The organism is Pantoea sp. nfd-35, assembly GCF_056892255.1.
Map to the genome: position 1 here is coordinate 4256844 of NZ_CP122403.1, position 57671 is coordinate 4314514.

General features: G+C 53.1%; 45 protein-coding genes, 5 tRNA genes, 3 rRNA genes and 1 pseudogene (2 of these 54 cut by a window edge). 12 read left to right on the forward strand and 42 right to left on the reverse strand.

The features are described from left to right. The 13 genes and pseudogenes from rpoC to P9J57_RS19720 form a co-directional block, all read right to left on the reverse strand. A pseudogene (gene rpoC / locus P9J57_RS19660) lies at positions 1 to 2207 on the reverse strand (DNA-directed RNA polymerase subunit beta') (it extends 2012 nt beyond the left edge of the window). 118 nt (positions 2208 to 2325) lie between these two features. Then, the gene (gene rpoB / locus P9J57_RS19665) at positions 2326 to 6354 is read right to left on the reverse strand and encodes a DNA-directed RNA polymerase subunit beta (RefSeq protein WP_013024116.1); all 4029 of its coding nucleotides are present in this window, start codon (positions 6352 to 6354) and stop codon (positions 2326 to 2328) included. 330 nt (positions 6355 to 6684) lie between these two features. Beyond that, complete coding sequence (rplL, locus tag P9J57_RS19670; RefSeq protein ID WP_009092660.1) at positions 6685 to 7047, reverse strand: 50S ribosomal protein L7/L12; 363 nt, start codon at positions 7045 to 7047, stop codon at positions 6685 to 6687. A 63-nt stretch (positions 7048 to 7110) separates the two neighbouring features. Beyond that, positions 7111 to 7608: a 50S ribosomal protein L10 gene (rplJ, locus tag P9J57_RS19675; protein WP_003848098.1), complete on the reverse strand. Its 498-nt coding sequence runs from the start codon at positions 7606 to 7608 to the stop codon at positions 7111 to 7113. Between the two features lie 423 nt (positions 7609 to 8031). Beyond that, complete coding sequence (gene rplA, locus P9J57_RS19680; protein WP_013024115.1) at positions 8032 to 8736, reverse strand: 50S ribosomal protein L1; 705 nt, start codon at positions 8734 to 8736, stop codon at positions 8032 to 8034. 3 nt (positions 8737 to 8739) lie between these two features. Continuing rightward, a complete protein-coding gene (gene rplK, locus P9J57_RS19685) occupies positions 8740 to 9168 on the reverse strand; it encodes a 50S ribosomal protein L11 (protein ID WP_006121495.1) in 429 nt (142 codons plus the stop codon). A 148-nt stretch (positions 9169 to 9316) separates the two neighbouring features. Continuing rightward, positions 9317 to 9862, reverse strand: coding sequence for a transcription termination/antitermination protein NusG (nusG, locus tag P9J57_RS19690; RefSeq protein ID WP_003848088.1), 546 nt, complete (start codon positions 9860 to 9862; stop codon positions 9317 to 9319). A 1-nt stretch (position 9863) separates the two neighbouring features. Next, positions 9864 to 10247, reverse strand: coding sequence for a preprotein translocase subunit SecE (gene secE, locus P9J57_RS19695; RefSeq protein ID WP_014606967.1), 384 nt, complete (start codon positions 10245 to 10247; stop codon positions 9864 to 9866). A 229-nt stretch (positions 10248 to 10476) separates the two neighbouring features. Continuing rightward, positions 10477 to 11661, reverse strand: a complete 1185-nt coding sequence (gene tuf, locus P9J57_RS19700; RefSeq protein WP_013027471.1) for an elongation factor Tu — start codon at positions 11659 to 11661, stop codon at positions 10477 to 10479. A 107-nt stretch (positions 11662 to 11768) separates the two neighbouring features. Then, a tRNA-Thr gene (locus tag P9J57_RS19705) sits at positions 11769 to 11844 on the reverse strand. Positions 11845 to 11849: 5 nt separating this feature from the next. Continuing rightward, a tRNA-Gly gene (locus tag P9J57_RS19710) sits at positions 11850 to 11924 on the reverse strand. Positions 11925 to 12117: 193 nt separating this feature from the next. Beyond that, positions 12118 to 12202, reverse strand: a tRNA-Tyr gene (locus P9J57_RS19715). A gap of 7 nt (positions 12203 to 12209) precedes the next feature. After that, a tRNA-Thr gene (locus tag P9J57_RS19720) sits at positions 12210 to 12285 on the reverse strand. A gap of 1155 nt (positions 12286 to 13440) precedes the next feature. On the opposite strand from P9J57_RS19720, the gene coaA reads away from it, so the two are divergent. Then, a complete protein-coding gene (gene coaA / locus P9J57_RS19725) occupies positions 13441 to 14388 on the forward strand; it encodes a type I pantothenate kinase (RefSeq protein WP_013024113.1) in 948 nt (315 codons plus the stop codon). Positions 14389 to 14433: 45 nt separating this feature from the next. On the opposite strand, the gene birA is transcribed toward coaA, so the two are convergent. From birA to pepQ, 10 genes are all read right to left on the reverse strand, one after another. Next, positions 14434 to 15393, reverse strand: coding sequence for a bifunctional biotin--[acetyl-CoA-carboxylase] ligase/biotin operon repressor BirA (gene birA / locus P9J57_RS19730; protein ID WP_029570852.1), 960 nt, complete (start codon positions 15391 to 15393; stop codon positions 14434 to 14436). Then, the gene (gene murB, locus P9J57_RS19735; RefSeq protein ID WP_105077910.1) at positions 15390 to 16427 is read right to left on the reverse strand and encodes a UDP-N-acetylmuramate dehydrogenase; all 1038 of its coding nucleotides are present in this window, start codon (positions 16425 to 16427) and stop codon (positions 15390 to 15392) included. The genes birA and murB overlap by 4 nt, the downstream gene beginning before the upstream one ends. Before the next feature lie 361 nt (positions 16428 to 16788). Next, positions 16789 to 16904, reverse strand: a 5S ribosomal RNA gene (gene rrf / locus P9J57_RS19740). Between the two features lie 228 nt (positions 16905 to 17132). Further along, positions 17133 to 20037, reverse strand: a 23S ribosomal RNA gene (locus P9J57_RS19745). A 213-nt stretch (positions 20038 to 20250) separates the two neighbouring features. Beyond that, a tRNA-Glu gene (locus tag P9J57_RS19750) sits at positions 20251 to 20325 on the reverse strand. Between the two features lie 90 nt (positions 20326 to 20415). Then, positions 20416 to 21955, reverse strand: a 16S ribosomal RNA gene (locus P9J57_RS19755). Together the 16S, 23S and 5S rRNA genes with 1 tRNA gene alongside form the textbook arrangement of a ribosomal RNA operon. Positions 21956 to 22364: 409 nt before the next feature. Then, positions 22365 to 22901, reverse strand: a complete 537-nt coding sequence (gene hemG / locus P9J57_RS19760; RefSeq protein WP_072136278.1) for a menaquinone-dependent protoporphyrinogen IX dehydrogenase — start codon at positions 22899 to 22901, stop codon at positions 22365 to 22367. 18 nt (positions 22902 to 22919) lie between these two features. After that, positions 22920 to 24371 carry a Trk system potassium transporter TrkH gene (gene trkH / locus P9J57_RS19765; RefSeq protein ID WP_013024109.1) on the reverse strand — a complete coding sequence of 484 codons (1452 nt, stop codon included), beginning with the start codon at positions 24369 to 24371 and terminating at the stop codon, positions 22920 to 22922. 31 nt (positions 24372 to 24402) lie between these two features. Next, a complete protein-coding gene (locus P9J57_RS19770) occupies positions 24403 to 25020 on the reverse strand; it encodes an IMPACT family protein (RefSeq protein WP_128392443.1) in 618 nt (205 codons plus the stop codon). After that, a complete protein-coding gene (gene pepQ / locus P9J57_RS19775) occupies positions 25020 to 26351 on the reverse strand; it encodes a Xaa-Pro dipeptidase (protein ID WP_013024107.1) in 1332 nt (443 codons plus the stop codon). The genes P9J57_RS19770 and pepQ overlap by 1 nt, the downstream gene beginning before the upstream one ends. A gap of 185 nt (positions 26352 to 26536) precedes the next feature. Here pepQ and fadB point away from each other — a divergent pair, with 185 nt between their 5' ends. Then, the gene (gene fadB, locus P9J57_RS19780) at positions 26537 to 28720 is read left to right on the forward strand and encodes a fatty acid oxidation complex subunit alpha FadB (protein ID WP_014606972.1); all 2184 of its coding nucleotides are present in this window, start codon (positions 26537 to 26539) and stop codon (positions 28718 to 28720) included. 11 nt (positions 28721 to 28731) lie between these two features. Further along, entirely contained in the window at positions 28732 to 29895 is a 1164-nt protein-coding gene (fadA, locus tag P9J57_RS19785; protein ID WP_042677931.1) for an acetyl-CoA C-acyltransferase FadA, read from the forward strand. Positions 29896 to 29961: 66 nt separating this feature from the next. Here fadA and fre read toward each other — a convergent pair whose 3' ends face one another. Both fre and ubiD read right to left on the reverse strand, forming a co-directional pair. Then, the gene (gene fre, locus P9J57_RS19790) at positions 29962 to 30663 is read right to left on the reverse strand and encodes an NAD(P)H-flavin reductase (protein WP_014595029.1); all 702 of its coding nucleotides are present in this window, start codon (positions 30661 to 30663) and stop codon (positions 29962 to 29964) included. Between the two features lie 42 nt (positions 30664 to 30705). Next, the gene (gene ubiD / locus P9J57_RS19795) at positions 30706 to 32190 is read right to left on the reverse strand and encodes a 4-hydroxy-3-polyprenylbenzoate decarboxylase (RefSeq protein ID WP_013024103.1); all 1485 of its coding nucleotides are present in this window, start codon (positions 32188 to 32190) and stop codon (positions 30706 to 30708) included. A 301-nt stretch (positions 32191 to 32491) separates the two neighbouring features. Between ubiD and rfaH the strand changes: the two genes are divergently transcribed. Continuing rightward, on the forward strand, positions 32492 to 32980 hold the full coding sequence (gene rfaH / locus P9J57_RS19800) for a transcription/translation regulatory transformer protein RfaH (RefSeq protein ID WP_014606974.1): 489 nt from the start codon (positions 32492 to 32494) through the stop codon (positions 32978 to 32980). Here rfaH and tatD read toward each other — a convergent pair. The 9 genes from tatD to udp form a co-directional block, all read right to left on the reverse strand. Next, a complete protein-coding gene (gene tatD / locus P9J57_RS19805) occupies positions 32977 to 33759 on the reverse strand; it encodes a 3'-5' ssDNA/RNA exonuclease TatD (RefSeq protein WP_042677932.1) in 783 nt (260 codons plus the stop codon). The two genes, rfaH and tatD, sit on opposite strands and share 4 nt — an antisense overlap. Before the next feature lie 99 nt (positions 33760 to 33858). Continuing rightward, entirely contained in the window at positions 33859 to 34617 is a 759-nt protein-coding gene (gene tatC, locus P9J57_RS19810; protein ID WP_013024100.1) for a Sec-independent protein translocase subunit TatC, read from the reverse strand. Then, positions 34617 to 35249: a Sec-independent protein translocase protein TatB gene (gene tatB / locus P9J57_RS19815; RefSeq protein WP_029569343.1), complete on the reverse strand. Its 633-nt coding sequence runs from the start codon at positions 35247 to 35249 to the stop codon at positions 34617 to 34619. The genes tatC and tatB overlap by 1 nt, the downstream gene beginning before the upstream one ends. A 3-nt stretch (positions 35250 to 35252) precedes the next feature. Beyond that, positions 35253 to 35507 carry a Sec-independent protein translocase subunit TatA gene (tatA, locus tag P9J57_RS19820; RefSeq protein ID WP_013024098.1) on the reverse strand — a complete coding sequence of 85 codons (255 nt, stop codon included), beginning with the start codon at positions 35505 to 35507 and terminating at the stop codon, positions 35253 to 35255. A gap of 109 nt (positions 35508 to 35616) precedes the next feature. After that, on the reverse strand, positions 35617 to 37254 hold the full coding sequence (ubiB, locus tag P9J57_RS19825; protein ID WP_013024097.1) for a ubiquinone biosynthesis regulatory protein kinase UbiB: 1638 nt from the start codon (positions 37252 to 37254) through the stop codon (positions 35617 to 35619). Next, positions 37251 to 37856 carry a ubiquinone biosynthesis protein UbiJ gene (gene ubiJ / locus P9J57_RS19830; RefSeq protein ID WP_026021046.1) on the reverse strand — a complete coding sequence of 202 codons (606 nt, stop codon included), beginning with the start codon at positions 37854 to 37856 and terminating at the stop codon, positions 37251 to 37253. The genes ubiB and ubiJ overlap by 4 nt, the downstream gene beginning before the upstream one ends. 11 nt (positions 37857 to 37867) lie before the next feature. Beyond that, positions 37868 to 38626, reverse strand: coding sequence for a bifunctional demethylmenaquinone methyltransferase/2-methoxy-6-polyprenyl-1,4-benzoquinol methylase UbiE (gene ubiE / locus P9J57_RS19835; protein WP_014595026.1), 759 nt, complete (start codon positions 38624 to 38626; stop codon positions 37868 to 37870). A gap of 76 nt (positions 38627 to 38702) precedes the next feature. Continuing rightward, positions 38703 to 40202 (reverse strand): DNA recombination protein RmuC, encoded by a 1500-nt coding sequence (gene rmuC / locus P9J57_RS19840; RefSeq protein WP_014595025.1) that lies wholly within the window; start codon positions 40200 to 40202, stop codon positions 38703 to 38705. 155 nt (positions 40203 to 40357) lie between these two features. Further along, positions 40358 to 41119 (reverse strand): uridine phosphorylase, encoded by a 762-nt coding sequence (gene udp / locus P9J57_RS19845; RefSeq protein ID WP_014606979.1) that lies wholly within the window; start codon positions 41117 to 41119, stop codon positions 40358 to 40360. Between the two features lie 303 nt (positions 41120 to 41422). Here udp and P9J57_RS19850 point away from each other — a divergent pair, with 303 nt between their 5' ends. Then, the gene (locus tag P9J57_RS19850) at positions 41423 to 42259 is read left to right on the forward strand and encodes a dienelactone hydrolase family protein (RefSeq protein ID WP_013024092.1); all 837 of its coding nucleotides are present in this window, start codon (positions 41423 to 41425) and stop codon (positions 42257 to 42259) included. A gap of 63 nt (positions 42260 to 42322) precedes the next feature. On the opposite strand, the gene metE is transcribed toward P9J57_RS19850, so the two are convergent. Then, a complete protein-coding gene (gene metE, locus P9J57_RS19855) occupies positions 42323 to 44593 on the reverse strand; it encodes a 5-methyltetrahydropteroyltriglutamate--homocysteine S-methyltransferase (RefSeq protein ID WP_013024091.1) in 2271 nt (756 codons plus the stop codon). Between the two features lie 138 nt (positions 44594 to 44731). Here metE and metR point away from each other — a divergent pair, with 138 nt between their 5' ends. Then, positions 44732 to 45661, forward strand: a complete 930-nt coding sequence (gene metR / locus P9J57_RS19860; protein WP_483279354.1) for an HTH-type transcriptional regulator MetR — start codon at positions 44732 to 44734, stop codon at positions 45659 to 45661. Between the two features lie 72 nt (positions 45662 to 45733). Next, positions 45734 to 46213 carry a YehS family protein gene (locus P9J57_RS19865; protein WP_013024089.1) on the forward strand — a complete coding sequence of 160 codons (480 nt, stop codon included), beginning with the start codon at positions 45734 to 45736 and terminating at the stop codon, positions 46211 to 46213. Positions 46214 to 46358: 145 nt separating this feature from the next. Here the strand turns inward: P9J57_RS19865 and P9J57_RS19870 are convergent, their stop codons facing one another. Continuing rightward, the gene (locus P9J57_RS19870; protein ID WP_013024088.1) at positions 46359 to 47219 is read right to left on the reverse strand and encodes a carboxylate/amino acid/amine transporter; all 861 of its coding nucleotides are present in this window, start codon (positions 47217 to 47219) and stop codon (positions 46359 to 46361) included. 352 nt (positions 47220 to 47571) lie between these two features. Here P9J57_RS19870 and glpT point away from each other — a divergent pair, with 352 nt between their 5' ends. Beyond that, positions 47572 to 48912 (forward strand): glycerol-3-phosphate transporter, encoded by a 1341-nt coding sequence (gene glpT / locus P9J57_RS19875; RefSeq protein ID WP_013024087.1) that lies wholly within the window; start codon positions 47572 to 47574, stop codon positions 48910 to 48912. A gap of 40 nt (positions 48913 to 48952) precedes the next feature. Here glpT and yigL read toward each other — a convergent pair whose 3' ends face one another. Then, entirely contained in the window at positions 48953 to 49753 is an 801-nt protein-coding gene (yigL, locus tag P9J57_RS19880) for a sugar/pyridoxal phosphate phosphatase YigL (RefSeq protein WP_013024086.1), read from the reverse strand. A 54-nt stretch (positions 49754 to 49807) separates the two neighbouring features. Further along, entirely contained in the window at positions 49808 to 50800 is a 993-nt protein-coding gene (pldB, locus tag P9J57_RS19885; RefSeq protein ID WP_014595021.1) for a lysophospholipase L2, read from the reverse strand. Positions 50801 to 50914: 114 nt separating this feature from the next. On the opposite strand from pldB, the gene rhtB reads away from it, so the two are divergent. Then, positions 50915 to 51538 carry a homoserine/homoserine lactone efflux protein gene (rhtB, locus tag P9J57_RS19890; RefSeq protein ID WP_013024084.1) on the forward strand — a complete coding sequence of 208 codons (624 nt, stop codon included), beginning with the start codon at positions 50915 to 50917 and terminating at the stop codon, positions 51536 to 51538. A gap of 76 nt (positions 51539 to 51614) precedes the next feature. On the opposite strand, the gene rhtC is transcribed toward rhtB, so the two are convergent. The 3 genes from rhtC to pldA are packed head-to-tail and all read right to left on the reverse strand — an operon-like array spanning position 51615 to position 54976. Then, positions 51615 to 52238, reverse strand: a complete 624-nt coding sequence (rhtC, locus tag P9J57_RS19895) for a threonine export protein RhtC (protein ID WP_013024083.1) — start codon at positions 52236 to 52238, stop codon at positions 51615 to 51617. Between the two features lie 12 nt (positions 52239 to 52250). Beyond that, positions 52251 to 54077: an ATP-dependent DNA helicase RecQ gene (gene recQ / locus P9J57_RS19900; protein WP_013024082.1), complete on the reverse strand. Its 1827-nt coding sequence runs from the start codon at positions 54075 to 54077 to the stop codon at positions 52251 to 52253. A 23-nt stretch (positions 54078 to 54100) separates the two neighbouring features. Beyond that, positions 54101 to 54976 (reverse strand): phospholipase A, encoded by an 876-nt coding sequence (gene pldA, locus P9J57_RS19905; protein WP_014606982.1) that lies wholly within the window; start codon positions 54974 to 54976, stop codon positions 54101 to 54103. 190 nt (positions 54977 to 55166) lie between these two features. Here pldA and P9J57_RS19910 point away from each other — a divergent pair, with 190 nt between their 5' ends. Beyond that, on the forward strand, positions 55167 to 55637 hold the full coding sequence (locus P9J57_RS19910; RefSeq protein WP_014595018.1) for a thioesterase family protein: 471 nt from the start codon (positions 55167 to 55169) through the stop codon (positions 55635 to 55637). Positions 55638 to 55694: 57 nt separating this feature from the next. On the opposite strand, the gene P9J57_RS19915 is transcribed toward P9J57_RS19910, so the two are convergent. Then, positions 55695 to 56168 (reverse strand): nuclear transport factor 2 family protein, encoded by a 474-nt coding sequence (locus P9J57_RS19915; protein WP_105082623.1) that lies wholly within the window; start codon positions 56166 to 56168, stop codon positions 55695 to 55697. Between the two features lie 234 nt (positions 56169 to 56402). Between P9J57_RS19915 and P9J57_RS19920 the strand changes: the two genes are divergently transcribed. Beyond that, positions 56403 to 56780: a winged helix-turn-helix transcriptional regulator gene (locus tag P9J57_RS19920; protein WP_013024078.1), complete on the forward strand. Its 378-nt coding sequence runs from the start codon at positions 56403 to 56405 to the stop codon at positions 56778 to 56780. Positions 56781 to 56900: 120 nt separating this feature from the next. Continuing rightward, positions 56901 to 57671, forward strand: the 5' portion of a protein-coding gene (gene rarD, locus P9J57_RS19925) for an EamA family transporter RarD (protein ID WP_014595016.1). It continues 129 nt past the right edge of the window; only the first 771 of its 900 coding nucleotides appear in the window; it begins with the start codon at positions 56901 to 56903; the stop codon falls past the right edge of the window.

Consider the following 57671-nt stretch of genomic DNA (forward strand, 5'->3'; position numbering starts at 1 on the left):
TGCAGCAGAACCACGCGCACCGGAGTCGGCCATCATAAAGATGCTGTTGAAGGAAACCTGGCGCTCTTCTTCACCATCGCGCGGTTAATCACGACTTCAGTAGAGAGGTTTTCCATCATCGCTTTAGCAACGCGTTCGTTGGCCGCAGCCCAGATATCGATCACTTTGTTATAGCGTTCGCCTGCCGTCACCAGACCAGACTGGAACTGCTCCTGGATTTCAGCCACTTCCGCTTCCGCTTCGGTGATGATTTCCACTTTCTTCTCTGGGATAACCATGTCGTCGATACCAACAGACGCACCTGAACGTGCCGCATAGGCGAAGCCGGTGTACATGGTCTGGTCAGCAAAGATAACCGTTGGTTTCAGGCCCAGGATGCGGTAACAGGTGTTCAGCATCTTGGAGATCGCTTTCTTGCCCAGCGCCTGGTTGACGATGGAGAAAGGCAGACCTTTAGGCACGATCATCCACAGGATGGCGCGACCAATCGTCGTGTCGATGATGCTGGTTTTAGAAACCCACTCATCCTGCTCGTTTTTCTCGTGCTCAGTGATACGCACTTTAACGCGAGCGTGCAGCGAAGCGAGGCCGGCGCGGTAAACGCGTTCAGCTTCTTTCGGACCGGTCAGTACCATGCCTTCGCCTTTGGCGTTAACACAGTCGCGGGTCATGTAATACAGACCCAGTACAACGTCCTGTGAAGGAACGATGATTGGCTCGCCGTTCGCAGGTGACAGGATGTTGTTGGTAGACATCATCAGCGCACGCGCTTCCAGCTGGGCTTCCAGCGTCAGCGGTACGTGAACAGCCATCTGGTCACCATCGAAGTCGGCGTTATAAGCCGCACAAACCAGCGGGTGCAGCTGGATAGCTTTACCTTCGATCAGGACGGGCTCAAATGCCTGGATACCCAAACGGTGCAGGGTTGGTGCACGGTTCAGCAGTACCGGGTGTTCGCGGATCACTTCGTCCAGGATATCCCACACGACAGCTTCTTCACGCTCAACCATTTTCTTAGCGGCTTTGATGGTGGTGGCCAGGCCACGCAGTTCCAGCTTGCCGTAGATGAACGGTTTGAACAGCTCCAGTGCCATTTTCTTCGGCAGACCGCACTGATGCAGACGCAGGTATGGACCTACGGTGATAACAGAACGACCAGAGTAGTCAACACGCTTACCGAGCAGGTTCTGACGGAAACGACCCTGCTTACCTTTGATCATATCGGCCAAAGATTTCAGAGGACGCTTGTTAGAACCGGTGATCGCACGACCGCGACGACCGTTATCCAGCAGGGCATCAACCGCTTCCTGCAGCATACGTTTTTCGTTACGCACGATGATATCTGGCGCAGCCAGATCCAGCAGGCGTTTCAGACGGTTGTTACGGTTGATCACGCGGCGGTACAGATCGTTCAGATCCGACGTAGCGAAACGACCACCATCCAGCGGTACCAGCGGACGCAGATCTGGCGGCAGAACCGGCAGAACGGTCAGGATCATCCACTCTGGCTTGTTACCAGACTGAACGAACGCTTCCAGCAGCTTAATACGCTTGGTCAGCTTTTTACGTTTGGTCTCGGAGTTAGTTTCGTTCAGCTCTTCACGCAGCTGTTCGCACTCTTGCTCAAGATCCATGTTTTTCAGCAGTGCCTGAATCGCTTCTGCACCCATTTTCGCGTCGAATTCGTCACCGAATTCTTCCAGCGCGTCCAGGTACTGCTCTTCAGTCAGAATCTGACGTTTCTCGAGGTTGGTCATGCCACCTTCGATAACGACATAAGATTCAAAATACAGCACGCGTTCGATGTCACGCAGCGGCATATCCAGCAGCAGGCCGATACGCGAAGGCAGTGACTTCAGGAACCAGATGTGTGCGGTTGGCGAAGCCAGCTCGATGTGGCCCATGCGCTCACGACGCACTTTAGTCTGGGTCACTTCAACGCCGCACTTCTCGCAGATCACACCACGGTGTTTCAGACGCTTGTACTTACCACACAGGCATTCGTAATCTTTTACCGGCCCAAAAATACGGGCACAGAACAGACCATCGCGCTCTGGCTTGAAGGTACGATAGTTAATGGTTTCCGGCTTTTTCACTTCACCGAAAGACCAGGAACGGATCATGTCTGGCGACGCCAGCGCAATTTTGATCGCATCAAACTCTTCGGTTTTAGTTTGCGCTTTCAGAAACTTAAGTAAGTCTTTCACGGATTTGCTCCCGTCGGAGTGAGACTCAGGGGCGTCCAACCGAAATTGAACGCCCCATAACCAGTACAAATGCGAGCGCGTTAACCCTGCGCTTCCAGGCCAGGCCTGTTACTGAGGGTTACTCGTCTTCCAGCTCGATGTTGATACCCAGCGAGCGAATCTCTTTCAAAAGTACGTTGAACGATTCTGGCATGCCAGGTTCCATCTGATGGTTGCCATCCACGATGTTCTTATACATCTTGGTACGGCCGTTGACGTCATCAGACTTAACGGTAAGCATTTCCTGAAGGGTATACGCAGCACCGTAAGCTTCCAGCGCCCATACTTCCATCTCACCGAAGCGCTGACCACCGAACTGTGCCTTACCACCCAGCGGCTGCTGAGTAACGAGGCTATAGGAACCGGTAGAACGTGCGTGCATCTTGTCATCAACCAGGTGGTTGAGTTTCAGCATGTACATATAGCCTACGGTTACCTGACGTTCGAACTGCTCACCAGTACGGCCATCAAACAGGGTAATCTGACCGGAAGAAGGCAGACCGCCGAGCTCTAACAGCTCTTTGATTTCGCTCTCTTTCGCACCATCAAACACCGGCGTGGCAATTGGCATACCTTTTTTCAGGTTCTCAGCCAGGCGCAGAACTTCGTCATCAGTAAAGGTGTTCAGGTCAACTTTCTGACGCACATCGGTGCCCAGATCGTAAGCACGCTGGATGAATTCGCGCAGCTTGGCGACTTCTTCCTGCTTTTTCAGCATCGCGTTGATCTTCTCGCCGATACCTTTCGCTGCCATCCCCAGGTGAGTCTCAAGGATCTGACCGATGTTCATACGCGAAGGTACGCCCAGCGGGTTCAGTACGATATCGACCGGCGTACCGTTCTCATCGTAAGGCATGTCTTCGATTGGGTTGATCTTAGAGATAACACCTTTGTTACCGTGACGACCTGCCATTTTATCACCAGGCTGAATCTGACGTTTAACAGCCAGATAAACCTTAACGATTTTCAGCACGCCAGGTGCCAGATCATCGCCTTGGGTGATTTTACGACGCTTACCTTCGAGTTTTTTCTCAAACTCGTGCTTCAGTTCGTCGTACTGCTCTGCCAGCTGCTCCAGCTGGTTTTGCTTGGCTTCGTCAGTCAGACCCAGCTCCAGCCAACGCTCACGCGGCAGCTTGTCCAGTTTGTCTGCTTCAACGCCACCGGAAATCAGGACAGACTGGATACGGCTAAACAGGCCCGCTTCCAGGATCTGCAGCTCTTCAGACAGGTCTTTCTTGGCCTGCTTCAGCTGCATTTCTTCGATTTCCAGCGCACGCTTGTCTTTTTCCACGCCATCGCGGGTGAAGACCTGAACGTCGATAACGGTACCGGAAACACCGTTCGGTACACGCAGAGAAGAGTCTTTAACGTCAGACGCTTTCTCACCGAAGATCGCACGCAGCAGCTTCTCTTCTGGCGTCAGCTGGGTTTCGCCTTTTGGCGTCACCTTACCAACCAGAATGTCACCGCCGGTCACTTCAGCACCGATATAAACGATACCGGACTCATCCAGTTTAGAGAGTGCAGCTTCGCCCACGTTCGGGATGTCAGCCGTGATCTCTTCTGGCCCCAGCTTGGTGTCACGAGACACACAGGCCAGTTCCTGAATGTGGATGGTGGTGAAGCGATCTTCCTGCACTACGCGCTCGGAGACTAAAATGGAGTCTTCGAAGTTGTAACCATTCCACGGCATGAACGCGACGCGCATGTTCTGACCCAGCGCCAGCTCACCGAGATCGGTAGACGGGCCGTCAGCCAGCACATCACCACGTTCAACGGGCTCACCCAGAGAGACACACGGCATCTGATTGATACAGGTGTTCTGGTTAGAACGGGTGTATTTGGTCAGGTTGTAGATGTCGATACCCGCTTCGCCCGGGTACATCTCGTCTTCGTTAACTTTAATAACGATACGTGATGCATCAACGTACTGAACGGTACCACCACGTTTCGCAACAGCGGTAACACCGGAGTCAACGGCTACAGCGCGCTCCATACCGGTACCTACCAGCGGCTTATCAGCACGCAGAGTAGGAACGGCCTGACGTTGCATGTTCGCACCCATCAGGGCGCGGTTAGCATCATCGTGTTCCAGGAACGGAATCAGTGACGCACCGACAGAAACCACCTGCTGGGTGGAAACGTCCATGTAGTCAACCTGATCGCGGCTGAACAGACTTGATTCGCCTTTGCTACGGCAGGTGACCAGGTCATCAACGAACGCACCTTCTTCTGACAGATTGGTGTTCGCCTGCGCGATAACGTAGTTACCTTCTTCGATTGCAGAAAGGTAATGAATTTCATCGGAAACCACACCGTCAATAACGCGACGATAAGGGGTTTCCAAGAAACCGTACTCGTTCGTCTGCGCGTACACAGACAAGGAGTTGATCAGACCGATGTTCGGACCTTCAGGGGTTTCGATTGGGCAGACACGACCGTAGTGCGTTGGGTGTACGTCACGCACTTCGAAGCCGGCACGCTCACGGGTTAAACCGCCCGGGCCGAGAGCAGAGATACGACGCTTGTGCGTAATCTCTGACAAGGGGTTGTTCTGATCCATAAACTGAGACAGCTGGCTGGAACCAAAGAACTCTTTCACCGCCGCCGAAATTGGCTTGGCGTTGATCATGTCCTGTGGCATCAGCGTATCGAGGTCGCCCAGAGAAAGACGCTCTTTCACTGCACGCTCAACACGGACCAGACCGACGCGGAACTGGTTTTCAGCCATTTCACCGACTGAACGAATACGACGGTTACCGAGGTGGTCGATATCGTCCACTTCGCCTTTACCGTTACGGATGTCGATCAGTTTTTTCATCACTTCGATGATGTCTTCTTTGCTCAGGATACCTGAACCTTCGATCTCATCACGCAGCAATGAACGGTTGAACTTCATGCGGCCGACTGCAGAAAGATCGTAACGATCTTCAGAGAAGAACAGGTTCTCAAACAGGTTCTCTGCAGCTTCACGCGTTGGCGGCTCACCAGGACGCATCATGCGGTAGATCTCAACCAGCGCGCTCAGGCGATCGTTGGTTGGGTCAACGCGCAGCGTCTCGGAGATGTATGGGCCGTGATCCAAATCGTTGGTGAACAGCGTTTCAATGCGCTTGTGACCCGACTGGCTCAGCTTCGCCAGCAGATCCAGCGACAGTTCCATGTTGGCCGCAACGATCAGCTCACCGGTATTCTCATCGATGTAGTCTTTAGAGACCACTTTGCCCGCGATGTATTCCACAGGGACTTCGATGTGTTGGATACCGTCTTTTTCCAGCTGACGAATATGACGCGCAGTGATGCGACGCCCTTTCTCAACGTAGACCGTGCCATTCGATTCGATATCGAAGGTCGCGGTTTCACCGCGCAGGCGCTCTGGCACCAGTTCCATCTGCAGCTTGTTGTCACGAATTTCGTACACCACTTTCTCGAAGAACACGTCGAGAATTTGAGCAGTGGTGTAATGCAGTGCGCGCAGAATGATACTGGCCGGCAGCTTACGACGACGGTCAATACGGACGAAAAGGTTGTCTTTCGGGTCAAACTCGAAGTCGAGCCATGAACCACGGTAAGGGATGATACGTGCGTTATACAGCACTTTACCCGAGGAGTGGGTTTTACCCTTATCGCTGTCAAAGAACACGCCAGGACTACGATGCAGCTGAGAAACGATAACACGTTCAGTACCGTTGATAACAAAGGTACCGTTGTCAGTCATGAGTGGAATTTCACCCATGTAGACTTCTTGTTCTTTAATGTCTTTTACTGTGCCTTCTGGCGCTTCGCGCTCATAGATCACCAGACGCAGTTTCACGCGCAGCGGTGCCGAGTAGGTCACGCCACGGATCTGACACTCTTTCACGTCAAAGACAGGTTCACCTAAGCGATAGCTGACATACTGCAACTCAGAGTTGCCGCTGTAGCTCGCAATAGGGAATACAGAGCGGAATGCAGCTTCCAGTCCGTACTGACCTTCTGGATCTTGCTCGATAAACTTCTGAAACGAATCAAGCTGGATGGAAAGGAGATAAGGTATGTCCAAAACTTGCGGACGTTTACCAAAATCCTTACGAATACGTTTTTTCTCGGTATAGGAGTAAACCATAGGGTTCCTCAGCTAGCTGACAAGTCGACCCACGCTGTCCGTCCTGACAGGACAGTTCATGCAACACGATTTTGTTTGATTCACCTACTGCTCTGCAGTACGTGCAATACCTCTTTCTATCACGCTTAAATCATTTCATTGCTTCAGCGTGGGCAGGGAACCCGCACGGGAAAGCAGTATATTAAGTCGTCGATAGAGAAAGATATTGATGAGCAACAATGGACAAACAGTGCGAAACCCCATTGAGGCCCTGGAGCGCAAAAAGGCTGGTGACCAAAAAGTCACCAGCCATCAGTCTGAAACTACTCAGACTGCAACCCGAGGGTTGTCTTACTTAACTTCAACTTCAGCGCCAGCTTCTTTCAGAGCAGCTTCAAGTGCAGCTGCGTCATCTTTGCTGATGCCTTCTTTGATAACGCCAGTTGCTTCAACCAGATCTTTGGCTTCTTTCAGGCCCAGACCAGTTGCGGTACGTACGGCTTTGATTACTGCAACTTTGTTCGCGCCAACAGCTTTCAGAACGACGTCGAATTCAGTTTTCTCTTCAACAGCTTCAGCTGGGCCAGCAGCAACAGCTACAGCAGCAGCAGCAGAAACGCCGAATTTTTCTTCCATAGCAGAAACCAGCTCAACTACTTCCATTACGGACATAGCGGCAACGGCTTCCAGAATTTGGTCTTTAGTAATAGACATAACAATTGTTCCTAAGAATCAGAAAAAGTTTATACGTTAGCAAGTGCGAAGAAAAGAGAGGCCTTAAGCCGCTTCTTTTGCATCGCGAACAGCAGCCAGAGTGCGAACCAGTTTGCCGGCAGCGGCTTCTTTCATGGTCGACATCAGACGTGCCAGTGCTTCTTCGTAGGTCGGCAGAGTTGCCAGACGGTCAATATTGGCCGCCGTGATCAGCTCACCTTCAAAGGCTGCAGCTTTGACCTCGAATTTTGCATTCGCTTTCGCGAAATCTTTGAACAGACGAGCAGCAGCGCCCGGGTGTTCCATAGAATATGCAATCAGGGTCGGACCAACAAACGTGTCTTTCAGGCACTCGAACTGAGTACCTTCAACGACGCGGCGCAGCAGGGTGTTACGAACAACACGCATGTAAACGCCAGCTTCACGACCTGCTTTACGCAGTTCGGTCATTTTATCAACGGTAACGCCACGAGAATCCGCAACAACCGCTGAAAGCGCACCTTTGGCTACTTCGCTGACTTCAGCAACAATCGCTTGTTTGTCTTGAAGATTTAATGCCATTAGCTTTAGCTCCTGGATTTGACCGGGGAAGGATTTCCCCGGAACTCACTTCACTTACTCACCCGAAGGGAAATAAGCGCTAATACACGGTGAGCAGAATCCAGATAAGAAAAAATCTTTTGGTTCTGTCACCGTCTACGCAGGGGATTAAGCATTACATCCGAGGATGTTCCGCTCCTGCGGTCTTGGACGGAGGCCAGGATAAGGCCTGGCTCCAACCTAAAATTTGGGTCGTGTGTTGTCACTCAAACCGCATTGCGCTGGCTGTCTTTGCCCTCACCCGCCGCACAGTTCACTGTGCTTCAGGTCGCTGACTCGGCCACCGTCTTACCACGTTCTGAATAACCCACATCGACGTCTGCATTAATGCAGAACAACGGGCGTAAGATTCTAGGTGAATTTTTCGCCCGTTTCAAGTAGCAATTAGTTTGCTACGGCAGTCAGACCCGCCTGGTCAACGGCAACGCCGGCGCCCATGGTGGTAGAGATGCTAACTTTCTTGATGTACACGCCTTTCGCCTGTGCAGGTTTTGCTTTTTTCAGCGCAACCAGCAGAGATTCCAGGTTTTCTTTCAGTTTGTCAGCATCGAAGTCCACTTTACCGATGGTAGTGTGGATGATGCCGTTTTTGTCGTTACGATAACGAACCTGACCTGCTTTAGCGTTCTTAACCGCTTCAGCAACGTTAGGCGTTACAGTACCGACTTTCGGGTTTGGCATCAGGCCACGTGGACCCAGAACCTGGCCTAACTGGCCAACAACGCGCATTGCATCCGGAGAAGCAATAACAACGTCAAAGTTCATTTCGCCTTTCTTGATCTGATCGGCCAAGTCTTCCATACCTACCAGCTCAGCGCCAGCTGCTTTAGCAGCTTCAGCGTTTGCGCCCTGGGTGAAGACAGCTACACGTACTGAACGACCAGTACCGTGTGGCAGAACGGTCGCGCCGCGGACGTTCTGATCAGATTTACGTGCATCAATGCCGAGGTTAACAGCAACGTCAACGCTTTCGACGAACTTGGCAGTAGCCAGTTCTTTCAGTAAAGCGATTGCTTCAGCAATATCGTACTGCTTGGTCGCGTCAACTTTGTCGCGAATTACGCTCATGCGCTTGGTCAGCTTAGCCATTTCTTAGTCCTCTACAACCAGGCCCATGGAACGAGCAGTACCTTCGATTGAGCGAGTCATCGCTTCAACGTCAGAACCAGTCATGTCCGCAGCTTTAGTTTCTGCGATTTCACGTACCTGAGCACGAGTCACTTTACCGACTTTATCTTTGTTCGGCTTACCAGAACCAGACTTGATGCCTGCTGCTTTTTTCAGCAGAACGGCAGCCGGAGGCGTTTTGGTAATAAAGGTAAAAGAACGGTCGCTGTATACGGTGATAACAACTGGAGTCGGCAGACCTTTTTCCAGTGATTCTGTTTTGGCGTTAAACGCTTTACAGAATTCCATGATGTTAACACCCTGCTGACCCAGAGCTGGACCAACCGGTGGACTTGGGTTCGCCATACCAGCTGCAACCTGCAGCTTGACGTAGGCTTGTACTTTCTTAGCCATGATAATTCCTCAATTGGGTTATAGCGCCTGTAAAAGGCTCCCCGTGGTAACGATTTACACGCTGTTGCCAGCGCATAAAAACAAAAGGCGCGAAATTATAGTTAAATTTCGCGCCTGCTGCAACAGCCAAATTGTATGTCGGAAAAGGTTAGCCCTTCTCAACCTGACCGAAGTCGAGTTCTACTGGCGTTGCGCGTCCAAAGATGGAAACAGAAACCGTCAGGCGGCTCTTTTCGTAGTCCACATCTTCAACCACACCGTTAAAGTCGGCAAATGGACCATCGTTGACACGTACCATTTCGCCCGGTTCGAACAGCGTTTTCGGACGCGGCTTGTCGCCCACCTGCTGCAGGCGATTCATAATCGCATCGACTTCTTTGTCGCTAATCGGCGCAGGACGGTCAGAGGTACCGCCAATGAAGCCCATAACGCGCGGAACGCTGCGCACCAGGTGCCAGCTGGCGTCATTCATTACCATCTGTACCAGAACGTAGCCGGGGAAGAATTTGCGCTCGCTCTTGCGGCGTTGACCACCACGGATCTCAACAACTTCTTCTGTAGGAACCATGACGTCGCCAAACAGCTCTTCCATGTTGTGCAGTTTGATGTGCTCACGCAGCGACTGTGCTACGCGGCCTTCAAAACCGGAAAACGCCTGCACGACGTACCAGCGTTTCTTTGGAGCTTCAGACATCTCAGAACCTCAGGCCAGTGATAAACGATACCAGACGGACCAGAATACCATCCAGCCCCCACAAAATCAGTGACATCACGGCAGTAACCGCGGCAACGATTAACGTGGTATGCAGTGTTTCCTGGCGGGTTGGCCAGATAACTTTACGCATTTCGGTTCTTGCTTCACGTGCAAAGGCCACGGTTGCTTTGCCTTTTGTCGTCAAAAGCGCAATGCCGCCTGCTGCCGCAATCAGTACAACCACAGCTAACGCGCGCAAAGGCAGCGTCACATCGCGATAGAGGTAGTTACCTACGATCGCCGCAAGCAGTAATAAGACTACCACTACCCACTTCAGCGCTTCGAGGCCGCGCCCGCTCCCTTGAGCTTCGGTATTCGCACTCATAAACCAACCTGCCACAATAATTCAGAAACTATTCTGCCCCGCATTGCGAGGCATCCAAACCGAATGAGCTTTTGGGGCGTAACTCGGTATCCAGCGCCGCATAACAGAGCCTGTCTCAGCAATGATTATGGTTCAAAATCACTGATGAGTCAGGTTCTATGAAACAGCGTACAAAAAGGGCATCAAATGATGCCCTTTCCACGTGCATTGCGTCAAATATTATCGGTAATTAAGCGATAACTTTGGCAACAACACCCGCGCCAACGGTACGGCCACCTTCGCGGATTGCGAAGCGCAGACCTTCGTCCATTGCGATTGGGTGAATCAGGGTAACAACCATTTTGATGTTGTCGCCTGGCATAACCATTTCAACGCCTTCTGGCAGCTCTACTGAACCGGTCACGTCTGTGGTACGGAAGTAGAACTGTGGACGGTAGCCCTTGAAGAACGGAGTATGGCGGCCACCTTCGTCTTTAGACAGAACGTAAACTTCTGACTCGAACTTGGTGTGTGGCTTGATTGAGCCTGGCTTCGCCAGAACCTGACCACGCTGGATGTCTTCACGCTTGATACCGCGCAGCAGAACACCACAGTTTTCGCCTGCCTGACCCTGGTCCAGCAGTTTGCGGAACATTTCAACACCGGTACAGGTTGATTTCGCGGTATCTTTGATACCAACGATTTCAACTTCGTCGCCGACTTTAACGATACCGCGCTCTACACGACCGGTTACAACAGTACCACGGCCAGAGATTGAGAATACGTCTTCGATTGGCAGCAGGAATGGCATATCGATTGCACGTACTGGATCCGGGATGTAGTTATCCAGGTGACCAGCCAGCTCAACGATCTTCTCTTCCCACTCTGGGTTGCCTTCCAGCGCTTTCAGGGCTGAACCGCGAACGATTGGTGTATCGTCGCCCGGGAAGTCGTACTGTGACAGCAGGTCACGAACTTCCATCTCAACCAGTTCCAGCAGCTCTTCGTCATCAACCATGTCACACTTGTTCAGGAACACGATGATGTAAGGAACGCCTACCTGACGACCCAGCAGGATGTGCTCACGGGTCTGCGGCATTGGGCCGTCAGTCGCAGCAACAACCAGGATCGCGCCGTCCATCTGCGCAGCACCGGTGATCATGTTTTTCACATAGTCGGCGTGGCCTGGGCAGTCAACGTGCGCATAGTGGCGAGACGGGGTTTCATACTCAACGTGTGCCGTGTTGATGGTGATACCACGTGCTTTTTCTTCCGGGGTGCTGTCGATCTGATCGAACGCACGTGCCTGGCCGCCGTTGGTTTTAGCCAGAACGGTGGTGATCGCTGCAGTCAGGGTGGTTTTACCGTGGTCAACGTGACCGATGGTTCCCACGTTTACGTGCAGTTTGTTACGTTGAAATTGCTCTTTAGCCATCGCTTGTCCCTCTAAGACACGGATATATCAAAGATATCGTCACATTAACCAGGCATTGCCTGACTGCAAGGAGTTACAGAGAAAAATCAGGAGGGAGATAAAGGAAGTGGTGCTGATACCCAGAGTCGAACTGGGGACCTCACCCTTACCAAGGGTGCGCTCTACCAACTGAGCCATATCAGCACATCTGGAGCGGGCAGCGGGAATCGAACCCGCATCATCAGCTTGGAAGGCTGAGGTAATAGCCATTATACGATGCCCGCATCCTGGAACTCGGCTACCTGTTCTTTCTGTAGCTTGTGAATAACAGAAGATGTCCTCTGTTATCCTTCGCCCGTCAGCGAAGCTGACTGACTTTGACTGAGCTTACACCCAATCTGAATTCAGGGTGAGAAGAAGCGACTCACCTGCCAGATAAACAGGTTGTTTATCTGTTTCTCAACCCGGGGGTTGAAATGGTGGTGGGAGAAGGATTCGAACCTTCGAAGTCTGTGACGGCAGATTTACAGTCTGCTCCCTTTGGCCGCTCGGGAATCCCACCTACTTGATGGTGCCGGCTACCGGAATCGAACTGGTGACCTACTGATTACAAGTCAGTTGCTCTACCAACTGAGCTAAGCCGGCATCAAGTGACGCGCATTCTAGGAAGGTCGGCAGAAGGATGCAACAAAAAAATCACTGTTTTTGTTCTATCGCTTACTATTTGTGCAAAGCATCGCAATTTACCCCTGATATGCAGAAATAACATCCAATTATTGGTTAAAATTTCTCTTCGCTCTCTTTCCGATAATGTTGCTCCCTCCCCCTGTCTCGCCCGCTTTGTTGTCTTCATCCCTCAGGTTTTCTTAGGCCTCTGCCTGAAAAATGCATTAACTGCTCAGTTTTCAATCACCTCATGCGTACTTTTATCGCGACAGGACCCTACCTAAGGCCGCAGCCTTAAGTGTTATCTCCTAAAAGTTTTCAGGCGACACTGCCCGGCATGAAGATAAGTATCAGTATCAGGCGAAAGGCAGATAAAAACGTCACGGCTGACAGACCACCTGTGGGGCGGTTCGGTGCCTGAGGAGAATAAGGGCTGATAATCTGCATAAGCGTTCGTAGAGCGGCGGTGTGACTCACAGACAGCCTGTCACGCTGTCCACCGCATAGCAGGACGGGTAAGCATGAAACTCAGATGCGATAAAGAACGTCGCTGACAGCCTCTATAAGCATGGCTGACGCACTAGCGTCGCTGACAGATAAGCTATGGCTGTCCTTAATACAGCAGCACGAGACCGAAGACGCCAGGGCAGACAGGGTTCACGCAATAAAGAGCAAGCGCTGACAATCTGCATGTGCCTGTACGACACAGCGCGGCTGTCTTTCGAACAGCAGGCACGGACGTCGTGCTATAGCGCCAGCTGTGCAGCATCAAAAGGGTATATCCGGGCATATCTGATGCCATGCACCCGGCCTGAACCATGCGTCACGATGACAGTGGTGCGAAAGCCACAAACGCCTTTGCACAAAATTGCCTGATGTCTGAATGGCAATAAAAAGCATAACGATTAAAGATTTCAAGTCTCTGTACCGACGATTTATCAAATCTGCGGAGAGGCTTGCGAAAGCATACCGCCGTTTATTTTTTACTTCTTTTAAAAGCTATACTGGTGATACCCTCCAGCCCATTGTTCTCGTTAATAACCCTGTGACCGGCAATTCATTTCTCTACACGGCCCGACTCGTCATCGGCGAAAATGTACAGATCGGTTTGAATCTGCAGTCAAATGTATACTTATGGATAAAACGACATCACTTACGACGCCTTATTTACAGTTCACTCGTGAACAGTGGGCGGCATTACGCGACTCGGTTCCAATGACGCTGTCAGAGGATGAGATCGCGCAATTGAAAGGGATCAATGAAGATCTTTCAATTGAGGAAGTGGCAGAAATCTACCTGCCTCTATCACGTCTGCTTAATTTCTATATAAGTTCAAATGTCCGCCGTCAGGCCGTGCTGGAGCAGTTTCTGGGAACGAACGGGCAAAAAATTCCTTATATCATCAGCATTGCGGGCAGCGTTGCGGTGGGCAAAAGCACCACTGCTCGTGTTTTGCAGGCGCTTCTGAGCCGCTGGCCCGGACACCGTAAGGTTGAGTTAATTACGACAGATGGTTTTCTTCATCCCAACGCCGTGCTGAAAGAGCGCGGCTTAATGAAGAAAAAAGGCTTTCCTCAGTCCTATGATATGCATCGGCTGGTGAAATTTGTTTCCGACCTTAAGTCGGGCGCCAGCCAGGTTACCGCTCCCGTCTACTCCCATTTAATTTACGATGTTATTCCGGATGGCGATAAGGTTGTCCAGCAACCTGATATTCTGATTCTGGAAGGGTTAAATGTGCTGCAGAGCGGCATGGATTATCCTCACGATCCACACCATGTTTTTGTTTCCGACTTTGTGGATTTTTCAATCTATGTGGATGCTGAAGAAGATCTTTTGCAGCGCTGGTATGTGAATCGTTTCCTTAAATTTCGCCAGGGCGCTTTTACCGATCCCAACTCTTATTTTCATCACTATGCTCAGCTACCTGAAGACGAAGCCGTTAATATTGCTGGCTCGTTGTGGCGGGAGATTAACTGGTTGAATCTGAAAGAAAATATTCTTCCTACACGTGAAAGAGCCAGCTTAATTATGACGAAAAGCGGTAACCACGCGGTGGAAAAACTGCGTCTCAGAAAATAACAGGTGGCGATAAAGCCTGCCAAAAAGCAGGCTTTATTTTATTTTTCAAACCGGTCGAAGAGATATTTCTCCCCCTACCCACGATTGAATTTTTCCGTCTTGTTCCAGCTGCAAACCACCCTGATTATCAATGCCACGAGCAATACCGTGCACTTCACGTTCACCAATCAGTAATTTAACCGGGCGATTGATGAAGTTGTCCAGTTCGGCCCAGCGCGTCACAAAGGGCGTTAATCCCTCCTGCTCAAATACGGGTAGTGCTTCACGCAGGCGATTAATCAGTGTTGCTGCCAGTTCATTGCGATTAATCGTCACGCCGGCTTCCTGTAAGTTAATCCAGCCCTGATTAATCTGCGCCGCTTCGGCAGTTCTCATCGCCAGATTAATTCCGGCGCCTATCACGATTTGTGCTGCATCGCCGGTTTTACCGGTTAATTCAACCAGGATCCCCGCTAACTTCCGGTCATGAAGATAAATGTCGTTAGGCCATTTTACCCGTACGTCCTGCGCACCTAACGACCGCAGCGTTTCCGCCATAATGATACCAATCACCAGGCTCAGCCCCATTGCCGCTGCCGGGCCCTGTTCCAGGCGCCAGTACATAGACATATAGAGGTTGGCACCAAAGGGTGAAAACCAGTGACGTCCGCGTCGGCCACGTCCTGCCTGCTGATATTCAGCGAGGCAGACTGATCCTGAAGGCAGAGAATGCATACGTTCGAGTAAATACTGATTAGTTGAATCAATAACCGGTATTACGGCTATATCAGCCTGAGACAGTTGCCCCAAAATCTCTTGTTCATTGAGCAACTGAAGTGGGGCTGGAAAACTGTAGCCTTTACCTGTGACGGTATACACCTCAAGGCCCCAGCTTTTTAACGTTTGAATATGTTTATTAATCGCCGCACGGCTCATACCAAGCGTTTCACCTAGTTGCTCACCCGAGTGAAATTCACCATCGGCCAGGATATCGATTAATTTAAGCGGTACGCTATGATCCTTCATGAGATGACCTCTACAGCGTTACATTCACCCTGAGCCTGAATGAAACGAACTTCTGGCTCCAGCCAGACATTAAATTTTTCACCTACCAGGGTACGTACCTTTTTTGCCAGCGCGACAATGTCGTCGGGTGTGGCATTTTCAGCATTGATCAATACTAATGCCTGCTGCTGATGCACTGCCGCACCGCCAATTCGGCTGCCTTTAAGCTGGCATTGATCGATGAGCCAGCCTGCAGCCAGTTTACTATCACCTGTAGGCTGAGGATAATGTGGCATCGCTGGGTACTCACTCAACAGCACAGCCGCCTGCTGGCCAGTTATCACGGGATTTTTAAAAAAACTGCCTACGTTACCGGTTATTTTCGGATCCGGTAATTTACTCTGTCGCATATGACAGACCGCATGAAAAACATCCCAGGCATTTGCCGTGGCAGGGTTTAGCGTTTTTAAATCACCGTAGGTCAGGACGGGCTGCCAGTGTTTTTTCAATGAAAATCCGACAGCGATAATCGTGTAGCCTGACTGGTACTGATGTTTGAAAATACTGTCGCGATAACCAAACTGGCAATCGTCACGGCTCAAACGCTGTGTGAGACCGGTATGCAGATTTAGTACATCGACGTATTCACATACATCTTTTAACTCAACGCCATAGGCACCGATATTCTGTATGGGTGCTGATCCTACCATTCCAGGAATGAGTGCCAGATTTTCCAGACCCGAAATCCCTTTTTCCAGGGTAGTTTTTACCAGTTGGTGCCAGTTCTCGCCCGCGCCAACGTGCAGTTTCCAGCGCTCAGTCTCATCAAGGATTTCAACCCCTGCAATGCGGTTGATCACCACCACGCCTGCAAAATCTTCAAGGAAGAGCACGTTGCTGCCTTCCCCAAGGACCAGAAAAGGTTGCTGGCTACGCTGGCTCATTTGCCAGGCTGAAAGTATGGCTTCCGGCGATTCGGCGACAATACGTGTTTTTGCGCTGACATCAAGCCCCAGCGTGTTGTCGGCTTTTAATGAGATGTACGAACTGGACATGATACGGCCTTAACGGGTTAATCTGCCGGTAGTTTACCGCATCACAACGGTAATGCGGGGGAATTTGCATGCGATGAAAGGCTTTCAACGATTTTGCGGCTCCTGAAAATCCTGATAGCGACAGAAATAAAGTGGATGGGTGGATACCGGGAGGCTGGCAGGTAACGATTTTCACAGTTTTGTTTCAGATGATGCTCAGAATGACGCAGTGCGGGAGAGGATTAAAGCAGCAAGAGCGGCGTTGCAGACCCGCGGTTGTATCGGGGTCATGATGAGACGGAATATGATGAGGGGTTATCTGGCAGATCGCAGACGTAAAAAAGCCCTGAACGTCAGTTCAGGGCTTCTTCACTTGTTTGATGCCTGGCAGTTCCCTACTCTCGCATGGGGAGACCCCACACTACCATCGGCGCTACGGCGTTTCACTTCTGAGTTCGGCATGGGGTCAGGTGGGACCACCGCGCTACAGCCGCCAGGCAAATTCTTTGTGCTCCGTCCTGCGTCTTTCACGCTGCTGCCGCGCTGGCTTCCCTCGCGCCGCTCAGTCACATACCTCAGTATGCTCCTTCACCCCGTCTCGGTTGCCGCCTTGCACTCAGCGCAAAATCCTTCGGACTCGCGTCCGCAGAACAGAACTATATTCTTTATCCGGTAAACAATGCTGAAAATTCAATCGTCTCTCAACCAAAACGCCTCTGGCGTTGTAAGGTTAAGCCTCACGGGTCATTAGTACCGGTAAGCTCAACGCATCGCTGCGCTTACACACCCGGCCTATCAACGTCGTCGTCTTCAACGTCCCTTCAGGAGCCTTAAAGGCTCAGGGAGAACTCATCTCGGGGCAAGTTTCGTGCTTAGATGCTTTCAGCACTTATCTTTTCCGCACTTAGCTACCGGGCAGTGCCACTGGCGTGACAACCCGGACACCAGCGGTGCGTTCACTCCGGTCCTCTCGTACTAGGAGCAACCCCCCTCAATTCTCCAGCGCCCACGGCAGATAGGGACCGAACTGTCTCACGACGTTCTAAACCCAGCTCGCGTACCACTTTAAACGGCGAACAGCCGTACCCTTGGGACCTACTTCAGCCCCAGGATGTGATGAGCCGACATCGAGGTGCCAAACACCGCCGTCGATATGAACTCTTGGGCGGTATCAGCCTGTTATCCCCGGAGTACCTTTTATCCGTTGAGCGATGGCCCTTCCATTCAGAACCACCGGATCACTATGACCTGCTTTCGCACCTGCTCGAGCCGTCACTCTCGCAGTCAAGCTGGCTTATGCCATTGCACTAACCTCCTGATGTCCGACCAGGATTAGCCAACCTTCGTGCTCCTCCGTTACGCTTTGGGAGGAGACCGCCCCAGTCAAACTACCCACCAGACACTGTCCGCAGCCCGGATTACGGGCCTACGTTAGAACACCAAACATTAAAGGGTGGTATTTCAAGGCCGGCTCCACGCAGACTGGCGTCCACGCTTCAAAGCCTCCCACCTATCCTACACATCAAGGCTCAGTGTTCAGTGTCAAGCTGTAGTAAAGGTTCACGGGGTCTTTCCGTCTTGCCGCGGGTACACTGCATCTTCACAGCGATTTCAATTTCACTGAGTCTCGGGTGGAGACAGCCTGGCCATCATTACGCCATTCGTGCAGGTCGGAACTTACCCGACAAGGAATTTCGCTACCTTAGGACCGTTATAGTTACGGCCGCCGTTTACCGGGGCTTCGATCAAGAGCTTCTCCTTGCGGATAACCCCATCAATTAACCTTCCGGCACCGGGCAGGCGTCACACCGTATACGTCCACTTTCGTGTTTGCACAGTGCTGTGTTTTTAATAAACAGTTGCAGCCAGCTGGTATCTTCGACTGGCTTCGGCTCCGGGAGCAAGTCCCTTCACCTACGCGCCAGCGTGCCTTCTCCCGAAGTTACGGCACCATTTTGCCTAGTTCCTTCACCCGAGTTCTCTCAAGCGCCTTGGTATTCTCTACCTGACCACCTGTGTCGGTTTGGGGTACGATTTTGTGTTACCTGATGCTTAGAGGCTTTTCCTGGAAGCAGGGCATTTATCACTTCAGCACCGTAGTGCCTCGTCGTCACGCCTCAGTGTAAAGTGAACCGGATTTGCCTGGAACACACACCTACACGCTTAAACCGGGACAACCGTCGCCCGGCCGATATAGCCTTCTCCGTCCCCCCTTCGCAGTAACACCAAGTACAGGAATATTAACCTGTTTCCCATCGACTACGCCTTTCGGCCTCGCCTTAGGGGTCGACTCACCCTGCTCCGATTAACGTTGAACAGGAACCCTTGGTCTTCCGGCGACAAGGTTTTTCACCTTGTTTATCGTTACTTATGTCAGCATTCGCACTTCTGATACCTCCAGCATGCCTCACAGCACACCTTCGACGGCTTACAGAACGCTCCCCTACCCAACAACGCATAAGCGTCGCTGCCGCAGCTTCGGTGCATGGTTTAGCCCCGTTACATCTTCCGCGCAGGCCGACTCGACCAGTGAGCTATTACGCTTTCTTTAAATGATGGCTGCTTCTAAGCCAACATCCTGGCTGTCTGGGCCTTCCCACATCGTTTCCCACTTAACCATGACTTTGGGACCTTAGCTGGCGGTCTGGGTTGTTTCCCTCTTCACGACGGACGTTAGCACCCGCCGTGTGTCTCCCGTGATAACATTCTCCGGTATTCGCAGTTTGCATCGGGTTGGTAAGCCGGGATGGCCCCCTAGCCGAAACAGTGCTCTACCCCCGGAGATGAGTTCACGAGGCGCTACCTAAATAGCTTTCGGGGAGAACCAGCTATCTCCCGGTTTGATTGGCCTTTCACCCCCAGCCACAGGTCATCCGCTAATTTTTCAACATTAGTCGGTTCGGTCCTCCAGTTAGTGTTACCCAACCTTCAACCTGCCCATGGCTAGATCACCGGGTTTCGGGTCTATACCCTGCTACTTAACGCCCAGTTAAGACTCGGTTTCCCTGCGGCTCCCCTATGCGGTTAACCTTGCTACAGAATATAAGTCGCTGACCCATTATACAAAAGGTACGCAGTCACCCCATAAAGAGGCTCCCACTGCTTGTACGTACACGGTTTCAGGTTCTGTTTCACTCCCCTCGCCGGGGTTCTTTTCGCCTTTCCCTCACGGTACTGGTTCACTATCGGTCAGTCAGAGTATTTAGCCTTGGAGGATGGTCCCCCCATATTCAGACAGGATACCACGTGTCCCGCCTTACTCATCGAACTCACAGCCTGTGCACCTTTGTGTACGGGAGTATCACCCTGTACCCTGCGACTTTCCAGACGCTTCCACTGATGCACAAGCTGATGATGGTTCTGGGCTCCTCCCCGTTCGCTCGCCGCTACTGGGGGAATCTCGGTTGATTTCTTTTCCTCGGGGTACTTAGATGTTTCAGTTCCCCCGGTTCGCCTCATACAGCTATGTATTCACTGCATGATAGTGTGTCGAAACACACTGGGTTTCCCCATTCGGGTATCGCCGGTTGTAGCGGTTCATATCACCTTACCGGCGCTTATCGCAGATTAGCACGCCCTTCATCGCCTCTGACTGCCAGGGCATCCACCGTGTACGCTTAGTCGCTTAACCTCACAACCCACAGGCGTTTTACGCTGCGTGTCGTGAGCTTTTGAGAGACTCGAACGCGTTGTGCTGTGTTCCTTATTACGGAGGAACACGACAATGCGTCGTTTCAAATTTTCAGCTTGTTCCGGATTGTTAAAGAGCAAATATCTCAAACGTGACCCTGAGGCCAGTTTTGAGATACTTCGTGGAGACACCTTTCACCTGTCACCAAGCAAGTGGCGTCCCCTAGGGGATTCGAACCCCTGTTGCCGCCGTGAAAGGGCGGAGTCCTAACCGCTAGACGAAGGGGACACTGACGTGTCTCGACTTCGCAGCCGTCTTGCTTCTTTATCTTTCTATCAGACAATCTGTGTGAGCACTTCGCGGGAAGGTATCTTCAGGTAAGGAGGTGATCCAACCGCAGGTTCCCCTACGGTTACCTTGTTACGACTTCACCCCAGTCATGAATCACAAAGTGGTAAGCGCCCTCCCGAAGGTTAAGCTACCTACTTCTTTTGCAACCCACTCCCATGGTGTGACGGGCGGTGTGTACAAGGCCCGGGAACGTATTCACCGTGGCATTCTGATCCACGATTACTAGCGATTCCGACTTCACGGAGTCGAGTTGCAGACTCCGATCCGGACTACGACGCACTTTATGAGGTCCGCTTGCTCTCGCGAGGTCGCTTCTCTTTGTATGCGCCATTGTAGCACGTGTGTAGCCCTACTCGTAAGGGCCATGATGACTTGACGTCATCCCCACCTTCCTCCGGTTTATCACCGGCAGTCTCCTTTGAGTTCCCGACCGAATCGCTGGCAACAAAGGATAAGGGTTGCGCTCGTTGCGGGACTTAACCCAACATTTCACAACACGAGCTGACGACAGCCATGCAGCACCTGTCTCACGGTTCCCGAAGGCACTAAGGCATCTCTGCCAAATTCCGTGGATGTCAAGAGTAGGTAAGGTTCTTCGCGTTGCATCGAATTAAACCACATGCTCCACCGCTTGTGCGGGCCCCCGTCAATTCATTTGAGTTTTAACCTTGCGGCCGTACTCCCCAGGCGGTCGACTTAACGCGTTAGCTCCGGAAGCCACTCCTCAAGGGAACAACCTCCAAGTCGACATCGTTTACGGCGTGGACTACCAGGGTATCTAATCCTGTTTGCTCCCCACGCTTTCGCACCTGAGCGTCAGTCTTCGTCCAGGGGGCCGCCTTCGCCACCGGTATTCCTCCAGATCTCTACGCATTTCACCGCTACACCTGGAATTCTACCCCCCTCTACGAGACTCAAGCCTGCCAGTTTCAAATGCAGTTCCCAGGTTAAGCCCGGGGATTTCACATCTGACTTAACAGACCGCCTGCGTGCGCTTTACGCCCAGTAATTCCGATTAACGCTTGCACCCTCCGTATTACCGCGGCTGCTGGCACGGAGTTAGCCGGTGCTTCTTCTGCGGGTAACGTCAATCGACAAGGTTATTAACCTTATCGCCTTCCTCCCCGCTGAAAGTACTTTACAACCCGAAGGCCTTCTTCATACACGCGGCATGGCTGCATCAGGCTTGCGCCCATTGTGCAATATTCCCCACTGCTGCCTCCCGTAGGAGTCTGGACCGTGTCTCAGTTCCAGTGTGGCTGGTCATCCTCTCAGACCAGCTAGGGATCGTCGCCTAGGTGGGCCGTTACCCCGCCTACTAGCTAATCCCATCTGGGTTCATCCGATAGTGAGAGGCCCGAAGGTCCCCCTCTTTGGTCTTGCGACGTTATGCGGTATTAGCCACCGTTTCCAGTGGTTATCCCCCTCTATCGGGCAGATCCCCAGACATTACTCACCCGTCCGCCACTCGTCACCCGAGAGCAAGCTCTCTGTGCTACCGTCCGACTTGCATGTGTTAGGCCTGCCGCCAGCGTTCAATCTGAGCCATGATCAAACTCTTCAATTTAAAGTTTGATTTGCTTAAACAAGTTAAGCGGTGCTCATCTGTAAAACGTCATAATGAATTTCATTATGTGTTCACTCGTGAGGCTTTGATATTTTTTACGTCCGGAGACGCTGATATCAATCCTGCGAGTGCCCACACAGATTGTCTGATAAATTGTTAAAGAGCAGTGCGAACAGCGGGTTAACCGTCTGTCGCGAGGTGGCGTATATTACGCTTTCCTCCTTCAGAGTCAACCTCTTTTTCAGAAGTTTTTCTCCGGCGGTTCAGTTGCCTGAACCTCTCAACACCGCATTCCGTAAGCCGTTGTGCCGTGTCGATGGAGGCGCATTATAGGGAGTTCGCGCGGCCTGACAAGGGTTAATTGCAAAAAGATTACTGTTCGTCTCAAATTTCGCCAAATCGCGTTATTTCAGTACGATTTGCCTGGTAACTGTGCAAAATCCCTGGCAAAACGCTGCACCTGTTGCCAGTCCGTGTATTCCACTTCTTTAGATGCATCCGTTTCACCGCCAGTCATCCGCATAATGAATTGAATCATGACCCGGTCAAACCAACGATAGCGCGGATAATAGAGTGCGCCAGCAAAGACGGCGCAGCAATCAGGCTGCCAGGGCGACTGTGCTAAAAACTTGACGGTATAGGCATTCGTTTCCGGCGAGCGCTTCTCAGGCTTGCGCGCCGTCAGGTTAACGGAGAAAAAGCCGCTTACGCGCTGCTGCAGTGCAGACAGGTTGTGCTTAACAAATTCGTTTACGACAGGCTGGAAATGACCATAGCGGATTGAAGCACCAATCAACACCCGATCGTACTGCTGCCAGTCGAGTGTCTTTGCATCCTGGATATTGATGACATCGCAAGATTGCTGGCCCTTAATCTCATCAGCAATAGCCGAGGCTATTTTTTGCGTCTGACCATCGCGGGTGGAAAAGAGAATTAACGCTTTCATTATGTTCATCCTTATTCGTTATTCCCGCCAGAAGGTCGGCGTGAACAACACCAGCAACGTGAAAACCTCAAGGCGACCAAACAGCATAGTAGAAATCAAAATCCACTTAGCTACATCGTTCATTGAGGTGAAGTTATCGGCAACTACGCCCAGGCCCGGGCCAAGATTGTTTAGCGTTGCCGCAACCGCAGCAAACGCTGAGAAATCATCAACGCCGGTGGCAATAATGGCCAGCATGCTGATCAGGAACACCAACGCGTATGCCGAAAAGAATCCCCATACGGCTTCGAGGATACGTTCCGGCAGCGCACGATTGCCCAGTTTGATGGTGTAAACCGCATTGGGATGGACAAGCCGCTTAAGCTCACGGTTACCCTGTTTGCACAGCAGCAGAATACGAATCACTTTTAAACCGCCGCCGGTAGAACCCGCACAGCCGCCAATAAATGCAGAACACAACAGCAACACCGGTAGAAACAGCGGCCAGCGCGCAATACTGTCCGTGGTGAATCCCGCAGTGGTTGCCATGGATACCACCTGGAAAAAGGCCTGGTTCAGCGTTTGCCAGCCACTGTCATACACATTGTGGAGCCACAAGACGATGGTGCAAATCAGCACCAGCGTCAGCTGCACCCCGATAAACATCCGGAACTCGGGATCGCGCCAGTAGGCTCGCAGATTGCGGTTACTCAGTAATGAGAAGTGTAGGCCGTAGTTACAACCGGAGATCAGCAGGAACACCGCCACGATGGTGTTGATCGTTCCACTCTGGAAATAGCCGATACTGGCATCATGCGTTGAAAAACCGCCAATGGCGATAGTGGAAAAACTGTGGCCGATTGCATCAAAGGCAGGCATCCCGGCAAACCACAGGGCCAGCGCGCAGGCAATCGTCAGTAACACATAGATGAGCCAGAGCGTCTTGGCCGTTTCCGCAATGCGCGGGCGCATTTTGTTGTCTTTCAATGGGCCAGGCATTTCAGCACGATACAACTGCATGCCACCGACGCCCAGAATCGGCAGGATAGCCACGGCCAGCACAATGATCCCCATGCCGCCAAGCCACTGCAGCATCTGGCGATAGAACAAAATGGCTTTAGGCAAGGAGTCCAGCCCCACCAGCGTGGTCGCGCCCGTGGTAGTTAATCCGGAAAAGGATTCAAAAAAGGCATCCGTAACGGACAGGTGCGGCTGTTCAGCAAAGATAAAGGGCATGGCACCGACGCTGCCCAGCACGGTCCAGAACAATACGACTATCAGAAACCCTTCGCGCGGCTTGAGTTCCGTTTTCTTCTTGCGGTTTGGCCACCACAATAACGAACCAATCACCAGGGCCATCATAAACGTCTGGCTGAAGGCGCGGCCCGCGCCATCCCGATAAATCAGCGCAACGAGGCCGGGTAAAATCATCGTTACCGAGAAGAGGATCACCAGCAGACCGACAATGCGGGTAATGGCGCGAAAGTGCATTAAGCCGTTCCTTTAATTAAAGAGAAGAACATCATGGTGTAAGCGGAAGAAGCGTTAACGCACCCCGGCTGAAGTCTGACAGGTTTTGCTTAAATCCATCAATATGTCCATAAGGCAATGCCAGCGTCATAGTGATACGGTCAAGATACTGACTTTCAGAAATGCTCCCTTCAAAGCGCTGCACCAGGCGCTCAATATCGCTCAACTGGGCGTAATCGCACTGTAACGTGAACAGTTTTACCGGAACTTTTCGCTGGCGCTCAAGCTGTTTCAACCCTTGTTGGACACCGCCGCCATAAGCCTTAACCAGGCCCCCCGTCCCCAACATAATGCCGCCGTAGTAGCGCACTACGACGGCGGTGATTTCTCCCATGCCAGCGCCCATTAACTGTGCCAGCATGGGTTTGCCTGCCGTCCCGGAAGGCTCACCGTCATCGGAAAAGCCCAACTGCTGTGAGTCGTTGGGCGCACCCGCTACCCAAGCCCAGCAATGATGACGGGCAGTGGGATGATCCTGCTTTACCTGCTGGACAAAAGCCCGCGCCGCGTCCACGCCACAGGTGTGAGCCAGCAGCGTAATAAACCGGCTTTTTTTGATCGTCTCCTCGCTGACGCTTAGCGCCTGCGCAGGAATATCAAACGCCTCCATCAGGCAAGATGCAGGTCGCGCGTCATGTTTTCGACGCGGTTCGCATGGATAATCACGTTGTCCTCAATGCGGATACCGCCATAAGGCTTAAGCGCATCCAGTGCCTGCCAGTTAAAATGCGCGCTGAATTTGCCTTCTCGCAGCGGGGCCAGCAGTGAATCAATAATATAGAAGCCTGGCTCAATGGTTAACACCATCCCAGGCTGGATAACCCGGGTGCAGCGCAGATAAGGATATTGCTCTGGCGCGGCCAGGTGCGTACCGGTTTCATCCTGCATAAAGCCCGCGACATCGTGGACCTGCAAGCCCAGCGGATGGCCTAAACCGTGTGGCATAAAGGGGCCGGTCAAATCCTCGGCTACCAGCGCCTCTTCGCTTATCCCGTGGACCAAATCAAACTTCGTCAGCAATTTCGCAATACGTTGATGCATTTGCAGATGATAATCGGTGTAGCGCACGCCCGCTTTCAGCGTAGCAATCAACGCCAGCTCTTCCGTATTCATCGCCTCAACCATTTTGGCATACAGCGTGCCGCTTTGTGCGGCATAACTGCGCGTCAGATCGGCGGCATAGCCTTGATATTCCGCTCCGGCATCAATCAAAAAACTGTAACGCTTAGCCGGTGGCTGATGGTCCAGTTTGGTGTAGTGCAACACGGCGGCATGCTCATTCAGGGCGATAATATTGCCATAGGGCACATCGGTATCGCGATGTCCGGTTGCCGTCAGGTAAGCCTGATTGATATCAAATTCACTCAGGCCGGCAGAAAAGGCCTCTTTCGCCGCACGATGCCCGGCCACGGCAATTTTTTGCGCCTGACGCATACAGCTGAGCTCGTAATCGGTTTTTATGCTGCGATGGTAATGCAGGAAATCGATCACGCCTTTTGGATTAATATTTCCCGCCTTAATCCCTAATTGCGCCGCACGTTCGATCACCGGGCCAATGTAGGCGACGTTTTCACGCTGGGCTGGCAGAAGATCGCCGATGGCATTCGCGTTTGCCAGGCCGATAATCTCAACGTCATCGGTCCAGAAACTGTGCGGAAGTGGTTCAACGTTATGCCAGTAGTCCACCGGAGAGTAAAACCACAACTTCGGTTTGTTCACACCGTCAATCCACAACCAACAGTTTGGCACCTGGGTTACGGGCACCCAGGCCTTAAATTGCGGGTTAACCTTAAACGGATAAGTATGATCGTCCAGAAACACGGTGAGCAACTCGCCGGAATGGATCAGCATGGCATCCAGTTTATGACGTGCCAATACCTGCTGAGCACGTTGTTGCAAGGTCGTAATATGCGCGTGATACAAGCTTTTTAATGAATCCATTGCCGCCTCTCCAGTGTCCGGAAAAGCCGCAGTTTATCACAGCCAAAATACGGATGCCGGGTTCAGGGCGGCTGTGATCTTGTTAGCAAATAAACAAAGAGCTGTTTGCAAAAAATTAACATCGCTCCCAAACTCACGATCATCTGGTATGACCAGATCACCTTTCGCGGTTTCAGGAGACGTACATGCTCTACCAAGGCGCTAACCTCACTCTTAATCAGTTGGACGACGGCATTGTCGAGCTGGTGTTTGATGCCCCCGGCTCGGTTAATAAGCTGGATACACAAACTGTTGCCAGCCTCGGCGAAGCGATTGCTGTGCTGGAGCAACACGCCGATCTGCGCGGCGTGCTTCTGAGCTCAGCTAAACCCGCCTTTATCGTTGGGGCTGACATCACCGAATTCCTTGCGCTTTTTGACGCGCCAACGGAAAAGCTGAGCCAGTGGCTGACGTTCGCAAACAGCATTTTTAATCGTCTGGAAGATTTACCCGTTCCCACCATCGCCGCGATCGATGGCTACGCGCTGGGCGGTGGCTGTGAATGTGTTCTGGCGACGGACTTGCGGGTTGCCACGCCGACCGCCCGCCTGGGCTTACCTGAAACCAAGCTGGGCATCATGCCGGGTTTTGGCGGCAGCGTTCGCCTGCCCCGCCTGTTGGGTGCTGACAGCGCGCTGGAAATCATTGCGGCAGGTAAAGATATTGATGGTATGGCTGCGCTCAGACTGGGTCTGGTCGATGCAGTTGTCAGCCCTGATAAACTGCGTGATGCGGCGCTGACGATGCTTAAAGCGGCAGCCAGTGATGGCAGTTGGCGGGCACGTCGCGCCCCTAAATTAGCCCCGTTAAAACTCAGCCCTGTTGAGGCCGCAATGAGCTTTACAATCGCTAAAGGCATGGTCATGCAAACGGCCGGGAAACATTATCCTGCACCGCTCACCGCCGTGAAGACGATCGAGGCCGCAGCCGCATTAGGCCGTGACGATGCGTTAAAACTGGAAACGGCGGCGTTTGTTCCGTTGGCGCAATCGGATGTGGCTCGCGCGCTCGTCGGAATTTTCCTCAACGATCAGTACATTAAAGGGCTGGCAAAAAAACGCAGCAGCGAAAATGGTGCGCCGAAGCAGGCTGCCGTGCTGGGCGCCGGGATTATGGGTGGCGGCATCAGCTATCAGTCGGCGTGGAAAGGTGTGCCGGTCAAGATGAAGGATATTCATCCGCAGGCGCTGACCCTGGGCATGAACGAAGCCAGTAAGCTTCTGAACAAGCAGCTGGAGCGAGGTAAGATAGACGGGAATAAGCTGGCTGCCGTCATTGCCACCATTCAACCCACGCTGGATTATGCCGGATTTGATCAGGCCGATGTCGTGGTCGAAGCCGTGGTGGAAAATCCACAGATCAAAGCCAGTGTGCTGGCTGAAACAGAAAAACATATGCGCAGTGATGCCATCCTGGCCTCGAATACCTCTACGATCCCCATCAGCCAGCTGGCGCAGGCACTGCAGCGTCCCGAAAACTTTTGCGGTATGCACTTCTTTAATCCGGTTCCCCGTATGCCGCTGGTAGAAGTGGTTCGCGGAGAGAAAACCAGTGAAGCGACGTTGGGTAAAGTCGTGGCATGGGCCAGCAAGATGGGCAAAACCCCTGTCGTGGTGAATGACTGCCCGGGCTTCTTCGTAAACCGTGTTCTGTTCCCTTACTTTGCCGCGTTCGGCATGTTGTTGCGCGATGGTGCGGATTTCCGCCAAATCGATAAAGTGATGGAAAAACAGTTTGGCTGGCCGATGGGCCCTTCCTGGCTGCTGGATGTCGTGGGGATTGATACCGCACATCATGCGCAAAGCGTGATGGCGGATGGTTTCCCACAGCGTATGAAAAAGGACTATCGCGATGCTATCGATATTCTGTTTGAAGCAAAACGCTTTGGTCAGAAAAACGGTAAAGGCTTCTGGCGTTGGGAAGAAGACAAAAAAGGGAAACCTAAAAAAGTCTCTGATCCCGAGGTCGATGCGCTGCTTGAACCTGCCTGCCAGCCTAAGCGGATCTTCAGTGATGAAGAAATCCTGAACCGCATGATGCTGCCAATGCTTAATGAAGTTGTCCGCTGTCTGGAAGAGAAGATTATTGCTTCACCTGCCGAGGCAGACATGGCGCTGGTGTACGGCCTGGGATTCCCGCCATTCCGTGGCGGGGCCTTCCGTTATCTCGACACGCTGGGGAACAGTAATGTCGTGGATCAGGCGAAACGCTATACGGCACTGGGCGGCCTGTATGAGCTGCCTGCCCTGCTGTCAGAAAAAGCGCGCCAACATGAAAGCTGGTATCCCGCCGTCAAACCGATTGATGAAGCCGCGTTCAGAAGCGCCTGAGGTGATAAAAAATGGAAAATGTAGTCATTATTGACGCAGTGCGCACGCCAATGGGCCGCTCGAAAGGCGGTGCTTTTCGTCACGTACGTGCAGAAGACCTGTCAGCGCACGTTATGCGTGAACTGTTAAGTCGGCATCCGGCAGTCAATGCTGCCACCCTGGATGACATCGTCTGGGGCTGCGTACAGCAAACGCTGGAGCAAGGCTTTAATATTGCCCGCAACGCCGCGCTGCTGGCCGAAATCCCGCATGTCGTACCCGCCACAACGGTCAACCGTCTGTGTGGATCCTCAATGCAGGCCCTACACGATGCCGCACGCGCCATTATGGTGGGAGATGCACATGCCTGTTTGATCGGTGGTGTGGAGCACATGGGACATGTCCCCATGAACCATGGCGTTGATTTTCATCCCGGCTTAGGGCGTACCGTTGCGAAAGCGGCAGGAATGATGGGATTAACCGCAGAGATGCTGGCGCGCATGCACCACATCAGCCGCGAGCAGCAGGATGCATTCGCTTTGCGCTCCCATCAGCGCGCCTGGCAGGCGACACAGCGCGGCGATTTCGCAAATGAAATTGTTGCGATACACGGCCACGACGCCGACGGCGTGCTGAAACGCTATGACTTTGATGAAGTGATCCGTGAAGATACCAGCCTGGAAGGCCTTGCGGCACTGCGACCTGCATTTGATCCCGTGACCGGGACGGTGACCGCAGGCACATCCTCAGCCCTGTCAGATGGGGCAGCCGCCATGCTGATTATGAGTGAAAGCCGCGCACGGGAGCTGGGGCTGAAACCCCGCGCCCGTATTAAAAGTATGGCGGTGGTGGGCTGCGATCCCTCAATCATGGGCTACGGTCCGGTGCCCGCCAGCAAGCTGGCGCTGAAGCGCGCTGGGCTGCGCGTTGACGACATTGACATCTTCGAGCTTAACGAAGCCTTTGCAGCGCAGGTTCTGCCCTGCATTAAGGATTTGGGCCTGTCAGACAAACTGGATGACAAGGTGAACTTAAATGGCGGCGCCATCGCATTGGGTCATCCGCTGGGCTGCTCAGGCGCACGAATCAGTACGACGTTGCTGAATATTATGGAACGCCGCGATGCACAGTTTGGTCTGGCGTCAATGTGTATTGGCCTGGGTCAGGGCATCGCCACCGTTATCGAACGCGTTTGATACGTTGGGACATTATTGTGGGATTTACCCGCCTGTCAGGGGCGGGTTTTTTCTTGCTGAATGAAATCAGATAAAGGCAAAGGCATCGCCATACATCTGTGATTCCACTGCGCCACGCTCAGAACAGAAGCGATCGCGCGCAATTTTTGCCATTTCAAAGCGCCCGGCGATATAAATCTCATGCTCACTCAGCGTAGTAAAGTCCTGCATGACGGCCGTTAATACGGTGCCAGAACGACCCTGCCAGCCTGCTTCAGGCTGTTCTACTACCGGAATCACTTTGAGATTAGGATGCTTAATGGCCAGCGCGTCCAGTTCATCCATATCGTACAGGTGTTTCAGCTCACGGCCGCCCCAGTAAATCGCAATGTCGCGATCAGGCTGTTGGGCAAGCGCCGTCAGTAAGATGGAGCGCGCATAGGAAAAGCCCGTGCCGCCCGCAATCAGGATTAACGGTTTATCACTCTCTTCGCGCAACCATGCGTCGCCGTGGGGAATATCAACAACGATTTGCCCGTCTTGCTGGATGCGATCCATCACGGCCATCGCATACAGGTTAAGCTCCGACGCGCCGATATGCAGCTCAATGATTTCGGTTTCCATTGGCGTAGAGGCTACAGAAAACGGACGCTTATCGCGCTCATCCATCACTACCATAAGATACTGTCCTGCACGAAAGCTAAATTCCGCTTCCGGAATCAGGCGAACGCGATACACCGTGTCGGTAATCGCTTCAACTGAAGTTACTTTACAGCTTAACGTTGTCATGCGTTCCCTCTGTCGGGTCGTCTTTATGGTTATTGCGCGCCATCAACGCTGTGATGGCTGTTTAAAAATACCGAGGTCATCCCAGATAGCGTCGATACGCGCAGTGACTGCCGGATCTTTAACAATCGGCGTGCCCCACTCTCGTTGTGTCTCGCCCGGCCATTTATTCGTCGCATCCAGGCCCATTTTAGAACCCAGTCCTGACACCGGTGACGCAAAATCAAGATAATCGATTGGCGTGTTTTCTACCAATACGGTATCGCGCGCCGGGTCCATACGCGTAGTAATTGCCCAGATGACGTCGTTCCAGTCACGGGCATTAACATCGTCGTCACACACAATAACAAATTTGGTGTACATGAACTGTCTAAGAAACGACCAAACGCCAAACATTACGCGCTTGGCATGACCGGCATACTGTTTTTTAATCGTGACGACCGCCAGCCGGTAGGAGCATCCTTCGGGTGGTAAATAAAAGTCGACGATTTCCGGGAACTGCTTAATCAGAATCGGCACCAGCACTTCATTTAACGCCACGCCAAGGACAGCTGGCTCATCTGGCGGACGTCCGGTGTAGGTCGAGTGATAAATAGGCTGATGCCGCTGAGTAATATGCGTTACGGTAAAAACCGGGAAGCTATCGACTTCATTATAGTAGCCCGTATGGTCGCCATAGGGGCCTTCCGGGGCCATATCGCCGGGTTCAATGTAGCCTTCCAGCACGATTTCCGCGCTGGCAGGCACTTCCAGATCGTTGGAAATACATTTGACCACTTCGGTTTTATTCCCCCGCAGCAGACCCGCAAAGGCATATTCTGACAGCGTGTCCGGTACCGGGGTCACCGCGCCAAGAATTGTCGCCGGATCGGCACCCAGCGCAACAGATACCGGGAAACGCTCGCCAGGATGGGCTTTCGTCCACTCCAGATAATCAAGTGCCCCGCCGCGATGAGAAAGCCAGCGCATGATAAGACGGTTTTTACCAATCACCTGCTGGCGATAAATGCCCAGGTTTTGTCGCTCTTTATGCGGACCGCGGGTTACCGTGAGCCCCCAGGTAATTAAGGGTGCTGCATCGCCTGGCCAGCATTTCATGACCGGAATCCGCGTTAGATCGACCTCATCGCCGCTGAAGACCTCTTCCTGACAGGGTGCATTGCGCAACCTTTTGGTGGGCATATTCAGCACCTGCTTAAACTGCGGCATTTTGCTGAACAGGTCACGGAAGCCTTTTGGCGGCTCGGGTTCTTTGAGAAAGGCCAGCAGTTCGCCCACTTCTCGCAGTGCGCTGACCTCTTCCTGCCCCATACCCATCGCCACGCGCTTTGGCGTGCCAAACAGGTTGCACAGAACGGGCATGTCGTAACCCTTAGGGTTCTCAAACAATAATGCCGGGCCGCCTGCACGTAAGGTGCGGTCAGCAATTTCCGTCATTTCCAGTTCGGGGTCGATCTCGTGCGATATACGCTTCAGTTCACCACGCTGTTCAAGCAGCGCAATAAAGTCTCTTAAATCCTGATATTTCATGCGGCTTCAACTTTCCGGCCAGAGTGAATGGGCCATTATAGGGCTGATTGTGGGGATGTGTTGAGCTTTATGCGCCCCATCTTTTACCTGGCCTGTAACTTACAACGGTCAGGCTGGGTACGGCGATCGTTATTGCCCCGTGGGTTGCGAATGACTCACGTTTACTCACTTTATGCGGTGGTACTGATCATTCAGAACAATCTTAGTTTATTTTCCAGGCAACGCCGCGTTACAGGCCCCAATGCGCTATAACTCTGGCTGGAGGTTTGCTATTCTTAGCGTCCATTCATTGGGAGCAGTTATGGAATCCTGGTATTTACTCTATTGCAAACGTGGGCAGCTATTGCGTGCGAAAGAGCATCTTGAGCGGCAAGAGGTAAAATGCCTGAGTCCAATGATCGCGATGGAGAAGATCGTGCGCGGTAAGCGGACGACCGTGAGTGAGCCGCTGTTTCCAAACTATTTGTTTATCGAATTTGATCCGGAAGCCATTCATACCACGACCATAAGCAGTACGCGTGGCGTCAGCCATTTTGTGCGCTTTGGTACAACACCGGCAACCGTGCCCGCCCTGGTGATTGATGCCTTGCAAACCGACGTCCCCCAGACGTTGCTCGATCCCGAAACGCCGCAAAACGGTGATGAAGTGATCATCACCGAAGGCACGTTCGAGGGCTTGCGTGCGATATTCTCTGAACCGGATGGCGAAGCACGCTCAATTCTGTTGCTGAATCTGCTCAACAAGCAGGTCGTACGCAGCGTGGATAACCGGCAGTTCCGTAAAGCCTAGATCAGCCCGAACAGTTTACGCGCATTGTGATCCACCTGACGTGCCAGCATCTCGACATTCTCCCCGCGCCAGTTTGCGACCTGCTGCAGGATATGCGGCAAGAAGCAGGGTTCATTTCGTCTCGACGTGGGACGGGGACGCATATCACGCGGCAGAAGGTAAGGTGCATCCGTTTCCAGTAATAACCGATCTGCCGGAATCAGTGGCAGCATCTCACGCAACGCGATACCTCGACGCTCATCGCATACCCAGCCCGTAATCCCTACCGACAGCCCCATGTCCAGGCAAGCGGTCAGCTCCTCGCGCGTGCCGGTAAAGCAGTGAATCACTGCAGCAGGCAATTTGGGCAGCCAGGGTTCAAGAACTGCCGCAAAGCGCTCGTGGGCTTCCCGGCAGTGAAGAAACACCGGCATATTAAGCTCTGCCGCCAGTGCCAGCTGAGCGTCAAACGCATACTCCTGCTGCTGGTGAGCGGACAGGTTACGATTAAAATCCAGACCGCATTCACCTATTGCCACTACGTCTTTTTTCTCTGCCAGGCGGCGCAGCGTGTTAGCAACGTCCGCTGACCATTCGCTGGCATGATGGGGATGCACGCCAGCGGTTGACCAACAATAATCCTGATGGGCCTCAGCCAGATTCTGCGCCTGCTGACTTTCAAGTGCGTTGGTGCCGGTAATCAACATGCCGGTGACGCCCGCTTCGCGCGCGCGTGAGATCACCTTTTCCCGATCGGAGGCGAACTGCGTGCTGGTCAGGTTTACACCGATATCAAACATATTTTTTCCACTCTTTATCAATAACACCCTAAACAAAAACCGCCTGGCGGCGGTTTTTGACTTTCCTCTCCCGCCTTGCGGGTTATGTCCAATCAGACATCAGGAATCGGCGTTATGTTCCTCATCCTCTGCCTGGCGGCCTTTTCCCACATAGTAACGTGAGAAGAATACGCCGACTTCAAACAGGCAGTACATCGGAATAGCGAGCAAAGTTTGGGAAAAAACGTCTGGTGGTGTGAGCAGCATCCCAACAACGAACGCGCCAACCAGAATATAGGGGCGTTTCTTTTTCAAATCATCGGGGTTGGTAATGCCCGTCCAGCAGAGCAGCACAATCGCGACCGGCACTTCAAATGCCACGCCAAAGGCCATGAACAGCGTCATCACGAAATCAAGATAGTTGGTAATGTCCGTTGCAATAGTGACGCCCTGGGGCGCGGTCTTGGCGAAAAAACCAAAGGCCAGCGGAAAGACGATGAAGTAAGCAAAAGCGACGCCCACGTAAAACAGCAACGTACTGGAGAACAGCAACGGCATGACCAACTTGCGTTCGTGGCGATAGAGGGCTGGCGCGACAAAGGCCCAGACCTGGTAGAGGATAACCGGAACGGCAAGGAATACCGATACGATCATGGTCAGCTTGATCGGGGTAAAAAACGGTGACGCGACATCCGTGGCGATCATGCTGGCGCCCGCGGGCATCTGATTAATGAGCGGCGACGCCACCGCATGGTAGATATCATTGGCAAAGTAAATCAGCGCCAGAAAGATGACTAACACGGCAACAATACAGTTCAGCAGACGCTTACGCAGCTCAATCAAATGGCTGATCAGGGGTTGGGTATCTTCAACGGCCATTATCGCTCATCACTTGCAGAAGGAGTAGAAACTGAACCTGCCGACGGCACAGCGCTAACGGGCTTAGCCGCGGTTTGCGCATCGGCATGAGCGGGCGACTGTGCCGGTGCACTGGCATGCCCTGAGGCAGGTCGCGGCTGAACCGGGGAGGGCTCAACGCGGCTGTCGGCCGGTTGAGAAGCCGCAGGTTCAGACGTCGCCAGCGGAGCCTGCACAGGTGCCTGCGCCTGATGTTCGCTGGCGGCAGGTGTAACGGGGTGCAGCGTTTCGGTGGTCGATGCAGGGTGAGGAGAATGGATGGTATTGGCTTCGTCTTCGTCTCTTTCAATATCAATGCTCTGCTTGACCGAGCGTTTCATTGAATCAGCCGTTTTCCGCAGCTCTTCCATGGATTCCTTCAGCTCGGGGGACAGCGTGCCCCGGCCGGCTTCTTCCACCTTTTTCAGGCTGTCTTGCAGCTCCTGAAGCTTGAGTTCTTGCGCCAGCTCACTCTGGACATTGGCGGCCAGCGAGCGGATCGCTCTGATCCAGCCCATGACCGTTTTTACCGCAAGGGGCAGACGTTGCGGGCCAAGAACGATCAGCCCGATCACGAACACCAATACCAATTCACCAAAACCAATATCGAACACGGCTTACACCTGCTTGTCGTTCTTGACGTCATCTTTCTGAGCCGACGTTGGCTGTTTATCCGCCAGCGTTTTGGCATGGAAATCAGCATCCTGCTCTTTCGGTTGATCCTTTTTATCGTCTTCGTCGCTCATGGCTTTCTTAAACCCACGGATAGAAGAACCCAAATCCGAACCCAGATTACGTAATTTGTTGGTACCGAACAGAAGAACCACAATCACGGCAATAATTAACAACTGCCAAATACTAATACCGCCCATGAGATAGCCTCGATTTTATTGTTAAAAACTGCGGGGTCATGCACCACGAAACCCGTGTTTATTCGGGTCCGAATCAGCGACATTACCGCGTTTCTGGCGCAGGTGACAATCAGTTTGTCTTACGCCAGCCGATTAACCAACTGACAAAGCCCGCCGCCATTAATGCCGCTGGAAACAGGTCCCACTCAGGCCTGCTGAGGAGCACCGCCGTTCCGCTAATCAACAGCGTCGCGCCTACGCCAAACAGATAACGCGCCTGCTGCTGACGTGAACGTTGGACACTTAAATCGTTCGCGAGTTTATCCACGCTGAGGCGTAATTGCTTATGCTGCCGCATACTGTCGTAAAACAATTCTGGCAGTTCTGGCAGTTTTTCTGCCCAGTAAGGGGCTTTTTCCTTTACCGCACGGATAATCGCCGGAATCCCGATTTGATCCTTAATCCAGTCCTCAAGGAAGGGTTTTGCCGTTTTCCAAAGGTCCAGTTGTGGATAGAGCTGGCGACCGATGCCTTCAACGTAAAGCAAGGTTTTTTGCAACAGCACCAGCTGCGGCTGGACTTCCATATTGAAGCGACGCGCCGTGTTAAACAGGTTCAGCAGCACATGCCCAAACGAGATTTCTGCCAGCGGTTTCTCAAAAATGGGCTCGCATACGGTACGGATAGCGAACTCGAAGTCTTCAACGTTGGTGTCGGCAGGCACCCAGCCCGAATCGACATGCAGTTCCGCCACTTTGCGGTAATCACGATTGAAGAAGGCAATAAAGTTCTCGGCCAGATAGCGCTTATCTTCTTTATTCAGCGAACCGACGATACCGCAGTCAATGCCAATATACTGAGGATCTTCAGGATGATCGTAACTGACAAAGATATTGCCCGGATGCATGTCGGCATGAAAGAAGCTGTCGCGGAAAACCTGGGTAAAAAATACCTGCACACCGCGTTCTGCTAACAGCTTCATGTTGACGCCGTGCTGCTCCAGCGTCACCACATCAGAAATGGGAATGCCGTAAATGCGCTCCATTACCATCATGGATTCACTGCAATAGTCCGAATAGACCTCAGGCACATACAGCATGCGGCTGTTTTCAAAGTTGCGGCGAAGCTGAATGGCATTGGCGGCTTCACGCAACAGGTTTAATTCATCAAGCAGGGTCTTCTCATAATCCCGTACCACTTCAACCGGGCGCAGACGGCGGCCATCCGGCAGCAATCGTGGCACCCAGCGGGCAATGCGGTAGATGAGTTTCATGTCCGCTTTGATGACCGGCAGGATATCCGGGCGGATTACCTTGATAACGACGTTCTTGCCATTGGATTTCAGGGTTGCGGTATGTACCTGAGCGATAGAGGCCGAGGCCAGTGGAATGATATTGAAGTCATCAAACCAGGATTCAATCGGTGCGCCCATTGAGGCTTCGATCTGCGCTTTCGCTTTAACGCCATCAAACGGGGCAACGCGGTCCTGCAGGACAGCCAGCTCATCGGCAATCACCGGGGGAAACAGGTCACGGCGCGTCGACAGCATCTGACCAAACTTGATCCACACCGGGCCCAACTGCTCCATCGCCATACGCAAACGCACGCCAAGGAGTTCTTGCTTGTGCTGGTTGGGGATCCAGAAAATGCAGCGTCGCCATAGCCTGAGCGGAAGAGTCAGGCGCATCTGCGGAATCAGTTCATCAAGGCCGTAAGTCAAAAACACCTTAATAATAAAATATAACCGGCGGATCTCTCCAAAACTCATTTCGCCTCCAGCTGTGCCAGACGCGCATCAAGCGCCTCAAGCGAACGTTCCATCGCGCTAACCTCCTCAGAGAACCAGGCAAATTCCAGGGCGCCCGGCGCAACCCGCCACTCTTCGGTTAATGCCTGACCAAGATAGTCCTGACGCCGTTGCGTTTCTGCTTTGAAAAAACGCCATGCACGCTGCGCGCCCTGGCTCATCCCCTGAGCGGCGATATCACCGATCCAGGGAGCAAGGTATTCAGCGGGATCCAGCTCGGCCAAATCCATCAGCGCAGAAAACTGCTGAACCACCTGCAAGTCACCTTCAACCTGCAGCTCACCGCTACGAATCAAGGTCGTCAGCTGCTGGCGATCGCGTAACTTTGGCAGAGACTTAAGCTGGGTAATGACCGTGCAGTCACTGCTGTCCTGCCAGTCACTGAGCACGTCAAGCTGCTGTTCACTGAACACCAGCACCAGCGGCCAGGATAGCTCACTTAAACGCAGCATCAGTACCTTGCCGACCAGGCGCTGACGTGCGCTTTTCAGGCTACGATCGCGATACAGTATGCGGTTTAACGCCGTTTCAATACCGGCGGTCATTACAGGTGTTAAGGTCATCGCCATAATGGTTAAAATTTAAACCCACGATGCAGCGCCACAATCCCACCCGTCATGTTGGAATAGGTCGTGTTTTCGAATCCCACGTCATTCATCATCGCTTTCAGGGTTTCCTGATCGGGATGCATGCGAATTGACTCAGCAAGGTAGCGATAGCTTTCTGCGTCCTGGGCGACCAGTTGCCCAATACGGGGCAAAATATGGAACGAGTAAGCATCGTAAGCTTTGCTAAGGGGTTCGATAACAGGTTTAGAAAACTCCAGCACCAGTAAACGTCCACCTGGCTTCAGCACGCGGAACATTGAGGCCAGTGCCTTCTCTTTTTCAGTCACGTTACGCAGACCGAACGAAATAGTGATGCAGTCAAAATAGTTATCAGGAAACGGCAATGCTTCGGCGTTGGCCTGCACATAGCTGACGTTGCCTACCACGCCCAGATTACGCAGTTTTTCCCGGCCCATTTTCAGCATTGAGCTGTTAATGTCAGCCAGCACAACCTGACCGGTTTCACCCACCAGGCGCGAAAATTTCGCGGTAAGATCGCCGGTTCCACCCGCCAGATCCAGCACGCGCTGACCACGGCGCACGCCGCTGCTGTCAATGGTAAAACGCTTCCAGACTCGATGGACGCCAAACGACATTAAATCGTTCATCAGGTCATATTTTGCCGCTACGGAGTGAAACACGTCCGCGACTTTATCGGCTTTCTCGCTTTTGGCGACCGTCTGAAAGCCAAAATGGGTAGTTTCCTGCTGTGATTCATCTGCCATCGGTTTTACCTGCTCCACAAACAATACTCACTGAAGTGTATCAGAGTCATAGAGGTCAGGCACGCTGGTGACCTGCTTATTCGCGGAGGTGCCGAACCCGCTCATGACTTTCGTCTGCGTTGTCCTTGTCATTTTGCTCACTGTCGTGCTCATTCTCAGGCATGGCTTGTTCAACCAGGTGCGGGTTAATGGCGCGTTTGACTTCTACACCCAGATCGCGAAAACCTTCAGCCTGGGCGATAAGGTTGCCGCGCCCCTCTGCCAGTTTCTTCATCGCCTCGCGATAGCTGTTCTGCGCCTTGTCAAGGCTGTGACCAATCCCGCTCATATCGTCTACAAACAGCCGCATTTTGTCATACAGTCTGGAGGCCCGCTCTGCAATGCGCTGTGCATTACGACTCTGGTGCTCATAGCGCCAGAGATTATTAATCGTCCGCAGCGCCACCAGCAGCGTAGTTGGGCTGACCAGCATGATGTTCTGCTGCAGGGCTTCACTGATGAGTTCGGGCTGACGATCGATAGCCAACAGGAAGGCCGGCTCAACAGGAATAAACATCAACACATAATCCAGCGAGCGTAAACCGGGCAATTGTTGATAATCTTTGCGGCCCAGCAGGCGAATGTGCCCGCGCATGGCGCTGACATGTTCCTGAATAGCCTGCTCGCGTTCCACATCGTCATCGGCATTAAAATAACGCTCGTAGGCCACCAGCGTCATTTTAGCGTCGATAACCACATCTTTTCCCTGTGGCAGGCGAACAATCACATCCGGCTGCATCCGGCTTTGCTGTTCATTCTGCATGCTGACCTGAATGTCGTACTCATAGCCTTCACGCAGCCCAGAAGCTTCCAGCACCCGGCTCAGTACCACTTCGCCCCAGTTGCCCTGAATTTTATTGTCGCCTTTGAGCGCCTTCGTGAGGTTAAGCGCCTCCTGAGCCATCTGGGCATTTAACTGCTGCAGCTGACGAATCTCGTGAGTGAGCGTGTGGCGCTCACGGGCTTCGGCACCGAAGCTTTCATTCACCTGGCGGCGAAACCCGTCAAGCTGCTCCCGGAGCGGCCCTATCAGGCTGTTAAGACTTTGACGATTCTGCTCATCAACCCGACGTCCACTGTTTTCAAAAATACGGTTGGCCAGATTTTCAAACTGCGCGCTGAGTCGCTGCTCGCTGTTTGTCAGCAGTCGCTGTTTTTCTTCTGCTGCAAAGCGGGTTTCTTCCAGACGAATCGTGACCTCGCGCAGCTCTGCTTCCTGCGCGCTGTTCACTTCGAGCTGATTACGAAGTTCACGGGTGAGTTGTTCGCTCTCGTTGCGCCAGTAGTCGAGCTGTTGCAGGCGCTCATTGGCCCCGCTTAACGCGCCATGAAGCTGCCTCAGCTCCTGTTCACGCTGCTGCACCTGTTGCTGGAGCTGGTCGATATGCAGCTGCTGACGCTGTTGCCCCTCGTTTAGCAGGCGACGTTCTGTAGAAAAGCTGGCCAGCTGATGGCCGACCCGCATTTGCGCCAGTATCCAGCCCACACCAAGGCCAGCAAGCGCCAGGCAGATGTAGATAATGATGTGCTGATCCATATTTTCCCCGCTGGTCAGGCTAATGAAGGAAAAGGTAAATTCGCACTGTATGAATGTCCAGATATATTTGCTGGCGTTGGAAGAGGCGACGCAAAGGCTTGTGAGTGGCAGGACAGACAGGCCCGATCATGGGCCTGTCTGTTAAAACAGGGGAATTACAGTAAACGGCGCGCGGCTTCCACCACGATTTTCACCGCGTCGCTTTCCGTCTGCTTCATCGTGACGGCATCCGGAATCTCTTTTTGAGTGCGGTTGACGATCACGCCCGCTACCATCCCGGCTCTCAGCCCCTGGCTGGCACACATGGTTAACAGGGTCGCCGACTCCATCTCGTAGTTCAACACGCCCATCTGCTGCCACTCCTGCATAGAGCCCTGGAAGCTTTTTACGACACGGCCTGAAAAGGTATCGTATCGTTCCTGACCCGGGTAAAAGGTGTCAGAAGAGGCCGTAATACCGATATGGGTTTTAGCGCCACAGGCTTCCGCCGCCGCGACTAATGCCGTCGTACAGGTAAAGTCCGCCACTGCCGGAAACGCCATGGGGGCGAAATGCAGGCTGGCACCGTCCAGGCGCACTGATGCTGTGGTGACCAAAACATCGCCGACGTTGATATGGGGCTGAATCGCCCCAGTGGTTCCCACGCGCAGGAACGTACGCACGCCAAGCTGTGCCAGTTCCTCAACGGCAATCGATGTAGAAGGTCCGCCAATACCTGTCGAACACACAACAACCGGTTTGCCATCCAGCTTCGCCAGCCAGGTGGTGAACTCGCGATGGGAAGCAAGATGCTGTGCATCTTCCATCAGTCCGGCAATCTTTTTCACGCGCTCTGGATCGCCAGGAACAATGGCCAGCGTTGCCCCCTGCAGGTCAGCTTTAGTCAGGCCAAGATGGAATACGTCAGACTGTGTCATATCAGACTCCGGGTTAAGGAAAATTTTTACGCCACTTTACGTCACCGGGCGAGGTAAATATGTGACTAAATTCACTTAAGAAAATGAAAGTTACATTCCCAAAGAAAAATAAGGTGATTTAGATCACACATCCATCTCTCGCCTTGCGTATTGCTACATATGGTGATGTGGAAGCTATCGCGGGAATGTTAAAGAGAAGTGTAATTTTATTGGTTAACAGCTCTGTTACTCAATGCCCGGTACCTGTCATGGGTGGCCAGGCTATAGTTACGTGATTGCGCCTATGCTTGCACGGAGAGAACGATGAAAACCGAAGATAATATGACACAAAAATCAGCTGCAGGCGCGTTTGCTCCGGCAGTTCAGCCCACAGCAGCGACCACCATTATTACCGACAGCGCCAACATCCATGCGGGGGAAACCTCCATTCCGAGCCAGGGTGAAAACCTGCCGGCGTTTTATGCGAAGCCGCAGTCAGCAGAAGGTCCGTTGCCGGTCGTGCTGGTGGTACAGGAAATTTTTGGCGTTCACGAACATATTCGCGACATTTGCCGTCGGCTGGCGCTGGAGGGCTATCTGGCCGTCGCGCCAGAACTGTACTTCCGTGAAGGCGATCCCAACGATTACAACGACATCCCTACCCTGTTCAAAGAGCTGGTCAGTAAAGTGCCCGACAGCCAGGTGCTGGCAGATCTCGATCACGCGGCGAACTGGGCTGCCCGTAACGGGGGAGATATTCGCCGCATGGGGATTACCGGTTTCTGCTGGGGCGGACGCATCAGCTGGCTTTATGCCGCGCACAACCCGCAACTGCGCGCCGCCGTAGCCTGGTATGGTCGCCTGGTGGGTGAAAAAACCATGAAGCAGCAAAAACATCCTATCGATATCGCCGTTGATCTAAACGCGCCCGTGCTGGGGTTGTATGGAGGTCAGGATGACGGCATTCCGCTGGAGAGCGTCGAGCAGATGCGCCAGGCACTGCACGCGGCCAATGCCAAAGCTGAGATCATTGTTTATCCCGAGGCCGGACATGCTTTTAACGCCGACTATCGTCCAAGCTATCACGCCGAATCGGCCACCGATGGCTGGGCGCGCATGTTAGCCTGGTTTGCGCAATACGGCGTTGCCCCCGCGAAGTGACTGAAAAAAGGGGCGCTCAGGCGCCCCAACATACTGACAACGTATTGACACAACACCAGGAAATCAGGCGGTTTCGCCCCGCAGGTTTCTTGCCGCTTTGACCATGTTAGCCAGCGCCTGTCGGGTTTCGCGCCAGCCGCGGGTTTTCAGGCCGCAGTCCGGATTCACCCACAGACGTTCCTCAGGGATACGCTGTGCGGCCTTGCGTAACAGATTTTCTATCCACTCGACGTCGGGTACATTGGGGGAGTGAATATCGTACACGCCGGGCCCGATTTCATTCGGATACTCAAATGCGTTGAATGCATCCAGCAAATCCATATCGGAACGTGAGGTTTCGATGGTAATCACATCCGCATCCAGTGCCGCAATGGATGCCATAATGTCGTTAAACTCGCAGTAACACATATGCGTGTGAATTTGCGTCTCGTCTTTCGCGACAGCGGCGGTTAACCGAAACGCCTCCACGGCCCAGCGCAGATAATCTGCCCAGTCGGATTGATGCAGCGGCAATCCTTCACGCAGTGCGGGCTCATCAATCTGAATAATGCCAATGCCGGCGTGTTCCAGATCCGCAACTTCATCCCGCAGCGCCAGTGCAATCTGTTTGGCGATTGTTTCACGTGATACATCCTCCCGCGGGAATGACCAACAGAGAATGGTGACCGGGCCGGTCAACATACCTTTTACCGGCTTGTCAGTCAGGGACTGCGCATAGGTTGCCCACGCCACGGTAATGGCTTCAGGACGGCTGACATCACCAATAATGACCGGCGGTTTAACACAACGTGAACCGTAGCTTTGTACCCAACCATTTTGTGTGAAGACGAAGCCGTCCAGGTTCTCGCCAAAGTATTCCACCATATCGTTGCGTTCCGCCTCGCCGTGAACCAGCACGTCCAGCCCCAAACGCTCCTGCTCAGCTATCGCCTGCTTAATGTGTTCCGCGATACCGGTACGGTAATGCGCGCGATCAATCGCGCCTTTTTTGAAGTCGAGTCGTAATCCACGAATTTCAGTGGTCTGCGGGAAGGAACCGATGGTGGTGGTTGGCCAGGCGGGCAGGTTGAAACGCTGACGTTGTGTGCTGGCACGCCCGGCATAAGGGCTGGCACGTTCAGTGTCTTTGGCCTGAACATTTGTCAGACGCAGTGCGACAGCCGCGTTGTGAACGCGGCGGGAGTGCGCACGTGCCTGAACCGGTGCGCTCCATTCCTCCAGCGATGCGGGATCGTTGCGGCGAAGCGCCGTACTCAGTAGCGACAGCTCATCACATTTTTGCAAGGCAAAGGCAAACCAGCTTTTCACCTCCTCGTCCAGACGGGTTTCCACACTCAGATCAATGGGGCTGTGCAGCAACGAGCATGACGTGCCAATCCACAGGTGTTCACGTGAGGCGATCAGCGGCTGCAGGCGCTCAAACCAACGGCTGAGATCGGCACGCCAGACGTTGCGGCCATTGATCACGCCGACAGATAACACCCAGTCTGCAGGCAGTTGTTGGTTCACCTGCTGGATATCATCTTGCCCCTGCACCAGATCCACATGCAGGCCCTGCACTGGCAACGTGCGGATAATATCCAGATTCTGGCCGATACTGTCGAAGTAGGTGGTCAGCAGCAGGTTGACCTGCCCGTTTAACGCAGCGTAAGCCGCTTTGAAGGCCTCGCGCCATTCCTGTGGGAGTTCCAGCGCCAGGACGGGTTCATCAATCTGTACCCACTCAACGCCGCGCGCGTTCAGTTCGGTCAGGACCCGCTGATAAACGGGCAGAATATCGTTCAGTAGTGACAGACGATTAAAGGGTTCTCCTTTTACCTTACCCAGCCAGAGGTAGGTTAACGGTCCTGACAACACAGGCTTAACGTTATGACCCAGCGCCAGCGCCTCGTCCACTTCATCCAGCAGTTGGGTCCAGGTTAAAGAAAACGACTGGCCTTGCGTGAATTCTGGCACGATGTAGTGATAGTTCGTGTTGAACCATTTTGTCATTTCTGCCGCCGCGGCTGGCTCACCCGTCGGTGCACGCCCCCGGCCCAGGCGGAACAGCGTATCCAGATCAATCGATCCGTCCTGATTTCGATGGCGAGCAGGCACGTTGCCCAGCATCAGGCTGGTCGTCAGAATATGATCGTACCAGGCAAAATCGCCCACCGGCACTTTATCGACGCCGGCCGCTTTTTGTTGTTGCCAGTGGCGCGCACGCAGTTCGCGACCCACCGCCTGTAATTCTTCCTGCGTGCTGTTGCCAGCCCAGTAGCTTTCAAGTGCTTTTTTCAGCTCGCGACGCAGACCAATACGTGGAAAACCGAGAGTATGATTTAAGATAGTCATTCACTATTCTCCAGAAAGTCTTCGGCTTTGGCGGGTCGCCAATGATGTTTAGCCGTCCAGATGTTTACACCGCTATATTCTGCGGGTACTGTATGTCGCTCAAGCGCAAATTATTCAGCTTCGATGTGAAGGACTCTCATGATCGAATTCAAACACCTCCGGACGCTTCAGGCTCTGCAGAATACGGGCTCGCTGGCTGCTGCTGCGGCTCAGCTTCATCAGACACAGTCGGCGTTATCACATCAGTTCAGCGATCTGGAACAGCGGCTGGGATTTCGTTTGTTTGTTCGTAAAAGTCAGCCACTGCGTTTTACCCCGCAGGGCGAAATTTTATTGCAGCTGGCAGAGCAGATACTGCCGCAAATTCAGCAGGCGCTTCAGGCCTGCCACGAACCGCATCAGACCACGCTGCGCGTCGCGATCGAATGCCACAGTTGCATTCAGTGGCTGACACCGGCTTTAGATAAGTTTCGTCAGAGCTGGCCCCAGGTGATGATGGATTTTAAATCGGGCGTAACCTTTGATCCGCAGCCCGCGCTGCAGCAGGGCGAACTGGATATTGTATTGACGTCGGATATCCTGCCGCGCTCAGGCTTGTTCTATTCACCTATGTTTGATTTCGAAGTCCGCCTGGTGCTGGCGCCAGATCACCCTCTGGCGCAGGTTGAACACATTTCACCTGAAGACCTGGCGGATGAAGTGCTAATGATTTATCCGGTACAGCGCCAGCGCCTGGATATCTGGCGCCACTTTCTGCAACCTGCGGGGATCAGTCCGGCGCTCAAGAATGTCGATAACACGCTGCTGATGATTCAAATGGTCTCGGCGCGCATGGGGATTGCTGCGCTGCCGCACTGGGTCGTCGAAAGTTTTGAAAAACAGGGCCTGGTGATCACCAAAACGCTGGGCGAAGGGTTATGGAGTCGTCTTTACGCCGCTGTGCGCGACGGTGAACAGCGCCAGCCGGTACTGGAAGCGTTTATGCGTTTTGCCCGTCAGCATGCCTGCGAGCATCTGCCCTTTGTCAGGGACGCCGCGCCTCCTGCGAAGGTTTTATCGCGTGAGTGACAAAGCTGCGCGATAGCAGGCAAAATCCCCTATAATGCGCAGCCTGTCGATTTACCATGAGAAGATCTCACCATGACTAACAACGATATTCTGCGCAGCGTGCGCTATATGCTCGATCTGAACGATGCCAAAATGGTGGCGATTTTTGCGCTGGCTGAATGTGAAGTGGCTCAGGCGGACATCACCAGTTGGCTGAAGAAAGATGAGGATGCGGCGTTTCGACCCTGCCCCGATGTGGTGATGGGATATTTTCTTAACGGTTTAATTTTTCATCGCCGCGGAAAAAGTGAAGACGCGCCTGCGCCCTCCATCGAGCGCAAGATGAACAACAATATCTTTATGAAAAAGCTGCGCATCGCGTTTGATTTGAAAACTACCGACATTCCTGACGTGCTGAAAAAAGCCAACTTTACGGTCTCTCAGGCTGAGATTGGCGCAATCTTCCGCAAACCGGATCATAAAAACTACCGCGAGTGCGGTGACCAGATCCTGCGTAATTTTCTTAAAGGGCTGACGATGATTCATCGCCCCGCCACAGGTAAACCCGCTTAATCAGAAACGCCCTGACCGGAAGCAGCTCGCCTGTCATGCGGTCTGCTTCCGGTCAGGCTCAGGGGCGTTCACAGCCTGTTTCCAGCCCAGATGCCCTGCATTCCTCTCCCGCTACGGTTTACTCGCTGGCAAGGCCCGCCCCGGACTATCTTGCGCTGTTGCCTACCACCCAGCGCTTATGGACCCACAGCGACGCCATAATCACGATGGCTCCTGCGATAAAGCTTGGCCAGTGCGGTTTTTGCTGCCATATCGCCAGGTTCACCAATAAGCCGGCCGGAACGTGCATGTTATTCATAATGCCCAACGTGCCGGCATCGACCTGCGTCGCGCCGTAGTTCCACATAAAGTAGCCCAGCCCCGAAGCCGCGACGCCCAGCCAGACCAGAATGCCCCATTGCAGCGTCGTGGTAGGCAATTTATGGGGATTGCCCCAGGCTGCCCAGGCAACGATCGCAATCAGAACCGCGCCCAGATAAAACCATGAAAACGCCGTATGTTGCGGCATTGGACGGGTTTCCTGCAAACGTTTGTAGCCCACCATCCCCGCCGCGAAGCAGATATTCGCCAACTGGACCAGCAGCAGACCAAACCAGAAGTTATCGCTGACTTTGTCATAACGAATGATTGCCGCGCCAGCAACGGCCAGCAGCGCACTGAAAATGTAGCCCACGCGCAGGGGCCTTCGGCTTATCAGGTCGTAGATTAAGGTGACATACAGCGGCGTCATTACGGTGAACAGCAGGAATTCTGACACGCTCAGATACAGATAGGCTTCAAAACTCAGCAAATACATAATGCCCAGCTGCAACATCCCTACCAGCATATAGAGCAAGAGCGTCGAAGGCCGATAGCCGCGCCAGCGCAGGAACGGCAGAAACACAATGGCGGCCAGCGCCAGGCGCATCAGCACTGAAAACCAGCTGTCCACTTGCCCGGCAAGGTATTCACCGATCAGGCTAAAGGAGAATGCCCACAGAATGGTAGTAACAATCAATAAAAGCACGGTAACAACCCCGAAATAAACAGAGCGTCAGTGTAAACAATGTCCTGAATCAGAGCTGCATTATCTGGTTGACATCTGGTTATTTACCAGGCGATCAGGCAACGATCCCTCACCCCGACTTTTATCCGCTCAGGAGAGCATGCCTGAGGTTAAAAATGGGCGAAAAAGCGCATCTGCCTGGCATTTTCGCGCCTTACTGTAATAAAACTGTAACAAATTTGTCATTCATCACAGTAACCCAGTCCGCCTCTGTCTATTCTCTGCGCGAAATGGTGCATTGCGAGCACCCTTTTTTCTTTCGACCCAACCTGCTGGGGAATCAAAACCATAATGCGCCCGGAGGGCCACCCTAATGTTAAGTATTTTTAAACCTGCACCACACCAGCCTCAGGTGGCAGAGGATCGTATCGATCCACTCTACCGCCGCCTGCGTTGGCAAATCTTTATCGGTATTTTCTTTGGCTATGCGGCTTACTACCTCGTCAGAAAGAATTTTGCCCTGGCCATGCCTTATCTGGTTGAACAGGGTTTCTCACGAGGCGATCTGGGGTTTGCGCTTTCCGGTATCTCCATCGCTTACGGCTTTTCCAAGTTTATTATGGGCTCGGTGTCCGACCGCTCTAATCCACGGGTCTTTTTACCCGCAGGATTGATCCTGGCCGCTTTCGTGATGCTGTTCATGGGGTTTGTTCCCTGGGCAACCTCCAGCATCATGGTGATGTTTGTGCTGTTGTTTATTTGTGGCTGGTTTCAGGGAATGGGCTGGCCACCCTGCGGACGCACTATGGTGCACTGGTGGTCGCAAAAGGAACGCGGCGGCATTGTCTCGGTGTGGAACTGTGCGCATAACGTCGGCGGCGGCATTCCTCCCCTGCTGTTTCTGCTGGGAATGGCCTGGTTTAACGACTGGAAGGCGGCCCTTTATATGCCGGCCTTTGGCGCCATTGTCATTGCCATCCTGGCCTTTGCCCTGATGCGGGATACGCCGCAGTCCTGCGGTCTGCCGCCCATCGAGGCCTACAAAAACGATTATCCGGCTGACTACAACGAAAGCCATGAAGAAGAGTTCACGGCGAAACAAATCTTCATGAAGTATGTTCTGCCGAATAAATTACTTTGGTATATCGCCCTGGCAAACGTGTTTGTTTATCTGCTGCGTTACGGCATTCTGGACTGGTCACCGACTTACCTCAAAGAGGTGAAACACTTCACGCTGGATAAGTCGTCCTGGGCTTACTTCTTCTATGAGTATGCGGGGATCCCTGGCACGCTACTGTGCGGCTGGATGTCCGATAAGGTGTTTCGCGGAAACCGTGGCGCGACGGGCGTGTTCTTTATGACGCTGGTGACCATCGCAACGGTGGTTTACTGGTTAAATCCGCCGGGTCATCCCGGTGTGGACATGGCCTGTATGATTATTATTGGCTTCCTGATCTACGGGCCGGTGATGCTGATAGGACTCCACGCGCTGGAGCTGGCGCCGAAAAAAGCCGCCGGGACGGCCGCGGGCTTTACCGGGCTGTTCGGTTATCTGGGAGGATCGGTTGCAGCCAGCGCCATTGTGGGTTACACGGTGGACTATTTTGGCTGGGATGGCGGATTTTTAGTCATGATTGTGGGCTGTGTGCTGGCAGTGATCTTGTTGCTGCTCACTATGGTCAGCGAGCATAAACACAAGCAAAAACTGGCCTAGCCGTCAGAAGGCCGGTTAACCGGCCTTCTGCTCAGGCGCACTACGATAAATACAACTTTCTGAGCGTCGCCGGCACGGCATCCTCAACATTGCTGCCAATCACTTCCAGCTCTGGCAGGGTATCTTTCAGGCGCTGGTGCGCATTAGCCATAATGCAGCCCTTGCCCGCCATACTCAGCATTTCGACGTCGTTCATACCATCACCAAAGGCAATACAGTCTTTCAGCGTAAAGCCTAACTGTTTTGCCACAGATTCGAGCGCGTGGCCTTTTGAGACGCCGCCCGCCATCACTTCCAGACAGGTGGGCAGTGAAAAACTGACGTTGACCCTGTCTCCCCAACGCGCTTCAATCGCCAGCTCCATTGGAATAAGGTGTTCAGGCTCTTCGCAGGTGAAAAAGACTTTGCTGATGCCGTCAGTGGGCAATATGCCCGGTTCATAAACCTGATAATGAAAATCAGATTCGCGAAAATAATCTTTCTCTGCCGGACTGCAACGGCTGACAAACCACTCATCGTCACGATAAACATGGGTCAGCACTTCCGGATGATGGTACTGCAGGCCGAACAGGTCCTGGGCGATATCCCAATCCAGGTTATGGCTAAAAATCAGTTCGCCGGCTGGATTATGCACACGGGCACCGTTTGACGTAATCATATACGCCGGAATCCCCAGCTTGTCGCGCATTTGTCCAACATCAATGTGATGGCGGCCCGTGGCGAAAATAAAGTGAATGCCTTTTGCCACCAGCTGCTGCAACGTTTCTCGGGCATCAGGCGTGAGGCGGTGTTCGGGAGAGAGCAGTGTGCCGTCCAGGTCGGACACAACAATGTGGTACATGAAAACCTCGGGTATCTGTGTCGGTTGGCCGTAGCCGGTAATGTAAACGGATAACTAGTGATGCGATAAAAAGAAATCGACGATCCCATTCAATGCTTCGGCGCGCATGCTGTCTTTTTCAAACAGAATCTCGTGGCGTGCACCTTTAATAACCTGGGGCTTATCGCCCTCACAGGGATGACCGGCTGCCGCCATGGCGGCGCAAAACAGATCTTGTGAGCGGTTATCCACCACGCTGTCTTCGCTTGCCTGTAGCAGCAGTAGCGGCGTCGTTATTTTATCAACCTGACTGAATATGTTGCGTCCGGCATGAATGCCTTCCCGTACCCAGTGATAGGTGGGACCGCCAACACGAATCGCCGGGTCGTCCGCATAAAAACGCAGGCTGCGACGATAACGTTCATGACTGTGCGTCAGACGGTTAATGCCAAAGGGATGAGCCCGCCAGCGCCCCGTGCCTAATGCATAGCCATCGCGAACGGCAGGTCGTTTCTCTGCCCAGTCGAGGATCTTATGCGCCAGAAAAGAGGGTAACGGCAGCGCGATGCCAAACATCGGCGCAACCAGAGCCGCAGCGTGAAACGCGCCAGGCTGACGCGCCAGGAACAGGGCCAGAATTGCGCCCCCCATTGAATGCGCCAACGCATAACGTTGTTGATAATGACGGCTCACAATCTCTTTCAGATAGAGCGTTTCAAGGTCATCGACATAGTGGGAAAACTCCACCACATGTCCAAGATGCGAATCATCCAGCAGCCGATCGGATCGCCCCTGACCACGGTGATCGAGCACGATCACATCGAACCCACAGTGAAACAGATCGTAGGCCAGCTCGGGATATTTAACGTAGCTCTCAATGCGCCCGGGAACGATTACAATCACGCGCTTGTGTTGCGGTGAAATGAACCGAACGTAACGTAAGGTCAGATTTTCAACACCGGTAAATTCACACTCTTCACGGCTGTGCCAGAAATCAAGCAGTGGGCCGGTCGCGAAGGCAGCGAAGGCCTTTTCGCGTTGCAGCCAGCTTGCTCTGTGTTGCTTCATCCGCCCTCCTGATTGCCGGAAAAAAAGAGTCTGAACGGCCGCATGATGTCCATAGCCCTGCGCAGCATTCTGGCGTATTGTGTCACACTTCAGACGTGACAGGGAGTACAACCCATGACCATCGAATGGTGGCTGACTTATCTTCTTACCACCACAATTCTTAGCCTTTCACCCGGCTCTGGTGCCATTAACACCATGAGCACGGGCATCAGCCACGGTTATCGTGGTGCGGTCGCGTCTATTTCAGGCCTGCAGGTTGGTCTTGCCCTGCATATCGCCCTGGTGGGGATCGGTCTTGGGGCGCTTTTTTCCCAGTCGCTGCTGGCGTTTGAGATTTTAAAGTGGGCCGGCGCAGGCTATCTGGTCTGGTTGGGCATCCAACAGTGGCGCACTGCGGGCGCGATTGACCTCAACGCTATGTCGAAAGCCATGCCGCGTCGTCGCCTGTTCAAGCGGGCAGTAATGGTGAACCTGACGAATCCCAAAAGCATTGTGTTTCTGGCGGCGCTGTTTCCCCAGTTTATCCTGCCTCACCAGCCGCTGATGCTGCAGTATCTGGTGCTGGGCGTCACAACCGTTCTGGTGGATATCATCGTCATGATTGGCTATGCCACATTAGCCACGCGCATTGCAGGATGGATCAAAGGGCCCAGGCAGATGAAGCTAATGAACCGCATTTTCGGCGGCTTATTCATCGCGATTGGGGGACTGCTGGCCAGCGCCAGACGTATCGCCTGACCCGGCGGAGGCTGCCGCACGACAGTGACGCTGTCGGCGGCTTGCCGTAACGACTGACGTGTCCGGTAACCGGCTATCAGCGCGACAGGATCAGATGAATGCCAAAACCGGCAAACAGCACGCCCGCAACACCGTCTACCCACTTCGCAGCACGTTGATACTTATCCCGCATCCACGGCAGGGCAAAAACAGCCGCGACCAGAGAAAACCAGGCGAAGGTTTCAACGCTTATCAGGACGAACAGCCCCCAGCGTTCCAGCCCCCCCACATCGTTACCGATAAACAAGGAAAAGACGCTACCAAAGTAGATAACCGCTTTGGGATTCGACAGGTTGGTCAGCAGACCTTTAATAAAGCTCATGCCTTTCCTGGGCAGTTCGACGACAGGTTCCTGCTGCACGGGCTGTTTGTGGCGCTGACGGGCTGAGCCAATTAACTGCCAACCCATCCATAGTAGATAGAGTCCGCCACCGACCATGATGATTTGGTGTAGCCAGGCCATCTTTTGCAAAATCAGATGCAGGCCCATCAACGCTACCGCGGCCCAGATCATGACCGCCAGGGTAATGCCCAGAACGCCCAACATCGCTTCTTTGCGCGAACGGCTGGCGGCGGTTTGCGAGACAAAAAAGAAATCCGGGCCGGGACTCATCAGGGCAACAAGATGGACCAGGGCAATCGTGCCGAACAAAATCAACATGGTAACTCCTCTTTACTCTTCATCGAGATGTTCTTTAATCATCAGCAAAAACGGCTTACCGAAACGTTCCAGTTTGCGGTGCCCCACGCCGTTCACGCTGAGCATTTCTGAGGCGCTCACCGGCATCTGCTCTGCCATCTCCAGCAAGGTTGCATCGTTAAACACAACGTAGGGCGGAATATTCTCTTCGTCGGCTATCGCTTTACGCAGTTTACGCAGCTTGGCAAACAGCTTGCGGTCGTAGTTGCCGCCATACACTTTGGCCGACCCGCTGCTTTTCGGTCTGGCGGTAATCAGTCTTGGCACCGCCAGCATCAGCGGAACTTCACCGCGCAATACCGGTCGGGCCGCTTCAGTTAGCTGCAGCGCAGAATGCATGGCGATGTTTTGCGTCACCAGCCCCAGATGAATCAGCTGACGCAGGACGCTGACCCAATGCTCGTGGCTGTTTTCTTTACCCAGCCCATAAACGGGCAGCTTGTCGTGTCCCTGTTCGCGGATGCGATGATTATTGGCACCGCGCAATACTTCAACAATGTAGCCCATACCAAAGCGCTGGCCGACGCGATAAATACTGGAGAGTGCCTTTTGGGCTTCCACCAGGCCGTCATAGCGCTTTGGCGGATCGAGGCAAATATCGCAGTTCCCGCAGGGCTGCTGACGTCCTTCACCAAAGTAGTTCAGCAGCACCAAACGACGGCAGGTCTGCGCTTCGGCAAAAGCATTCATCGCATTCAGCTTGTGACGTTCAATATCCTGTAGCGGGCCAGGCTGCTTCTCTTCCAGGCATTTGCGCAGCCAGGCCATATCAGCAGGATCGTAGAGCATCATGGCTTCTGCCGGCAGGCCATCACGTCCGGCACGTCCTGTTTCCTGATAATAGGATTCAATGTTGCGTGGAATATCAAAGTGCACCACAAAACGCACGTTCGGCTTGTTGATGCCCATCCCAAATGCCACGGTCGCCACCACGATTTGCAAATCGTCGCGCTGAAACGCTTCCTGTACGCGGGCGCGCTGGGCGCTGTCGATTCCGGCATGATATGCCCCAACGCTTAACCCCCGGCTTTGCAGACGTGCGGCGGTATCCTCAACTTTTGCCCGGCTGTTACAGTAAATAATGCCGCATTTACCGCGCTGATCCTGTACGTAACGTAGCAACTGCTCAGTGGGTTTAAATTTTTCCACCAGAGTGTAACGAATATTGGGGCGGTCAAAACTGCTGATTTGAATCAGCGGATCCTGCATATGCAGCAGGTTAATGATATCAAGACGGGTCGTTTCGTCAGCGGTCGCTGTCAGCGCCATGACGGGCAGATCGGGAAAGCGCTGGCGCATCTGTCCCAGCGCGCCATATTCCGGTCGGAAATCATGCCCCCATTGGGAAATACAGTGCGCCTCATCAACGGCCAGCATACAGGGCTGCCAGTGCGCCAGACTGTCAAGAAAGTTGTCCATCATCAGACGTTCTGGCGCGATATAGAGCAGCTTAACGCGCCCGTTGCGGCAATCGGCCATGACAACCTGCTGCTGCTCGCGCGTCATGGTCGAGTTCAGACAGGCCGCGGCCACGCCGTTTGCCAGGAGCTGATCCACCTGATCTTTCATCAGGGAGATGAGTGGCGACACCACCAGTGTCAGCCCCTCGCGCACCAGCGCCGGAATCTGATAGCAGAGTGATTTACCGCCGCCGGTCGGCATCACCACCAGGCAATCCCGCCCGCTCAGCGCTTCATTTATGATTGTCTGCTGACCGGGACGAAACTGCTGGTAGCCGAAGGTATCCTGCAATACCTGCTGCGCCAACGCTTCCTGATTAAGAACTGCCGAGGTTGCCACTGTATTCCTGACTTAATGGTTGGTTAGAACAAATCGTTAAGGGTCACACCTACGCCTAAACGAGTCTGACGGTGGTTATAGTCAATGAGAGATTCACCATAGCCGCTAAACAGCTGGGTGTAAAAACGCACGTGCTGGGTGATGGGATAACTCCAGCCCAGCGTAGCGCCGCCGTAACCGCTATTCCAGTTATAGTTGCCTTCCACGCTGAAAATGCTGTCACCCATCGCATAGCCCACTTTCGCCCGATAGTAGCCCATGTATTTTGTAATATCCGGGTTATCGTCCGTGCTGGCGCTCTCAGAAATACGGAACCAGGGTTTGATCTCTGCGAGGAAATTACCGTTTTGCGCCATCAGGCGGGTATAAACACGGTTCCAGCTGCGTGACGTGGGATCGCTACGGCCATTGGACTGATGATTCACGCCCACTTCAACATCACGTAGCGTCCAGCCGGCAAACGAATAATCGGTCGCCCAGCCCAGGAAAATCTGCGGCTCATAGTTTGTCTCGCGGAAGGGCGACGACTCTTTTTTATTAGATAGCTGCCACCATGAGCGCTGAGTATAGGACGCGGCTAACACGGAGTTGTCACCCAGGATGCCGCGCCACAGTGGAAATGCCAGACTAAGCTGGAATTTCACTTCGTCTTTACGGGCATTCTGCGCCCAGTTATAAGAGGAAATCGCCTCTTTATTAATGTCGCTGGTGTACGTGTAAAGCAGATAGTTATTTTCGTAAGGATAAAGCACAAACGGGTTGTCATGCTGCTCCAGCAGGTTGGCAATAATGCTGCCACGAACCTGGGGTGCATCGTGAACGTGTTTGATCGTGGCTTCGTCCGCCTGCGCCAAAGCAGGAAGTAACATTGCCGCCAGCAAGGCGCGATGCTTACGCATAGGATTCTCCAGTGGAAACTGCGTATTCATAAAAGCGAATGGGTGTTGTAAAAAGCAGGACATTCTACACACAAATGTGAGCGAACATCAGCGCTGATTTCCTAAACTGGAAACCCTGTCGAGCGAAGCATAGAATAAACAACTCATTAACATCTACAGTTCATTTGTCAGCTGTTCAGGACTAAACACCATGTCATCCGTGCTATTGACTCAGCAGGACGCTCGCCGCCTGGTCGGTGAAATTTTTATTTATCATATGCCGTTTAACCAGGCACTTGGTCTGGAACTGGATCACCTTGACGCCGACTACGCTGAAATCAGTTTTGTGAACAAAACCATGCTGGTCGGCAATGCCGCTCAACAGATTCTCCACGGTGGGGTCACCGCCGCCGTACTGGACGTGGCGGCAGGCATGGTGTGCGTCAGTCATGCCTTGACGCGTGAGGAAACAATCAGTGAGGAAATGCTCCGCCAGCGACTGTCTCGCATGGGAACGATTGATATGCGGGTAGACTATCTGCGTCCCGGTCGCGGCGAGCGTTTTATCGCCACCAGTCGTTTACTGCGTGCCGGCAATAAAGTCTCTGTGGCGCGGGTGGAGTTACACAATGATCAGGGCGTTTACATCGCGACCGCCACAGCCACCTATCTGACAGGTTGATCACAGAACTGAACGCGTGGCAGCGTTTGAGTACTGCCACGCGTTATCCTGCCTGAATCAAAACATAGTATTGGTGTTCGCCGACGTCGCCGGTACAGCCTGAATCACATCCCAGTGCTCGACAATTTTGCCGTTTTTCACGCGAAAAATATCCGTAACGGCCTGGCCACGATCGTGTTCACCGTTGGTGGAGTGAACATGCAGCCAGACCAAATCGCCATCGGTCGCACTTCGGACGATGCGTGCTTTTGACTGCGGGTTTTTCCTGAAATAGTCGGTAAAAAAGTTAACAAGCGGTGCCTTGCCGTTTGGCACGCCGGGATTGTGCTGACGGTAATTATCCGCGATAACCCGGGCCGCTTCAGCGACCTTGTGGTGATTAAAAAATTGATCATAGAAATGGATCACCAGTGCACGATTGGCCTCTTCCACCTTGATATCCCGGCCTTCGCCAGGTTGTGCCGCGTAAACTGCACCCGCGGTCAGGATACCTGCCGCCAGCAACAGGGTTTTCAGAAAAGCTATCATCATTATTCTCCTTGATCGTTCGTCATAGCGCTGGTCGCGAGGCACCAGATTTTGAGTACACAGGGATTGCCTGACGTCTGTCGAATGCGATACAGGGTTTCGCTCAGACACCTGGTCACAAAAATAGACTGACGTCGTGACGGATGTTACATTCGCGCAAAATGGATAACAAGAAGTCACACCAGAGTGACTTAATCACCTGAAAGTGACGCTTAGCGATGCACAGGAACCGACCCGATGCCCAAATCTTCACCCGCAACCTTTACGTATCAACAACCTTGCCCCATCCGGGATGTGCTTGACCGGATAGGCGACAAATGGAGTTTATTGATTCTCGAAGCGCTGGCCGAACAGACCTTACGTTTCAATGAACTTCACCGTCATATTGGCGATGTTGCCCGTCAGGTGCTGTCACGCAGTCTGAAACGGCTGGAAATGGATGGCTATATCCTGCGCACACTTTATCCGGAAGTGCCGCCGCGCGTTGAGTACAGCCTGACGGATTTAGGCCGTTCATTTCTCGAACCCATGCAGCAATTAATTGCATGGGCAGATAACAATCATCAGGCCATCTGCCTTTCTCGCCAGCGCGCGCTGGAGCAGGAGAAAGACTGACCCAGCATTATCGCCAGATCGGGCTACAGAGATAACGAGGACTGCGTTACCATTGCGGCCCTCTGTCACGCCGCTGTATTTCAGTGACCTCCGGTACAGTACGAAATTTCAGGATGAATTATGGATACCCAGCAAACCCGTCAGGGCATCGGCTTTGCGCTTGGCGCTTACTTTATTTGGGGCATTGCGCCCGCCTACTTCAAATTAGTGAAGGCCGTACCGGCGACTGAAATCATGACCCACAGGGTGATCTGGTCAGCACTGTTCATGTTGTTACTGATTACCCTGAGTCGCAGTTGGGGACAGGTCAGAAGCGTGCTGCGCCAGCCAAAAAAAGTGCTGCTACTGGCCCTTACGGCGGTAACGGTAGGGGGAAACTGGTTGCTGTTTATCTGGGCGGTGAACAATCAGCATATGCTTGAAGCCAGCCTGGGCTATTTTATCAACCCGTTGATTAACGTTGTGTTTGGCATGATTTTCCTGCGTGAACGTTTCCGTCGCCTGCAGTGGCTGGCGGTCGCCCTGGCGGCTGGCGGCGTGCTTCTGCAACTGTGGAAATTTGGCTCAGTGCCGGTGATTGCCTTAGGGCTGGCGTTCAGCTTCGCGTTTTATGGCCTGATGAGGAAGAAAATTCAGGTCGATGCCCAGAGCGGCATGCTGATAGAGACGCTGTGGCTGTTTCCGCTGGCCGCGCTCTATCTGTTTGGCTTTGCTGACAGCAGCACCAGCCACCTTAGCGCGAACCCCATGAGCCTGAACCTGTTACTGATCGCCGCAGGCATTGTTACCACGATTCCGCTGATGTTCTTCGCCGCGGCTTGTACCCGACTGCGCCTGTCAACGGTGGGCTTCTTTCAGTATCTGGGCCCTACGCTGATGTTCTTGCTGGCG

Bases quoted from the DNA above. Each gene is read 5' to 3' on its own strand.
- rpoB (WP_013024116.1), bottom strand. From the start codon at position 6,354: ATGGTTTACTCCTATACCGAGAAAAAACGTATTCGTAAGGATTTTGGT.
- rplL (WP_009092660.1), bottom strand. From the start codon at position 7,047: ATGTCTATTACTAAAGACCAAATTCTGGAAGCCGTTGCCGCTATGTCC.
- rplJ (WP_003848098.1), bottom strand. From the start codon at position 7,608: ATGGCATTAAATCTTCAAGACAAACAAGCGATTGTTGCTGAAGTCAGC.
- rplA (WP_013024115.1), bottom strand. From the start codon at position 8,736: ATGGCTAAGCTGACCAAGCGCATGAGCGTAATTCGCGACAAAGTTGAC.
- rplK (WP_006121495.1), bottom strand. From the start codon at position 9,168: ATGGCTAAGAAAGTACAAGCCTACGTCAAGCTGCAGGTTGCAGCTGGT.
- nusG (WP_003848088.1), bottom strand. From the start codon at position 9,862: ATGTCTGAAGCTCCAAAGAAACGCTGGTACGTCGTGCAGGCGTTTTCC.
- secE (WP_014606967.1), bottom strand. From the start codon at position 10,247: ATGAGTGCGAATACCGAAGCTCAAGGGAGCGGGCGCGGCCTCGAAGCG.
- tuf (WP_013027471.1), bottom strand. From the start codon at position 11,661: ATGGCTAAAGAGCAATTTCAACGTAACAAACTGCACGTAAACGTGGGA.
- coaA (WP_013024113.1), top strand. From the start codon at position 13,441: ATGGATAAAACGACATCACTTACGACGCCTTATTTACAGTTCACTCGT.
- birA (WP_029570852.1), bottom strand. From the start codon at position 15,393: ATGAAGGATCATAGCGTACCGCTTAAATTAATCGATATCCTGGCCGAT.
- murB (WP_105077910.1), bottom strand. From the start codon at position 16,427: ATGTCCAGTTCGTACATCTCATTAAAAGCCGACAACACGCTGGGGCTT.
- hemG (WP_072136278.1), bottom strand. From the start codon at position 22,901: ATGAAAGCGTTAATTCTCTTTTCCACCCGCGATGGTCAGACGCAAAAA.
- trkH (WP_013024109.1), bottom strand. From the start codon at position 24,371: ATGCACTTTCGCGCCATTACCCGCATTGTCGGTCTGCTGGTGATCCTC.
- P9J57_RS19770 (WP_128392443.1), bottom strand. From the start codon at position 25,020: ATGGAGGCGTTTGATATTCCTGCGCAGGCGCTAAGCGTCAGCGAGGAG.
- pepQ (WP_013024107.1), bottom strand. From the start codon at position 26,351: ATGGATTCATTAAAAAGCTTGTATCACGCGCATATTACGACCTTGCAA.
- fadB (WP_014606972.1), top strand. From the start codon at position 26,537: ATGCTCTACCAAGGCGCTAACCTCACTCTTAATCAGTTGGACGACGGC.
- fadA (WP_042677931.1), top strand. From the start codon at position 28,732: ATGGAAAATGTAGTCATTATTGACGCAGTGCGCACGCCAATGGGCCGC.
- fre (WP_014595029.1), bottom strand. From the start codon at position 30,663: ATGACAACGTTAAGCTGTAAAGTAACTTCAGTTGAAGCGATTACCGAC.
- ubiD (WP_013024103.1), bottom strand. From the start codon at position 32,190: ATGAAATATCAGGATTTAAGAGACTTTATTGCGCTGCTTGAACAGCGT.
- rfaH (WP_014606974.1), top strand. From the start codon at position 32,492: ATGGAATCCTGGTATTTACTCTATTGCAAACGTGGGCAGCTATTGCGT.
- tatD (WP_042677932.1), bottom strand. From the start codon at position 33,759: ATGTTTGATATCGGTGTAAACCTGACCAGCACGCAGTTCGCCTCCGAT.
- tatC (WP_013024100.1), bottom strand. From the start codon at position 34,617: ATGGCCGTTGAAGATACCCAACCCCTGATCAGCCATTTGATTGAGCTG.
- tatA (WP_013024098.1), bottom strand. From the start codon at position 35,507: ATGGGCGGTATTAGTATTTGGCAGTTGTTAATTATTGCCGTGATTGTG.
- ubiB (WP_013024097.1), bottom strand. From the start codon at position 37,254: ATGAGTTTTGGAGAGATCCGCCGGTTATATTTTATTATTAAGGTGTTT.
- ubiJ (WP_026021046.1), bottom strand. From the start codon at position 37,856: ATGACCTTAACACCTGTAATGACCGCCGGTATTGAAACGGCGTTAAAC.
- ubiE (WP_014595026.1), bottom strand. From the start codon at position 38,626: ATGGCAGATGAATCACAGCAGGAAACTACCCATTTTGGCTTTCAGACG.
- rmuC (WP_014595025.1), bottom strand. From the start codon at position 40,202: ATGGATCAGCACATCATTATCTACATCTGCCTGGCGCTTGCTGGCCTT.
- udp (WP_014606979.1), bottom strand. From the start codon at position 41,119: ATGACACAGTCTGACGTATTCCATCTTGGCCTGACTAAAGCTGACCTG.
- P9J57_RS19850 (WP_013024092.1), top strand. From the start codon at position 41,423: ATGAAAACCGAAGATAATATGACACAAAAATCAGCTGCAGGCGCGTTT.
- metE (WP_013024091.1), bottom strand. From the start codon at position 44,593: ATGACTATCTTAAATCATACTCTCGGTTTTCCACGTATTGGTCTGCGT.
- metR (WP_483279354.1), top strand. From the start codon at position 44,732: ATGATCGAATTCAAACACCTCCGGACGCTTCAGGCTCTGCAGAATACG.
- P9J57_RS19865 (WP_013024089.1), top strand. From the start codon at position 45,734: ATGACTAACAACGATATTCTGCGCAGCGTGCGCTATATGCTCGATCTG.
- glpT (WP_013024087.1), top strand. From the start codon at position 47,572: ATGTTAAGTATTTTTAAACCTGCACCACACCAGCCTCAGGTGGCAGAG.
- yigL (WP_013024086.1), bottom strand. From the start codon at position 49,753: ATGTACCACATTGTTGTGTCCGACCTGGACGGCACACTGCTCTCTCCC.
- pldB (WP_014595021.1), bottom strand. From the start codon at position 50,800: ATGAAGCAACACAGAGCAAGCTGGCTGCAACGCGAAAAGGCCTTCGCT.
- rhtB (WP_013024084.1), top strand. From the start codon at position 50,915: ATGACCATCGAATGGTGGCTGACTTATCTTCTTACCACCACAATTCTT.
- rhtC (WP_013024083.1), bottom strand. From the start codon at position 52,238: ATGTTGATTTTGTTCGGCACGATTGCCCTGGTCCATCTTGTTGCCCTG.
- pldA (WP_014606982.1), bottom strand. From the start codon at position 54,976: ATGCGTAAGCATCGCGCCTTGCTGGCGGCAATGTTACTTCCTGCTTTG.
- P9J57_RS19910 (WP_014595018.1), top strand. From the start codon at position 55,167: ATGTCATCCGTGCTATTGACTCAGCAGGACGCTCGCCGCCTGGTCGGT.
- P9J57_RS19915 (WP_105082623.1), bottom strand. From the start codon at position 56,168: ATGATGATAGCTTTTCTGAAAACCCTGTTGCTGGCGGCAGGTATCCTG.
- P9J57_RS19920 (WP_013024078.1), top strand. From the start codon at position 56,403: ATGCCCAAATCTTCACCCGCAACCTTTACGTATCAACAACCTTGCCCC.